Raw genomic sequence first — 56,990 nt, 5'->3', positions numbered from 1 at the left:
ACCCCGGCGGTGATCAACTCTCTTTCGGTGCAAGGCGTTTGCAAGATGTGCAAGCGGTCTCGACGCCCCTGCTTTTGCGCCCGTACCGTGGGTGGCCCCCGGTCGTGCAGCAGGGGAGGGACTGTGCCCGGTGACCCGCTCTGGAACAGCGCGAAGGTCAAGGAGTTAGTCGCCCGGCGCCATCCCGGAGCCCTCATCCGCCTGGGCCGCGAGCACCGAGGGTGGACGCTTGCCGACCTCGGTGGACACCTGGGGTGCTCGGCCGCGACGGTCTCACGGATGGAGCGACGCACCCAGGTCACCGACCTGACGCTGATTCACCGGGCCGCCTCGACTGTGGGCATCCCGCAACACGTCCTGGTGAGTTCCTTAGCGCCCCCGGCTCCAACGGCACCGGCCGCTACTAGAGTGTCGGCCAGTCCGCACGCCGAGGAGGACCCGATGCGCCGCCGTTCGCTGCTCGCCGCCACGGCGACCGTTCCGGCCGCCATGCTGCTCGGCATGGACCGTGCCCTGGCCGACCCCCCGCCTCCCACCGGCAGGGGTGCGCTCGACGCTCGCATGGCCGCCGCTCGTGAGCTGTACGACAAGGGTGCTCACACCCAGCTCCTCGCGCTGCTGCCGGGCCTCCTGGCCGACGGGCACGCCGCTGCGTCCTCTCGCCGTGAGCTTGACCAGGCGCGGCTCTCCTCCGTCTACAGCCTGAGTGCGGCCCTGCTGGTCAAGCTCGGCTCGTACGAGCAGGCCCGCCTCACCGCCGACCGCGCCCGTACCTGGGCCGAAGTGTCCGGCTCCCCGCTCGCCGCGGCTGCCGCTTCCCGGGAACTCGCGATCGTGCTCCGTCACCAGGACCGTGGCGAGGAGGCCCAGCGCCTCATGGAGTCGGCGGCGGCCCGAGTGGAGTCCACGGGGCTACGGACGGAGGCCGCCTCCTCGGCCTACGCGCAGATGCTGTGCACCCTGGCCTACACCGCCGCTTGCGGAGGCCGGCGCACCGAGGCCCTGGCCATGGCCGAGGAGGCCCGGCGCGCCGCCCGCCGACTGCCTCTCCTCGCGCCTGCGGGGCGCCTCTTCCCCATCAACCCGGCCGCCGTCGACCTCTACACCGTCGGCGTGCACTGGGCGCTCGGCGACGCGGGCGCCGCCCTGGAAGCGGGGAGGAACCTGCGGCCCGATCACTTCCCGACGGCTGAGCGCAAGGCGCGGCTGGGCACCGATATGGCCCGCGCCTGGTGGGCCTGGGGCCGCCCGGAACAGACCGCCCGCGCACTGCTCGACGCCCACCGCGCAAGCCCTGGCGAAGTACGGGACCGCCCAGCAATCCGACGGATCGTCGCCGAGCTGGCGCAGCAGCACCCTCGCGCTGCCGGGGTGCGCGAACTGCACGCTGCCGTGTCAGCCCCCGCCGCCTGAGCCCTCCGGCGCGCGGGACCGAGCTGGACAGCTCATGGCGATGCCCCGGCACCGGGGGGTTGGTGCCGGGGCATCGGTCTGCCCGCCGCCTGGGGGTTACGCGGCGGGCGCGGCGGCGTTCTCCGGCGGGGAGACCTGGAGAACGCGGAGCATGTCGGCTGTCACGACGCGGAACAGGCGCCCGGTGCGGATGACGCGGCACGGGAACTCGTTGCTGCGGGCGAGGGCGTAGGCGGTGGTGCGTCCGATCCCGAAGGCGCGGCCAGCGGTCTCCAGGTCGGTGGTCGGGGGGAGGTCCATGAGGTCGCGTGTCGTCATCACCTGGGGACCGGCGGCTGCGGGCTGCTGGGTCATATCGGCGCAACTCCTGGGCTAATCGGGGTGATGTTGGGTCCTGGAGGCGCACTCTACGACATGGGTTGATACGGCACAACAGCGACTGTACTTTGGGTCATCGTGGAGCAACTGGACTGGATGGCCCGAGTCAGCAAGACGGTCGCGCGAGAGCTGCGCCGGCACCGCCAAGCGCGCGGAATGAGCGCACAGCAGCTCGCCGACGCGTGCGAGGCCCTGGGAGCACCGATCCCCCGGACGGTCATCTCCAACATCGAGAACGGCCGGCGCGGCCAGATCACGTTCGCCGAGGTGTGCCTGCTGGCGGCGGCGCTCAAGATCCCGCCGACCGTGCTCGGGTTCCCCGTCGGGTACCTCGAGGAAGTCGAGTACCTGCCCGGCAAGATGGCCTCTCCGCTGGAGGCCGCCGACTGGTGGAACGGGGAGCCGGGCGCCGAGGAGTGGGCGCTGACCGCGCTGCGCAAGCACCACCGGCTGGAGTCCCAGATCCGCCGGCTCTACAAGCAGATCTGGGAGCAGGCCATCGCGGACTACCGGTGGCAGGGGGAGCCGGGCGGCCCGGAGGCGAGCGCGGCCCGGGAGGTCGCGGAGGAGCTGACCGCCGAACTCCACGAACTGCGCGACGAGATCGCCGGCCGCGGCCTGGTGCTCCCGCCGCTACCTGGGCTGGATCGACCGGCCTAGCGTCCAGGCGGGGACGGCCCGCCACGTACGGGCGCAGGGCGCGCCCTGGTCCTACGAAGGGATAGCCATGCCCGGAGCACGGCGTGCTGGTGGCATTTCGAAGCGGTGTGAGTGCCGCGGCGAGGACGGGAAGCGGCTGGGCACAAAGTGCCCGCAGCTGACGAAGAGGGCGCACGGCAACCACCAGTTGCGCCAGGAGCTACCGCCGGACGAGAAGGGGACTCGGCGCACGTTCCGGCGCACCGGGTACGCAACGGTCAAGGACGCCCAGGGTGACCTGGACAAGGTCCGCGCGCTCCTGGACCTCGCGGGGGACGACGAAGATGCGGCCCGTCGCGTGGGTGACCTCCTGGTCGGCGTGATGCGGGACCGGGAGCCGATCCCGGGCACCGACGACGTGAAACGGCGCCTCGCCGGCGGCGTGCCCATGGACGTCTCCATGACCGTCGGGGAGTGGCTGGAGACGTGGGTGGAGTCCAAGAAGACGAAGCGCACCACCACGTCCGGGTACCGGTCCCACATCCGCGTGCACCTGGTGCCGGGGGTCGGGCACTACCGGCTGGACCGCTTCAATGTGGCCCAGGCACAGGCGTTCTTCGACGGGATCACCGAGCAAAACGAGGTGATCGCGGCCGAGAACGCCGCGCGCCGGGAGCAGGAGGCCCGCTGCAGGTGGGGCAAGGCGTGCCGACCGCCGGCCGCGGAGTCCGCGCGCCTCGCGGCCGAGCGGGAGAAGCTGGCCGCGATGCCGCCGTACCGGCTCATCACCGGGCCGGCGACCAAGCAGCGCATCCGGGCCACGCTGCGGACCGCGCTCAACGCTGCGATCCGTCGGCAGTACATCACGTTCAACCCGGCCCAGTGGGTGGAGCTGGAATCCGGCAAGCGGCCGAAGGCTGTCCTGTGGACGGACCGGCATGTCGAGCACTGGCGGAAGACCGGCGAGAAGCCGAGCGCCGTCATGGTGTGGACGCCGAGCCAGATCGGGGAGTTCCTGGACGCCGCCGAGGAGTCCAGGCTCTACGCGTTCTTCCACCTGATCGCGTTCCGAGGCCTCCGCCGCGGCGAGGGTGTGGGCCAGGACGAGCGGAACGTGGACCTGGAGAACGGGTCCATCACCATCTCGAAGGAGATCGTGGTGGACAACTGGCAGGTGTTCGAGGACGACCCGAAGACCGACGGGTCGGCCGCGACGATCGCCTTGGACTCCCTGAACGTGGCCGTGCTCCGGGAGCACCGCATCCGGAAGGCGGCGGAGCGGGTGGCCTGGAACGAGCAGGCCGCGAAGGAACGGGAGGAGGGCAAGGCCACGAAGGACTGGGTCGACACCGGGAAGGAGTTCGTAGACGTCGACGGGTCATGGCTGCACCCGGAGAAGGTGAGCGAGGAGTTCCGGCGGATCTGCCGGAGGGCCGGCCTTCCGCCGATCAACCTCCGGGACCTTCGCCACTGCGCGGCCACCCTCATCCACGGCGGCGGCGGCGACCTCCACGCGGTGAAGGAGACGCTGCGGCACTCCTCGATCCAGCTCGCCGGCGACACCTATACGTCGCTGCTCCAGCAGGTCGACCAGGAGATCGCGGAGCGCGCGGCCGGGCTGGTGCCCAGGGCCAGGAAGCCGCTGGACCCACCCGTGGAGGAGGCGCCGACGCCACCCGAAGAGGGGGAAGAAGGCACCTCCGCACCCCCGGGCGAGTAGGCTCGTGGATGTCACCGACGGGGTGCGTTTCCCCAGGTGGTGGCGGGTTCCTGCTCGCCCGATGCTCGCCCGAACGTCCCGTAACGGGGTAGCACAGGACGACACGAGCCGACAGGAACGAGGGAGCGGCCCCGAGAGAATCCGGCCCGTGACCAGCACGTTCCGGCAGTGGCTAACATCAGGTGACACAAGCCGACACGAGGGGGAGTCCCTAGACAGGGGACTCATAATCCGTCGGCCGTGGGTTCGAGTCCCACCCGCCCCACCCAAGGAAGGTAAGGGGAAACGTCTCTCCGCCTGTTGGGGCGCGAGTGACGCCCCTTACGAACCACTCGATCGGCCCCGCGCGGCGGGCGGCCGGTCCGCCACCCGGGGGCCCGGGTCCAGCTCCGCGATCAAGGCGGCGAGCTCACCGAGCGACCAGGCGTCCGCGGCACCGGGACAGCGCGAGAGATAGCGCGCCACGGCCGGCGCGTCCCGGACTCCGTCCGTGAGCAGTCCGCGGGCCAGATGCAGCAGGTAAAGGCCGGAGGGCTTGGTCAAGGGCACTTCCGACAGGTGCCACGGCGCGGTGAACGTGAGTACCGGGACGGTGTCCAGGTGCCCGAGGAGCACCAGGGTCTCGTAGCGGCCGGGACCGAGCACGGCGCGGCCGTCGGCGAGGACTTCGGTGAGATCGAGGTCCGTTCCGGGGGGTTCGTACATCTCCTGGGTGGCGATGTCGGAGAACTGCCCCACGGTGATGAGGTGCGCGCGGCCCCAGACGCTGCCGTCGGCGGCCCGGTCGTAGAATGCCCGGCCGCCGCGCCAGACGGGCGACTCGGTGGCGAAGTACATCCGGCCCGGGAACTCGATCGCTGCCGAGCGCAGCGGCGGGCGCCGGTCGCGGCAGCCGGGGTAGCTCCGCGCGGCGCCGGGCGGTCTGCCGCCGTGGAGGTAGTACCGCAGCCGGGCGGCGTCCATGTTCGAGCCGTACGACGCGTACCAGATCCGGTCCGGGGGACGCAGCGGCCCGGACGGTGCGTGGGTGAGGCGGTGGACGGTGGCCACGGACGGCTCCGCTGCGTTCGGGTCGGGTACGTGAGGGGGTGAGGGCATGGGGGGTACTTCCATGCGTACCACCACCGCCGCCGGGGTGGTGGCACCGCCCGGGCCCGGTGCGGCAAAGAGCGGCACCGGGTACGGGTGACCGGTCAGCGGACGGCGTTTCCGGTGGGCGCGGGGTGCCGGACGGTCATCGGTTCGGGCCGGCTGCCGTTGTGCCACACCGCCCAGCTCTCGAGCGCGACCCGGCAGGCGTGGTCCAGGTGGCGCAGTTGGGAGAGATCCAGCTCGACGGCGCGGTCGCGGGGCAGTTTCTCCAACTGGTCCAGCACCGGCGGCAGGCGGAGGAAGGTCGCGTTGCCGGTGATGGAGACCACCAGACGCGCGTCGGTACGTTCGAGGATCTCGACGTGTATGTGGGAGACCTCCCACGCCGTCTTGACCACGGCGAGCAGCAGACCGAGGAGCACCCCCTCGAAGAGGTCGGTGAACACGACGGCCAGCGCGGTGACGACCAGGATCACGGCCTCACCGCGGTGCCGGTGCCACAGCGGCAGCAGGTCCTTGACCGGGATCAGTTTGCAGCCGGCGTGCACCAGCACTCCGGCGAGCGCGGCCAGCGGAATGACCGCGATCACGGCCGGCAGCGCAGCGGTGAAGAGGAGCAGCCACAGGCCGTGCAGGACCCGGGAGAGGGGGGTCTTCGCACCGGCCTGGACGTTGGTGGCGCTGCGGACGATGACGGCGGTCATCGGCAGCGCGCCCAGCGTGCCGCAGACCATGTTGCCCGCGCCCTGGGCCATGAGTTCCTTGTCGTAGTGGGTGCGCGCTCCGTCGTGCATCCGGTCGACGGCCGCCGCGCTGAAGAGGCTCTCGGCCGAGGCGATCAGCGTGAAGGCCAGCACCGTTCCGATCGCGGCCACGCCGGCGAGCTGCTGGAAGTCGCCTGCCCCCGGCGGGTCCACCGCTTCGAGGAGGCCCTGGACGCGGACCTCGGCGACCGGCAGGTCCAGCAGCACCGTGACACACGTGGCCATGGCCACCGCTGCGAGCGGACCGGGAACGACGCGCACCGCGGCGGGCAGTCGCGGCCACAGGAGCAGTACGGCGATGGTGCCCGCGCCCACGGCGAACGCGGTCAGTGCCGTGCCCCCGCCGGCGACCGCGCCGGCCAGTCCCGGCAGACCGGTGAGTTTCGCGATCCCGCCGGACGGCTGCTCGGCGTCGGCCAGGGCATAGAGCTGGCCGAGTACGAGCACCAGGCCGATGCCGGCGAGCATGCCCTGTACGACGGCGAGGGAGATGGCACGGAACCAGCGGCCCAGCCGGGCGAGGCCGAGACCGACCTGCAGCAGGCCGGAGACCAGGACGATCGCGCCGAGCGGGCCGAGGCCGAAGTGCTGCACCGCGTCGTACACGAGAACGGTCAACCCGGCGGCAGGTCCGCTCACCTGGAGCGAACTGCCCGGCAGGAGGCCGACGACGAGCCCGCCCACGATCCCCGTGACGAGTCCGAGTTCGGCGGGGACGCCGGACGCGACGGCGATGCCCACGCACAGGGGAAGAGCGACGAGAAAGACGACGAGCGATGCGAGGGCATCGCGTCTGAGGACCGTCCGGTCCTTGAGGGGGGAGAAGGAGTCGAGGGTTTTGGAAAGCACGATGGCCTGCCTCCTGCGCTCCGAGGTCGTGGGCGCGGTGTGGTCGGGTCAGTGGGGGAACGGAAATTCGAAACGGCCGCACGGTGAGCCGGTCCGGCTTTTGGCCGGGCGCGCCCGCGCATGCCGCCGTGTTCGGGTGGGCGGGTGCCTGCCGGGACGGAAGGCGTGGTCAGCGACATCGGCGACCGGCCTCCAGCCCGGTGTGCGGCTTCAGCGGACCACCACCGTACTTACCTTTATTTGACCTCGGCATTACATTTCATTTAAAGATCGAAAATTCGCCAATCGGTCGGGTTGAATGGCTGGATCAGAAATCACCCGGAGGCGTTCATATGAATTTCACCGGGCGGGTGTGACGGATGTGTGAAGCCGCCCGGCGGCCGGGAGCGCCCCGAGCGCTCCCGGCCGCCGGGCGGCGGGCGGCTCAGGTCCGGTTCTGGTTTTCGGTGATGTTGACCATCCAGGAGACGCCGAACCGGTCGACGCACATGCCGAACGTGTCGCCCCACATCTGCTTCTCCAGCGGGACGTTCACCGTGCCGTCGGCGGAGAGCTTCTCCCAGTAGCCGCGGAGTGTGCCGGCGTCGTCGCCGCTGATGCTGACGGAGAAGTTGTTGCCCGGCCTGTGCTCCATGCCGGGTGGGGTGTCGGCTCCCATCAGGGTGAAGCCGCGGTCGGTCTCGAGCATTCCGTGCATGATCTTGTCCGACTCGCCGGGCGCCTGCCCGCCGAAATCGCCGAACGTGTTCAGCCGCAGGCTGCCGCCGAGGACGCTTTTGTAGAACTCCATGGCTTCTCGGGCGTTGCCGTCGAAGCTGATGTAGGGATTGAGGCGAGATGGCATGGTCTGATCCTTTTGTTCGGGAGACCGGTTCTCGCAGGGTAAATGTCCGGGCACCGCTCACCGGCGCCGCACACGCGGCCGCGGGTGGACGGGTGCGGCGACTTCGTCAACCGGGGTCGCCCCAATGCTTCTGCATTGTTGTACTTACTCGAGTTCCAGAATGTGCTGCCCTCGCCCGGCAGATGTCTCGCCCGGCGGATGTCTTGGCCGGCGCGCGGGGGAATGGTCGGAGTTCCGGAACTCTTGTTACTGGCAGGCGAGTTGTGCAAGGGTGAGCTGCCTCGCAACCGAACAAGCGCCGCCCTGATCAACCGTTCGAATTTCACTGCGGTGGTCAACTCCAAAAGAGCGTCGAACCACCTGCGCAAAGGTATGTACCAATCCGGCGCACTCCTTTCGGTCGCACACGACAACCCCCCACCGCTTTGTCATGGATGGAAAGACGTCGATGCAACATCCCCGTACGCCAGGAAACTCCCCCTCGCCGCAGCCCGGCCGTGCCGCCGGCGTCTCCGACGAGGAGCTCGCCACCGCTGTGCAGGCCGGTGGCGGGGCCCAGGAAGTCCAGTCCGTGGCCACCCTGCTCGCCCGGCACTGGCAGCCCGTGTTCGAATATGCCTCGATATGTTCGGCGTCGAACAGAACTGCCTCCATGCTGACCACTGCGGCTTTCGCGCAACTGCTGGAGAATCTGGGACGCGGCGGCCCTGCCTGCGCCCTGCGGCCCCACCTTCTGGTGACCACCCGTCATATCGCCAAGGCGTGGACGGCCGACCAGCGGGTCGCGGCAGTGGTGACCGGTCTGGTCAATCCGGAAGGGCCGCAGGAGAATAGGCAGTTGGTCTCGCGCGCTTTCCACGCAATGGCGCCCGCCGACCAGGTTCTGCTCTGGCATGCCGAGGTCGAGGCCGAGGGCATATCCATACCGTCTGGTTTGCTGGGAATGGATCCCCGTGCCGCGTCCGGTCAACTCGGACAAGCGCGCGAACAGTTCCGGCAGACCTGTGTACGGGTCCACCGGGAGTACGCGCCGACCGCGGAGTGCCGGCACTACAACCGCCTCCTCGACATCTCGCTCCGCCGTGGCGGAGCGCTGATCCCCGACATCCAGGTGCATCTCTCCGAGTGCGCGTACTGCCGTTACGCCGCCGACCAGCTCCGGCAGACCGGCGGGCGGCTCGGTGTGCTGCTCGCGGAGGCGCTGCTCGGCGGCGCGGCTCAGCAGTACCTCGACTCCCGCCCCGGGCGGCGGCGCAAGGCCCGCGCCCAGGGCGGGGCCGCTCCCGGCCCCGGGCCCGGAGCCCCGCGCGGCGGTGGTCGGCACTCGCGCGGCACAGGCCCCCGGACACTGCGCGCCCTCGCCTTGCGGGGCAGGCGCATGGCGGCGGTCGGTGTCGCGCCCGGAGCGCTCGCCGTCGGGGCCGCGGCCGCGGTGACCGGACTCCTCGTCATCACGCTCGCGTCGGCCTTCTGGCCGGAGGACGACAACCACGCCGGGTCGGTGGTCCCCAGCGGCGCGGTCACGGACACCGCGCCTCCCGCCTCCGGCACCGCGACGCCCGCCGAGCCCGAACCGTCCGCCACCTCCGCCAACCTCCCGGCCGGGCCGCTGAACACCCGGCTCCGCAACGTCGAGGCCGGCCTGTGCCTCGACATCGCCGACCGTGAGCCGACGGCCGGCTCCGAGGCGACCATGTCGGCCTGCTCCTCGGCCCCCACCCAGCGGTGGGTGTACGAGACCGACGGCCGGCTCCGCAGCTCGGCCGCACCCGCGCTCTGCCTGAACTCCCACGGTCTCGACGGCGTCGTCGTCCTGGACGGCTGCACGAGCCGCACCGCCCCCGATGCCGTCGACGTCCGATACGACCTGACCATCCAGGGGCAGGTGATCCCCCGGTGGAACGACGGACTGGCCATGATGCCCGTGTCCACCGAGCCGGGTACCTCCGTCGTGGTCAAGGTCCGCGACGAATCGCCCGCCCAGGTCTGGCAGACGGACACCGCTTCCACGGGGCCGCGGCAGCAGTCGGGCGCTCCCGGGACCGCGCCGTACGCGGAGGAGGTCAACGCCCCGACCGCCGACGTGGACGACTGCGTTCCGGAGACCTGCCCCGGGACGCGGGACGTCCCCGGAGCCGGCGCGCCCGACGTCGGCGGTGGGCTTCCCGGCGGCGCCGTGCCGCGCGCCACCCCGGACGCGGGGCCGGAGGAGCCGGAGGATGTGGTCGACGACAGTCCGCGCCGGGCCGACGACACACCACCCGTCCCGGGGCCCGGCGCCCAGCACAGCCGTCCACCGGTGGTGACCGCCGTCGTGGGCCGGACCCTGGTCGGCGCGCCCTCGGTGCCCGCCGCCCACGAGGACCGTGAGAGCCACGCGACCCGGGGAATCCCGCAGGCCAAGGAGACGCGGTCGCCCGGCTCGCCCCGGTGACGCCGGCGGGCCCCGGCAGCCGGTCAGGTGAACTCGGGTTGTTCCCCGGCGGTCGTGGCGGGGTCGATGACGGAGAACGCGGTGCCCTGCGGGTCCACGACCGCCGCGTACCGGCCGTAGGGGCTGTCCAGCGGCCCCCGCTGCACCGTGCCGCCCAGCCGGGTGACCGTGGAGATCGCGGCGTCGCAGTCCTCCACACCGAAGTAGACGTTGACGTACGGATGCACGTCGGGCGGGAAGTCGTCCGTCATGCGCAGCCGTCCCGCGACAGGCTCGCCGCCGAGGTGCCAGAGGCTGAAGTCGACCGACTCGTGCCGCATCCGCTTCGCCTCGTAGCCGAAGACGGCGGGAAAGAAGTGGTCCGCCCTCTCCACATCCCTGGTGGTGACCTCCGCCCAGCAGTACGCACCGGGCTCGCCGGTCGTGCCGAAACCGGGGTGGCTGCCGGGCTGCCACACGCTGAAGAACACCCCGCTGGGGTCCTCCGCCGTGACCATGGTGCCGAAGGAGCCGACCGGCATCGGATCCATCAGGAGCGCGCCGCCGTTGTCCCGGATCCGTCCGGCGGTGGCCGCGATGTCGGGGGAGGCGAGGTAGAGGTTCCAGGCCGGCGGCCCGCCGGTCCCCGGCATCCGCGGCACCAGGGCCGCCACGGCCCGGTCGCCGGAGAACGCCTGCGTGTAGCCGCCGAACTCCGGCGAGCCCTCGTCGAACGTCCAGCCGAGCAGTTCGCCGTAGAAGCGCTTCGCCGCCTCCACGTCGGGGACCATCGCGTCGGCCCAGCAGGGCGTTCCCTCGGAGTGCGCTGCCATCGTCTCCCAGCCTTCCTGCCAGTCGGTTTCTCCTTCGCACGCTAGGCGCCCGGGCAGCCCGCCGCGCGTCGGGCGCGGCGACCGGGGCGCATGCGGCCGGCGGGAGGTCGCCATGGCACCCGACCGCCGGCCAACCGCGGGGAGCAGGCGGCTCGATGGCGCCGGCACGCGCCGCCGCGGTCCGGAGCCGACCCTTCCACCGGGCGCCCCGGGCACTCCCCGGTCCGGGCCTCGACGCGAACGGCACCACGGGCGGCCCGGTACGGCAGGAAACCACCCGTGTGGTGGGTGTGAAGCAGCCCGCCGGCAAAGGGGAGGCACGGGGGAGTTCCGGTACGCGCTCCGTACAGGGCTTCCCGCCGCTACCCGGCCCCTACTATGCCCCGCACGACCCCCAGTTCCACCAGGTCCTGCGGCCGCAGCCGCAACTGGTCGGCGGTGTGCGGCACCTGGTCGGGGGAGCGCTTGAGGATCGCGGCCGCGAGCTCGGGCGCGATGACGGAGAAGTAGCTGTCCGGCGTGGCCCAGGTGTTGCCGGGCGCGGCGAGCGCCAGCGCCCCTCCCGAGCCGCCTTCGCCGATGAGCAGGCTGGTCAGCGGCGTCCGCGCGGCGGCGACCGCCCCGAAGAGCTCCGCGATGGCGGCGCCCGCGCCAAAGCGTTCGGCGTCCGCGCCGTTGGCGGCGCCGGGCGTGTCGATGAGCGTCAGCACGGGCAGCCCCAGCCGGTCGGCGAGCCGGACCACGCGGGCCGCCGTACGGTATCCGGCGGGCGTCGTCGCCGTCCCGCACTGCGCGGCGTACGCCACCGGCTGCCCGTCCCTGAGGCCGACGCCGCACAGCATCCCGGGGTCGTCACCGCCGCACCGGTCGCCGCGCAGCGGCTCACGCCGGGCGAAGTAGTCGTCGAGATACGCCCGGGCCCGCGGCCGCCCCGCCGCGCGCGCCTGCCGCACGGCGTCCCACCCGTCCTGGGGCAGAGCCCCGAGCGCACCCAGCGCCCGCGGCGGCGGCACGGCCGCCGGCCGGCTCCCGCCGGGCCCGGGCGCAGGGCCGTTGCCGGGACCGCCGGTACGCGCACCGGGTGCCGTACCGTCCTGGCCCGCGGGGCCGGGACCCGCTTGGGGCGCCCTGTCCCGGCCCGTGCCGAGTGCGGTCACCCAGAACGCCAGGGTGTCGCGCAGGGACTGCGGCGGGACGACCGCGTCGATCTGGCCGGCGGCAAGCTGGCCCTCGGCCGTGTACGCCGCCGGGTCCGCGTCCGCCGGGCGTACGCGGGACCCGGCGAAGCCGACCTGGGCGCCGGGCAGGGCCAGGACGACGTCCGCCCCCGCGCCGAGGGTGGCCCAGCCGCCACCCGTGGTCGGGTCGCGCAGCACCGCGATGTGCGCGACCCGTTCCTCGCGCAGCAGCGCGCCTGCGCGCGCCACGCGTTGCAGCTGGGACAGCGCGACCATGCCCTCCTGCATCCGGCTGCCGCCCGTCGCGATCAGCGACACGAGCGGCAGCCGACGCTCGCGGGCCAGCGTGTACGCGGCCTCCAGCCGGTCCCCGGCGCGTTCGCTCAGGGAGCCGCCGAGGAAGCCGAACTCGAAGGAGATCAGCACGCACGCGGTGCCGCCGACCGTGGCGGTGCCGTACACGACGGACTCCGCCGAGCCCGTCCGGCGCGACGCGCGGGCCCGCTGGGCCCCGTAGCCCTCCCAGCCGATGGGTCCGTCGCCCGTGTCGGGCAGCTCGGCCGGTTCCTGTTCGGCGAAGGCGTCGCTGACCAGTGCGATCGCCTCGCGGGCGGACACGCGCTCAGCCATGGAGCGCCCGCTTCATGACCTTGCCCATGTCGTTGCGCGGCAGGACGTCCAGGAACCGGACCGTCCGCGGCCGTTTGTGCGGGGCGAGTTGGGCCGCGACATGGCCGGCCAGTTCCTCCTCGGACGGTGGTGCCTGCGGATCGGCGGCCACGACCCAGGCGACCACGCGCTCGCCGAGGTCCGCGTCGGGCTCGCCCGTCACCGCGGCCTCACGGACGGCCGGGTGGTCGAGGAGCACGTTCTCGATCTCACCGGCCCCGATCTTGTAGCCGCCGCTCTTGATCAGGTCGGTGGCCTTCCTCCCGACGATGCGGACGTACCCGTCCGCCTCGCGCACGGCCATGTCGCCGGTCCGGAACCAGTCCCCGTCGAAGGCCGCGGCCGTCGCGTCGGGGCGGTTCACATACTCGGTGAACAGATTGTCGCCGTGCACCTGGATCTCGCCGATCGTCTCGCCGTCGTGGACCGTGATCTCCGTTCCGTCCTCCTCGACGAGCCGCAGCGAGACCCCCGGCAGCGGCACGCCCACGGTGCCCGGACGGGCCTCGCCGTCGACGCGGACGCTGGTGTTCATCAGCGTCTCGGTCATCCCGTACCGCTCGACGACCCGGCGCCCGGTCGCGGCGGTGATGCGCTCGTGGTCGGGCAGCGGCAGGGCGGCCGAGCCGGACACCAGCAGTCGTGCTCCGGCCAGCGCCTTCGTCAACTCGGCGTCCCCGTCGAGCGCTTCGGCCAGCCGGTGGTACATCGTGGGCACCCCGAAGAGCATGGTGGCGCCGGAGCCCAGCTCCCGCGCCACCCCCTGCGGGGTGAAGCGGCCCAGGTGGCGTAGCTCGCCGCCACGGCGCAGCGGGCCGAGGACGCCGAGGACCAGCCCGTGCACGTGGAACAGCGGCAGGCCGTGCACCAGGACGTCGTCACCGCTCCACTGCCAGGCGTCCTGCAGCGCGTCGAGCGTGGTGGTGACCGCCCGGCGCGGCAGTACCGCGCCCTTGGGCGGACCGGTGGTGCCCGAGGTGTAGACGATCAGCGCGGGGGCTCCGGCGGCCGGCTCCGGCGGCAGTTCGCCGGCGGAGCCCGTGACGGGGACGTCGACGCGTTCCGGCTTGGCCAGTGCCGCAGGCAGCTCGTCGCCCGCACCGGCGAGCACCACGGCCGGCGCGCTGTCGGCGACGATGTGCGCCAGCTCCCGCTCGCCGGTCCTCGGGTTCAGCGGCACCACGGGTACGCCCGCCAGCAGGGCGGCCACCGCGCCGACCGCGGTCTCCAGCGTGGGAGTGGCCCACAGCGCCACCCGCCCCGCCCCGGCGATCCGCGGCGCCAGGGAACCGGCCGCGCCGTGCAGCTGCCCGTAGGTCAGGGACCGTTCCCCGAAGCGGAGGGCGACCCGGTCGGCGCGTGCCGCCGTGGGCGTCAGCGCTGGGAAGAGGGAACTCACTCGTCGACCTCCTGGTGGTCCGGCGTGCCGTGTTCGGCACGGTCTCCCGCGGCCGTCATTGTCTCCCCGGTGCGGTGGAGCCGCCGCAGCGGGCGGCCCCACCCGGGAAACGATGCGCCGGATCGGGCGGGCCCCGCAAGATCGGGCACATGGCGAGGACGGGGAGAGCGAGGGGAGACGGGCGAGTGGGGGAGAGCCGTGGTCCGGCCCGTCGTCCACGGGGGAGGACGGCCGTGCCCCGGCCCCGGGGAGGGCACAACGCCGGGGCCCGGCGGAGTGCTACGGCAGCGGGAGCGCGACCTTCAGCGCGTACACGGCGACGAGTCCGTACCCGACACGGAACGTCCAGGCGCGTGCGCACTTCACGTAGTCGGCCACTTCGTGCGGGTCATGAACTCCGGGCAGTCGGTGCACGGAGATCACGCGTCACCGGGTCCGCCGAGCGCGTGGTACCAGGACACCGTGGTGCCCTGCTCGCCGTCGTCGGCCACTGCGTCGTCGGTGACCGTGAGCCGTACGCCCTGCTGCCCGCCCGGCAGCCGTACCGTCGCGTCGACGTCCACGTCGATCGACGAGATGCCGCTGCGGCGGTGGGCGGCGGCCAGGGCGCCGCGCAGGGCGGCGATCAGCTCGCGGTCCACCGGTTCGCGCACCAGCGTGTCGACGGCTCCCTTGAAGTGCACGGACGGCGAGAACCCCAGCGGCACGGCAGCGCCCCGCGTCTCGTACAGCACCCGGCCGCGGAAGGTGGTCGGCGCGTCGGCGGGCGGCTGCTGGAGGGCGAAGATCGTCGTCCGCACCTCCTGGACGGTCGAGTCCAGCTCGTCGACGGCCCGGCCCAGCAGCTCGTCCGTCTCCCCGGCCCCGGCCTTCCTACGGGTCGACCCCAGCATCATCTCGGTCGCGAACAACCGCTGGACGACCAGGTCGTGCAGGTCCCGGGCGATCCGGTCCCGGTCCTCGTAGACGGCGAGACGCTCGCGGTTGTGCCGGGCGTCGGCGAGGACCAGCGCGGGTGCGGCCTGCGAGGCGAACTGAGTGGCCAGCAGTCGTTCCACTGCCGTGTACGGGCGGCTGCCGCGCCTACGCGGCAGCGCCAGGGTGCCGATCAGCCGACCGCCGCTCCGCAGCGGCAGCATCATGCTCGGGCCGAAGCGGCTGCGGACGTGTGTGGTCATCCGAGGGTCGGTCGCCGAGTCCTCGATGAACACCGGTTCACCGCCCAGCAGTTGGACGAGCACCGGAGAGCCGGGCAGGATCGTCGTGCCGACGAGATCCCCCGGGTCGTCCAGCGTGGAGGCCGCGACGATCTCCATGCCGCCCTCGGGGGTGGGCCGGAGCACCACACCGGCCGAGGCGTCGGCGAGGACACGGGCCTGCTCGGCGACGGTCATCAGCGCGTCGTCGGCGCTTTTGCCGGAGAGCAGCGCCGTGGTGACCGCCGCGGCGCCCTCGATCCAGCGTTCGCGCTGCCGGGCGGTCCCGTACAGCCGGGCGTTGCCGATCGCGATGCCGGCCTGCGCGGCGAGCACCCGCAGCAGCGCCAGGTCCTCCTCGGTGAAGTCCCTGCCCGGCGGGGCGGTCAGCCGCAGGTCGCCGAAGACCTCGGTGCCCACCCGGACCGGGAGGCGCAGCGGTTCGGCGGGACTCGCGGACGGGGCAGGTGCCGCCGGGCCGCCGGAGGCCGGCTGCCGCCCCGCCCCGGCTGTGACCTCTTCCGTGACGCGGCCGCGCTCGGGGTCGATCACGCCGAGCGCGGCGTACCGGGCGCCGCTCAGGTCGGCGGCGGCGTCCACGAGCCGCTGGAGGGTGGTTCGCAGATCGAGGTCGGTGCCGATACCGATCACGGCCTCGAGGAGCGCCGCGAGACGGGGCGAACCGGTCCCCGGTTCGGCGGGGCCGTCAGGCGCGTCCCCGCTGCTCGGTGCGATCACCGCGAGCGGGGTGTCTCCGCCGCCCGGCGCGTCCACGGCGTGCGGAGTGTTCACCGCGTGCGGGGTGTTCACTGGATCCGGGCCATCCGGGCCATCCGGTGCGTCCGCAGGGCCGGGTGCGTCCGCCTCCGGGCCGTCCGGCCCATGCTGTCCGGACGGGCCGGACGGGCCGGACGGGCCATCGGGGCCGAGATCTCCGTCCGGGTCGAGCTCTCCGTCCAGGCCGTGTTGTCCGGGCCGGTCATCCTGTCCGGATGGACCGGCCGTCCCGCTCGGCCCGGACGGGGCGCCGTTCGCCACAGTCAGTCGGCCTCTGCCAGCGGGTCGAGGACCAGGGGCTGGATCCGTCCCTCGAGCATCGCGCCGAGGCCCTGCACCGTGCAGATGTCGGGCCGTTCCGCGATGTTGACCGTCATGCCGGTCGCGTTGTGCAGCATCTGGTCGAGACCCGGCAGCAGCGCGCTGCCGCCGACCATCATGATGCCGCGGTCGACCAGGTCGGCGACCAGGTCCGGCGGGCAGTCGCGGAGCACCTTGCCGATCCCGTCGAGCACCGAGGTGAGCGGGGTGTGGATCGCCTCCCGCACGGCCGCGGTGTCGACGCGGACGGAGCGGGCGAGGCCGGTGGCGACGTCACGGCCGTGGATCTCGGTCGACGACGGGCCCTGCGCGGTCAGCCCGGCGCCGTGCAGGGCGACTTGGAGCGGGCGTACGGACTGGCTGGGCAGCATCAGTTCGTGCCGGTGGCGCAGATGCTGGATCACCGCGTGGTCGATGGCGTTGCCGCCGATGGGGATACGGGTCGCGGTGACGATCGCACCGAGGGACAGGACGGCGATCTGCGTGGTGGCGGCCCCGCACACCATGATCATGGTCGCGCTGGGCTGCTCCACCGGAAGGCCGCATCCGACGGCCGCCGCGATAAGGGTGTCCACCAGCTCGACCCGGCGGGCGCCCAGCCCGACCAGCGTCTCCACAGTGGCGCGCTGCGCGAGCGGGTCGCTGTCGTGCGGAGTGCTCGCCGCCGCTCGGAGACGGGGCTTGCGGCGCAGCCGGCGGCTGAGCTTCTCGCCCAGCAGGTGGCGGAGCATCCGCTGGGCCATCTCGATGTCGACCACGGTGCCGCCCGAGACGGGCCGGGCGACCCGGATGTAGCCGGGGGTGCGGCCGGTCATCTTCTCGGCGAGCGTACCGACCGCGATCAGTGCTCCCGTACGGGTGTTCACGGCGGCCACGCTCGGCTCGTCGACGACGATGCCGACGCCCTTCACGAAGACGCGGGTTCTGGCGGCGCCCAGATCGACGGCCACATGGCAACGTCGCAACTGTTCAAGGCTGACGGTCACGGCAGATCCTCCCGAGTGCGGTACGTGTTCGCATCGTGCGATCACCGCGGACCGGACGCGCGCTGGGCTGCGCCGGTCGGGGGTACGGAGCTGACGGGCCGACAGATCAGTCCGTGAGCCGTTGCAGCAGACCCCAGGTGAACTCGGCGACCCGCGTCTCGCCGTCGGGCAGGGTGAACGCGAGCCGCCATCTGGTCGGCGCGGAGCCCTCCATGGGACGGGCCGGCGGAAAGGCCCTCGCCACCTCGTCCACGGTGCAGGACCAGGGCTCCAGGTCGTCCGCCGTGCGCAGCTCGGGGCCGGCCGCACCCGGGGCGCGCACCAGCCACTCGTTCCACACGGCTCCGCCGTCGGCGGCGAGCACCTCGAAGCGCAGGTCCGGCCAGAGGGGTACGGGCCACAGCAGGGCGTCGCACTCCAGGTCGCCGATCCGGCGCCGGTGGACGAGCTCCGGCTCGCCGAGCACCGAGCGGTAGCGGGCGAGCGCCCCGCGCGACCGCGGCGCGCGCAGCTTCGCCTGCCAGCGCCGATTGGCCTCGCGCAGCTGCGCGGTCGAGACGCCGAGCCGATGCCGCGCGTCCTCGACGAGGCCGGGTTGGAAGTCGGCCATGCGGCGCAGCAGCACCAGTTGGAAGTCGAGTGGTCCGAACGGGGCGTCAGGGGTCATGGCCGACATCCTGCCCGGTCGGCGGCGTGGGCGGCGGCGAGTCGGCGCACTGCGGAAGTGAGCATTCCACACAGGATCTGCACAGGGAGACCCGCATCAGGACCCCGGGTGGCGAATAGCCTGCGGGCGCCATGGATTACTGCCACCCGTGCGGAAGGCATCTCAACGGCGCCCTGGCCTGTGCCGGGTGTGGCACACCCGTCGAGGAGCTTCGTCGCCTCAGCCCCCGAACCCCCGAGCCCGATCATGTCCAGGACCTGGTCGTGACACTCGAGTCTGCGGCCGGCCCCAAGCCGCGCCGTTCGCGCCGACAGGCCGCGCCCCGGCGCAGATCCGCGGGCCGACGTGCCCGCAAGCGGCGCGGGCGCACGGTGCTGCTCGGGACGATCGGCCTGGTGCTGGCGGCTGGTGCGCTGAGCCTGGCGGGGCTCGCCGTCGAGGGGGCCGACGACGGCGCGGCGACGGCGGTCCGGGAGAAGTCGGTCGCGGAGACGACGGTGCCGGAACCCAGCGCCTCCGACGAGTCGCCGGAAGGTCCGGACCGGGTGAGCGAACCGGCCACCACGAAGTCCGGCTCACCGCGTCCGGGGAAGTCCCGCGCGGCAGCCGGGGAAGGTGAAGGCGGCGAAGGTACGGGCGGCGAAGGCGGCGAAGGTACGGGCGGCGAGGGCGGGGACGGCGAGGGCGGGGACGGTGAGGGCGTCGGTCCGGAGCCGTCGGCTTCCCCGTCCGACGGGAACGCGTCCCCGTCGCCGTCCGCCTCGGGCGAGCCCGGGGGGCCGGGAGAGCCCGGAGGCTCGGACGAGCCCCCGGCGGAGCCGGGCGGCCCCGAGCCGTCCGACGGACAGGACTCGCCACCGCCTCCGGAGCCGGAACCGACGGAAACGTGTGAGCGCTGGCTCTTCTGGTGCATCTAGCGCTGCGCTTGTGCGCCCGGCGCCGTGCCGTGGCGTCCGGCGTGGCGCCCGAGGGCCGAGCGTCCGTGCCGGTGCGCCGGGCGGTGGTCCCCGTCAGGCATCGGGTGGTGGTCCGGCAGGGGCCTCGCCGAGCATCCGTCTGAGCAGGTCCCGCAGCACCGTGCGCTCGACCTCCGTCAGCTCCGCCAGCGGCTCACGGGCGAAGACGAGGGACTCGCGCAGCCGGCGAGCCGTGCTGCGGCCCTCCTGCGTGGCCGCGGCCAGCTTCACCCTGCGGTCGGCCGGGTCGGGGCGGCGGGGCGGTCGGCGAGGTGATCGCGTCGAACGCGGAGGGCTTCGCCGTCGGCGACCACGTACTGCACGGCCTCGGCTGGCGTGAGTACGCGGACGTGCCCGCCAAGCACGCGACCAGGGTCGACGCCTCGCTCGCCCCGCTCTCCGCCTATCTCGGAGTGGTCGGCATGACGGGCCTCACCGCCTACGCCGGCTTGTTCGAGGTCGCTTCCTTCAAGGAGGGCGACGCCGTGTTCGTCTCCGGCGCCGCGGGTGCCGTCGGCAGCCAGGTCGGCCAGATGGCCCGGATCAAGGGTGCCTCGCGAGTGATCGGCTCGGCCGGTTCCGACGAGAAGGTCAAGCTCCTCGTCGAGAAGTACGGCTTCGACGCGGCGTTCAACTACAAGAACGGCCCGGTCGCGGAGCAGCTGAAGGAGGCCGCGCCCGACGGCATCGACGTCTACTTCGACAACGTCGGCGGCGAGCACCTCGAGGCCGCCATCTCCTCGTTCAACGTCGGCGGCCGCGCGACCGTCTGCGGAATGATCGCCCAGTACAACTCCACCGAGCCGACCCCCGCCCCGCGCAATCTGGCACTCGTCATCGGCAAGCGCCTGCGGCTGCAGGGCATGCTGGTGAACGATCACTCCGCGCTTCAGCCGCAGTTCGTCCAGGACGTCGCCGGCTGGATCGCCTCGGGCGAGCTCGCGTACGACGAGACCGTCGTCGAGGGCATCGAGCGGGGGTACGACGCGTTCGCCGGACTGCTCCGGGGTGAGAACACCGGCAAGATGATCGTTTCTCTCGGCTGACGGTTCACCCGTTAGGCTCTTGCCCAGCCGTCGCGATCGTGGGCGCGAGTCGCGGCGAACCAGCAGGAGGAAGACTTCATGTCGATCCAGCAGTCCGAGGTGCTCTACACCGCCGTCGCCACCGCGGAGAACGGCCGTGACGGCCGCGTCGCCACGGACGACGGCACCCTCGACTTCGTGGTGACGCCGCCCAAGTCCATGGGCGGCAGTGGCGCCGGCACCAACCCGGAACAGCTTTTCGCCGCCGGTTACAGTGCCTGTTTCCAGCAGGCGCTGGTCGTCGTCTCCCGCCAGGAGAAGGCCGACATATCCGGCTCGAAGGTCACCGCGGAGGTCGGTCTCGGAAAGAACGACGACGGCTTCGGCCTCATCGTCAAGATCTCCGCGAGCATCCCGAACGTGGACGCCGCGACCGCCAGGGACCTGATCGAGAAGGCCCACCAGGTCTGCCCGTACTCCAAGGCGACCCGTGGCAACATCACGGTCGACCTCGCGGTCTGAGGTCCGGCACGTCCAACACGTCGGCACGTCCAACACGTCGGCACGTCCAACACGTCGGCACGTCCAACACGTCGGCGCGTCCAACACGTCGGCGCGTCCAACACGTCCGGCACGGCAGAGGGCGGCACCCCGCGCGGGGTGCCGCCCTCTGCTCGTCTGCGGGTCAGCAGCGCCCGGCCGAACTGCGCGAAGACACCCTTCGGGTGCGCACGGAACAGCGGCTCGGTGCCGAACCCGCCTCCGGTACGCCGGCCGGCGACGTGCCGGAGGCCACCGAGGCGCGGCCCGCCGCCGCCGTGACCGTCGAGCAGCGTCGCCGCCTTGCTGACCGCGGCGCCCTGCTCGCCCAGCCCGGCCACTCCGGTGCCGCTCCTTCAAACGCGGTGCGGGCGGTGCGGGCGGTGCGGGTCAGCTTCGCGTGGCCCAGCCCGGACGACACGTACAGCACGTCGGCCCGCGCCCAGTCGAAGCCGGCGTTCGGCACGGCCGTCGAGACCCGCACCACGTCGAATAGGGTGTGCGCCATGCGTGATCTTGCCGTCGGCTTCGGCTATGTGATGAAGGGCCAGCGCTGGGTCGCCGGCCACGGCCGGTGGTTCGGCTTCGGCCTGCTGCCCGGCCTGGTGACCCTGGTGCTCTACGCTGCGGCGGTCACCGGTCTGGTGTTCGGCGCCGACGACGCCACGGCCTGGGCGACACCGTTCGCGGACGACTGGTCCTCGCCGTGGCTCGGCATCTTCCGCGGCACGCTGACGGCGCTGCTGTTCGCCTTCGGACTGTTCCTCGCGGTCATCACCTTCACCGCCGTGACACTCCTGATCGGCCAGCCCTTCTACGAGAACCTCTCCGAGCAGGTCGACCGCTCGGAGGGCGGCGAGGTGCCGCAGTCGGGGCTGCCGCTCTGGCGTGAACTGTGGATCTCCGCCAGGGACTCGCTGCGGGTCGTGCTGCGTGTGGTCCTCTACGGCGTACTGCTCTTCGCCTGCGGCTTCATCCCGGTCGTCGGCCAGACCGTGGTCCCGGTGGTCGCCATCTGTGTCTCCGGTTTCTTCCTCGCGGAGGAGCTGACCGCCGTGGCCCTCCAGCGGCGCGGTGTCGAACTGAGGAAACGACTCGCCCTGCTGAAGGGCCGTCGACTGCGCACCCTGGGTTTCGGCGTGCCCCTGGCGCTGGCGTTCCTGGTGCCGTTCGTCGCGGTCTTCCTGATGCCGGGCGCGGTCGCCGGGGCGACGCTCATGGCCCGTGACCTGGTGCCGCAGGTTCCGGACGGGGACGGGGAGGCGGCCGCGGAGCCGGCGAGGCCGGCCCCGCCCAGCTTCCGCGAGAACGGCTAGCCGCCCGGGGCGGCGGCTACGACAGTGCGTCGGCGACCACGGACGCCGCCCGGGCGATCAGCCTGTTGTCGTGTTCGGCGTCTTCCTCGGACCGGTTCGACATGATCGCCATGACGATGGGGGCGCTGTCCGGCGGCCACACCACGGCGATGTCGTTGCGCGCGCCGTAGCCGCTGCCGGTTCCGGTCTTGTCGCCGACCACCCACCCCTTCGGCACCCCGGCCCTGATGAGCTCGTCGCCGGTGAGGTTGGTCCGCAGCCACGTGGTGAGCCGGGCCTGTTCCTTCTTGCCGAGAACGTCGCCGAGGACGAACGCGCGCAGATCCGCGGCCAGCGCCCGCGGCGTGGTCGTGTCCCGCGTGTCACCCGGGGTCCACCGGCTCAGTTCGGGCTCGCGGCGCTCCATGCGTGTGACGTCGTCGCCCAACTCCTCAAGCACGGCCTCCAGGCCCTTCGGTCCGCCGAGGGCGTCGAACAGCAGGTTGGCCGCGGTGTTGTCGCTGTGGCGGACGGCGGCTTCGCACAGCTCGCGCAGGGTCATCCCCGTCCCGACGTGCTTCTCGGTCACGGGCGAGTGGGCGACCAGATCGTCACTGGAGTACGTGATCACCTTGTCCGTCCCGCTCAGCGTGTACTCGCGCAGCACCGCACCGGCGGCCAGCGCCTTGAACGTGGAGGCGAAGGGGAACCGCTCGCCGTCGTTGTGGGCGACCTCGCGCCCGGTGCCGGTGTCGACGGCGTAGACCCCCAGTCGCGCGTCGAACTCGCGCTCCAGTTCCTTGAAGTCCCGGGCGACCGGCTTCGCCGCGGCGTCCGCCGGCGCGGTCGCACCCGCGCCCGGACTCGCCGTCGCGGCGGGAGGCCACGAGGATCCCGGGGAACCGCCCTGGCCGCAGGCGGCCAGCGGGACGAGGACGAGCGTGGCGAGCGCACCGAGAACGGTGCGCCGGAGACGGGAGTGCGGCATGGGCAAGACCTCCGGAGTGCGCCTCTCGGGGCGCCTCTGCTGACGAAGCGGCACGGCTTGCCGACGAGCGGCACGGCCTTCCCGGCGCTCGGTCATGAGCACCGGGGCGGCATCGATCATGCCCCGACCCCGGCCCCGCGACCGGTACGGCGCGCGTCGGGCGGGCAGTCGGTCGCGACCCGCGCCACCGCGAGCCCCGGCGCGGCCGTGCCCGCGGTGGCGAGCAGGGCGCCGTCCGGGCCCCAGACCGCGCTGCCGCCCCGGCAGTCGCCGACGGCGCACGGGCCGACCGCGTTGGCGAGCAGAACCGGCAGGCCGTTCGCCCGCGCCCGGACCGGATAGACCGCCTCGAACGAGTCGTTGCCCTCCTCGAGCACCGAACCGGCCACGTACACCTGGCAGCCGTCGCCCGCCGCCCGCTCGGCGACCTCGGGGAACCGGTTGTCGTAGCAGACCGCGACCGCGAACCTGACGCCGTCGAGAGTGAAGCGGCCGTCCTCGGCACCGGCGGCGAAGACCTCCTGCTCCCGGCCGTGCAGGTGCCTCTTGTCGTAACGGGCGAGCAGCCCGCCGTCCGGACCGATCACCAACGCGGAGATCGTCGGACGGGGGCCGGACGTCCGGGCGGCGCAGCCCACCAGCGCCGCCGTCGACGTCGTACGGCACGCCTCCCGCACCGGGTCCAGCCGCGGGTCGTCCTCGGTCAGCCACAGCCCCGGGTCCCCGGCGATCGCGCCGAGGTCGTAACCGGTGGCCGCCAGTTCGCAGAACGCGACCAGCCGGGCGCCCTGCCCGGCGGCCTCCCGTACGAGTCCCCGCATGCTGTGGACATTCGCTCCGATGTCACCCGGTGCGGACGTGAACTGCCCTGCCGCGATCTTCATACGGCCATCATCGCGTCCCGCCGCCACCGGCGGCCACCCGGATGATCTCCCGTGTCTGGTCGATGATGTCCAGCCGGTTGCGTACGAACTCGGGGTCGGTGACCTCGGTCGTGTTGCCCGCCGCGAACTGCAGTACCGGGGTGTGCACATGACCGCCGGGGACATCCAGACCCAGCCGGTCGCGCAGCAGCGTGGCGCGGTAGGCGATCTCGTTGGACAGGTAGTTTCCGCCGCCCCCGGCGCGTGCGGTGGAACCGGGCGTCGGGCCGCCGGGCCGGACCACGGGGACGGTTCCGCCGGCCGGGATCTCGGTCACGGACGTGTTGTCGTACACCGGGAAGCGGCCCGTGTCCGCGGCGGTGATCGCCTCGTACGGCAGTGAGGTCGACGTCCACTGCGGCTGGGAGGCGGGATCGGCCACCGGGACCGTCTCCGTGCGGGAGACGTCGTCGTTGTCGGGGAAGCCGCCCCGCCAGGCGCCGTTGAAGCGCTCGATGTCGACCCGGCCCACCCGGCCCTGGCTGACCGTGGTGAACAGGTCCGCCTTCGGCAGCTGCCGCCGGAGCGTCCGCTCGACGGTGCCCTCCGTGAAATCCTGCCAGCGCACGGGGAACACCGCCGTCTCGATCCTGGCGGGCCCGTCCGCGGTACGGATCCAGGTGCCGTCGAGGGCGAGCGCGGCGGCGCCGGACGGATTGCTGATCCGGATGTCCCGGTCCAGCGTGAACGGGTCGAAACCGGTCATCACGATCCGCTTCACGCCCTCGCCGGGCGGCAGGTCCATCGAGTCCTGACCGCGTGAGGAACGCTCCAGACGGTCCATCAGCCGCGCCCGCTGCGCCTGGGTGACGCCGAACGCGGGCTGCCACTGCCGAAGCCCCGCCGTCATGCCGAGCCGCGCCCAGTACAGCGGCCGGTCGTCGTCCCGGCTGAGATCTCCCCGCGCCGCGCCCCTGCCCTGCGCCCGGTCCACGGCCCGCTCCCACAGCGACGACCCGTGGCGTGCCACGGTGCGCTCGGCCTGCACGTACGACGTCGCGCGCTCCAGCGCCCGTACGAAGGCGGGAGCGACCGGGGCGAAGCCGCTGCGGCGCAGGATCTCCCGGGGCACCGCCCGTTCGAGCCGCTGCTCCTCCACGGTGAGCGGGGGTGCGGCGGCGGGCGCCGCCGACGCGAGCGGGGACGCGGAGACGGTGAGGGCGGCGGAGGTGAGCAGGGCGAGCGCGAGCACGTCCAGGCGGGCGCGTATCCGGGGCACGGGGTTCCTTTCGTCGGCCGGCCCGCAGTATCGCGGCGGTGCGGCGTCGGACGGAAGGGCGCCTCGGAGTCCGGCTCGGACCACCCGGATCGGGTCAAGGGGCCTGCGCGGCCGTGATGTTGCGGTACGCGATCTCCGCGAGCCGCTGCTGTCCCTCCCTGCCGGGATGGAACCAGTCCCAGCGGCTCAACTGGGCACCGGTGAAGCGGTAGTCGAAGACGGCGCCGCCGTCGTACCGGCAGCGGTCGTCCTTCGCGCAGACGTCCTCCAGCACGCCGTTGTACGCCACGACCCGCTGCTGGACGGTGTCCCGGCGCTGCTCGGCCAGGACGCTCACGTCCTGCGCGTCGCCGAGCATCGTCGCGCAGATGCCCAGTTCCCATATCCGGCTGCCCAGCGCGTCACCACGGCCCACCGACCACAGCCGCTTCAGGTCCGGCACGCTGGCGACGTAGACCTGTGCCTTCGGGGCGTCCTTCCGCAACCTGGCCATGGCGGCCTCGAACGACGCCCGGAACTCTTCGACGGGAGTCATCCGGTCCACGGTGTCCGCGCAGGCGTCGTTCGCGCCGATCATCACCGTGACCAGTTCCGGGCGGTGGGCCGCCGCCCGGGCCATCTGCTCCGGCAGGTCCGACGCGTCGGCGCCGGAACGGGCGAGATTCCAGCTGCGCTGCGCCGCGCCGGGCCCCAGCAGACGCAGGGCGAGGCTGTTCACCGAGGTGTCCGTGCCGGTCGCCCACGACACCTCCGGGCAGTCCGACAGGACCATGCAGGCGTCGAACCCGCGGGTGATGGAGTCGCCGACCGCCGCGAGGGACCGCGGAGTGCGGTCCCAGTGGCGGGTCGGGCTGGGGCTCGGGGAGGGGCGGGCGGACGTGGCGGACGGCCGATCGGGTGTTTCTGACGGCAAGTCACATGCCGCCAGCCCTCCGGCCGTCAGGGCCGCGAGAGCGAGCGCGGCGGCGACGCCGGTGCGTGCGCGGAGTGTCCCGCTTCGCTGGCGCAAGGTCACTTTCCCCTCCATAAACCCGGCATCCGACCTCCTGCCGAGTGAAAGCTTGGTGCGTACGGCCCCAGGAGCGACATTACGCCACCCCTCGGCGCGGTCCGCACGGTAACTTTTGCGTCGTCGACCCAGAGGCCCACCTCGTCCATCGGCGCCGGTAAATTACATCACGTCACATGCCGTCCCTTTTGTGGAGACTTGTTCCCGATGCTGTTTACTGAGGCCGCTGGGAAGGCGAACCTCGTCCCACACTGGAGGTCCCGGTGACGACACGTGGCGTTCTGTACGTTCACTCCGCACCGCGCGCGCTGTGCCCGCACGTCGAATGGGCGATCGCGGGTGTGCTCGGCGTCCGGGCCCAGCTGGACTGGATCCGACAGCCCGCATCGCCCGGCACGTGGAGAGCCGAGTTCTCCTGGCAGGGCGAGTCGGGAACGGCGTCCAAGCTGGCGTCCGCGCTGCGCGGTTGGCACCTCCTGCGCTTCGAGGTGACGGCGGAGCCGTCCGCGGCGGCCGAGGGCGAGCGCTACAGCGCCACGCCGGAGCTCGGCATCTTCCACGCGGTGACCGGCATCCACGGTGACATCCTCGTCCCCGAGGACCGGTTGCGGGCGGCGCTGGCGCGGTCCGCGCAGGGGGAGACGGACCTTGAGGCGGAGGTCGCGAAGCTGCTCGGGAAACCGTGGGACGACGAACTGGAGCCGTTCCGGTATGCGGGGGAGGGGGCGCCGGTGCGGTGGCTCCACCAGGTGGTGTGAGGCGGTCGTGGCGGGGGCGTGGCGCCTGCGGCGGGCCCGTTCCCACCCCACCCCACCCCTTCCCGAACCGTGGGCTCTGCCCCCGGACCCCGTTTCGGGGGCTCTGCCCCCGGACCTCCGCGCTTTGGCCGTCGGTGGGGCTGATCACGCGCCCGTACGTCTGCGCTTCGTGCGTTGGCGGGGCTGGGGTGGCCGGTTTCGCCGGGGCGCCGCCCCGGGCTCCGCGCCGCAAACGCCGGCGGGGCTGACGGCGTGCCGGGATCTCCGCGCCTCAAGCGCCGGGGTGGGGCTGAAGTGAGGCCCGGCCCTCTGCGCCTCAAGCGCCGGCGAGCCCGAAGTTGACCCCGGAGCCACGCGCCTCACTCGCCGGCCGGGGTGGATGTGCCCGGTGCGCTGGTGTGGCGCGTGCAGCGGCAGCCCCGGCCGGGCCGCTCCTGCGGGCCATCCAGGCCGGCAGGAGCAGCTTGAGGCCGCCGCGCGCAGCGGTGCCGGGGGCGCGGGTCGTAGGCCCGGAAACGGCGCGCGGAGCGCGGTGAGCGGGTCCGGGCGGAGTCCGGTTCGGGAAGGGGGCGGGGTGGGGAGGGAAAAGCGACGGCCCGCGCCCCCAGGGGGCACGGGCCGTCGCCGGGCCGGTGGATCAGACCGTGCGGAACGCCAGCACCACGTTGTGGCCGCCGAAGCCGAACGAGTTGTTGATCGCCGCGATCGTGCCTTCCGGCAGTGCCCGCGGCGCGTCGCGGACGATGTCCGCGTCGACCGTCTCGTCGAGGTCGTCGACGTTGATCGTCGGCGGGGCCGTGCGGTGGTGCAGCGCCAGCACCGTCGCCACCGTCTCGATGCCGCCCGCGCCACCCAGCAGGTGACCCGTCATGGACTTGGTCGCGGAGACCGCGACATGGTCCAGGTCGTCGCCGAGGACGGCGCGCAGCGCCTTGATCTCTGCGACGTCGCCCTGGGGCGTCGACGTCGCGTGCGCGTTGAGGTGCACGACCTCGGACGGCTTGAGGTCCGTGGTCTCCAGGAGGTGCCGCAGCGCCGCCGCGATACCGCGGCCCGTCGGCTCCGGCTGCGCGATGTGGTGGCTGTCCGCGGACAGGCCCTGGCCCAGCACCTCGCAGTAGACCTTCGCGCCGCGCGCGGCCGCGTGCTCGGCCGACTCCAGGATGACGACGCCCGCGCCCTCGCCGAGGACGAAGCCGTCGCGGCCGGTGTCGTAGGGGCGCGACGCCTTCTCGGGCTCGTCGTTGTTCTTGGACATCGCCATCATGTTGGCGAACGCCGCGATCGGCAGCGGGTGGATCGCCGCCTCCGTGCCGCCGGCGACGACCACGTCGGCACGGCCGGTGCGGATCATCTCGACGGCGTAGCCGATGGCCTCGGCACCGGACGCGCACGCGGAGACCGGAGTGTGCACGCCCGCCTGGGCGTTCACCTCGAGTCCGACGTTGGCGGACGGGCCGTTCGGCATCAGCATGGGCACGGTGTGCGGGGAGACGCGGCGTACGCCCTTCTCCTTGAGCACGTCGTACTGGTCGAGCAGAGTGGTCACGCCGCCGATGCCGGAGGCGATGACGGTGCCCAGCCGGGCGGGGGTGACGGCCTCGTCCTCACCGGCGGGCGCGGTGTAGCCGGCGTCGGCCCACGCCTCACGGGCCGCGATGACGGCGAACTGCGCGGAGCGGTCGAGCTTCCGGGCCAGTGGACGCGGCAGAACCTCGCCCGGGTCGACGGCGGCGGGCGCCGCGATCCTCACCGGCAGGTCGGCGAAGCGCTCGCCCTCGAGCAGCTTCACACCGGAACGCCCGGCGATGAGACCTTCCCAGGTCGATGCGCTGTCGCCACCCAACGGTGTGGTTGCGCCGATACCGGTGACGACCACGGTGCGATTGGTCGAGTTCACAGGAATTCTTTCTCCACGATTAGAGGGTGCTGAATTTTCACGGCGCCACCGGAGGGTGGCGACAAACGCGCCTGAAGACTCAGACCTGGTGCTTGAGGATGTAGTCCGCGGCGTCGCCGACGGTCTTCAGGTTCTTGACGTCCTCGTCCGGGATCTTGACGTCGAAGCGCTCTTCGGCGGCGACGACGACCTCGACCATGGACAGCGAGTCGACGTCCAGGTCGTCCGTGAAGGACTTGTCCAGCTGGACGTCCTCGGTCGGGATACCGGCGATCTCGTTGACGATCTCGGCGAGACCTTCGACGATCTCTTCCTGCGTGGCGGCCATGGTGGCGCTCCTTCGGTGGTTGTCAGAGGGTGTGGCAGTAGCCGTCCGGAAGATCCGTACGGTGCCTAGGGGAGGGTAACGACCGTCGCGGCGTAGACGAGACCCGCCCCGAAGCCGATGACGAGCGCGGTGTCGCCGCTCTTCGCCTGTCCGGTCGCCAGAAGCCGCTCCATCGCGAGCGGGATCGAGGCGGCCGAGGTGTTGCCGGTGGTTTCCACGTCGCGGGCGACCGTGACGTGCTCCGGCAGTTTCAGCGTCTTCACCATCGAGTCGATGATCCGCAGGTTGGCCTGGTGCGGGATGAAGACGTCCAGATCGGCCGCGGTGATTCCGGCGGCGTCGAGCGCCTGCTGGGCGACCTTCGCCATCTCGAAGACGGCCCAGCGGAACACCGCCTGGCCCTCCTGCGTGATGGCGGGGAACTTGATCTCGCCGCGCTCGTTGAGCGGCAGCTTCGTGACATCGCCGGCGTGGAAGTCGTTCCACGGCACGGTCTGCTTGATGGTCTCGGACTTGTCGCCCTCCGAACCCCAGACCGTGGGACCGATGTGCGGTTCCTCGGAGGGGCCGACGACGACCGCGCCGGCGCCGTCACCGAAGAGGAAGGCCGTCGCGCGGTCCTCCAGGTCGGTCAGGTCGCTCAGCCGCTCCACGCCGATGACGAGGACGTACTCCGCGGAGCCCTCGACGATCATGCCCTTGGCGAGGGTCAGCCCGTAGCCGAAGCCCGCGCAGCCCGCGGAGATGTCGAACGCGGCCGGCTTGCCGGCGCCGATCTTGTCGGCGATCTCGGTGGCCACGGCCGGGGTCTGCTTGAAGTGCGAGACGGTGGAGACGACGACGGCGCCGATCTGGTCCGCGCGGATCCCCGCCTCGGCGATCGCCTTGCCGGACGCCTCGACCGACATCGCGGTCACGGTCTCCTCGGGGGAGGCCCAGTGGCGGGTCGAGATACCGGAGCGGGAGCGGATCCACTCGTCGGAGGAGTCGATCTTCTCGAGGATCACCTCGTTGGGCACGACCCGGGTCGGACGGTAGCCGCCGACTCCCAGGATCCGCGCGTACGGGGCGCCCTTGCTGGGCTTGATCTTCGACATGCTCTACGGCTCCTTGTCAGGCTGCTGAAAGCTCGGCGACGAGGGTGCGGGCCGCGTCGAGGTCGTCGGGAGTCTTCAGCGCCAGCGTGCGCACGCCCGGCAGCGCCCGCTTGGCCAGGCCGGTGAGTGTGCCACCGGGGCAGACCTCGATGAGGGCGGTGACGCCTTGCTCGTTGAAGGTCTCCATGCACAGGTCCCAGCGGACCGGGTTGGCGACCTGACCGACCAGACGGGAGATGACGTCGGCGCCGTCGGCGACGATCCGCCCGTCCTTGTTCGAAACGTAGGGGACGGCCGGGTCCGAGGCTTCGAGGGCCTTCACGGCCTCCTCGAGCTTCGCGACGGCGGGCGCCATGTGGTGCGTGTGGAACGCGCCGGCCACCTTCAGCGGCAGCACACGGCGGACGCCTTCCGGCTTGTCCTCCGCGAGCGCGGCGAGTTGCTCCGCGGTGCCGGCGGCGACGATCTGGCCGGCACCGTTCACGTTCGCCGGGGTCAGGCCGAGCTTCTCGAGATGGGCGACGACCGTCTCGGCCTCGCCGCCGAGAAGGGCGGACATACCGGTCTCGGTGATCGCGGCGGCCTCTGCCATCGCCAGACCGCGCGCTCGTACGAGCTTCAGCGCGGCGGTGTCGTCGACGACACCGGCGAGGGCGGCGGCCGTGATCTCGCCGACGCTGTGACCGGCGACCGCGCCGGGGGTCACCTCACCGAGCGCGGAGGCGGACAGCAGTCCGGCGGCGACGAGGAGCGGCTGCGCGACGGCGGTGTCGCGGATCTCGTCCGCGTCCGCCTTGGTGCCGTAGTGGGCAAGGTCGAGCCCGATGGCGTCCGACCAGGCCGCGATGCGGTCGGCGGCGCCGGGGAGGTCGAGCCAGGGAGTCAGGAAGCCGGGCGTCTGAGCGCCTTGGCCGGGAGCGACGAGTACGAGCACCCTCACACTCTCTCTTGTGGACGGCCCCGCACGCCCGTGAGGACAGGGACGAAGAACCGTCAGGGGAATTGTTGATGTTCCACAAAAGTCTAGGGCTGAGTCTCTCCGTCGGCCAGACGCCCGAGGATGAGGGCGATTCGCAGCGTGAAGGCGGAGCGTACATCGGAAGGCGACCATCCGGTGACGTCTGTCACACGTCGCAGCCGGTAGCGCACGGTATTGGGGTGAACGAAGAGCATGCGCGCCGCGCCTTCCAGGCTGCTCGCCTGTTCCAGATAGACACTCAAAGTTTCCAGAAGAGCCGAGCCTGCCTCTTCCAGTGGTCTGTAGATCTCCTCCACCAACTGCTCGCGCGCCGCAGGGTCGGAGGCGATGGCGCGCTCCGGCAGCAGATCGTCCGCCAGGACCGGCCGCGGCGCGTCCTGCCAGGCGGAGCACGCCTTGAGCCCCGCCGCCGCGGCCTGCGCGGAGCGGGTCGCGGCCAGCAGGTCGGGCACGATCGGTCCGGCGACGACCGGCCCCGCCGCGTACGGGCCGATGAGGGCCTTGGCGACCCGGAGCGGATTGTCGCTGCCGCCGGCGATGACGACGAGGCGGTTGCCGAGCACCCCTGTCAGCACCTGCAGCTTGGCGTGCCGGGCGGCCCGGCGGATGGCCTCGACGGTCAGTTCGCTGTCGCCGTCCGGTGCTGTGCCGAGAATCACGCACACGTGCTCCGGCGAGTTCCAGCCGAGCGCCGCCGCGCGCGACACCGCGCCCTCGTCGGCCTCCCCTGACAGCACCGCGTTCACGACGAGCGACTCGAGGCGGGCGTCCCAGGCGCCGCGTGCCTCGGCGGCCTGCGCGTACACCTGGGCGGTGGCGAAGGCGATCTCTCGTGCGTAGACGAGCAGCGCCTCACGCAGCACGGACTCGTCGCCCGGCGCGGCGACCTCCTCGATCGCCGCCTCCATGACCTCGATGGTCGTGCGCACCATCTCGACGGTCTGGCGCAGGGTGATCGCCCGGGTCAGTTCGCGCGGGGCGGTGCCGAAGACGTCGGTGGAGATCGCCTGAGGGGTCTCCGGGTGCCGGAACCACTCGGTGAACGCCGCGATACCGGCCTGGGCGACCAGCCCGATCCACGACCGGTTCTCCGGTGGCATCGCCCGGTACCAGGGCAGTGACTCGTCCATGCGGGCGATCGCGTTCGCCGCGAGCCGACCGGAGGACTGCTCGAGGCGGCGCAGGGTCGCGGGGTGCGGGTGGGAGGAGTTCGCTGCAGGTTCTGACACGGGACAAGAGTGCCTTATCGGGACGGGCGGCCCGTGGCCCGGGGTTGTCGTTCACCGTGACGGGATGTGCCCGCTCCCGGCTACGGTGGAGGCGTGATATCCGTTCGGCGCGCCGGTGAGCGCTACAGCGGCGGCGATCTCGCGGCCGGTATCGAGTCCCTGCACGCGTTCTCCTTCGGGCGGCACTACGACCCGGACAACCTGCGCTTCGGCGCGGTCCTCGCCTGCAACGAGGAGCGGCTCGCCCCCGGCGCCGGCTTCGACGAGCATCCGCACAGCCACACCGAGATCGTCACCTGGGTCGTCGAGGGCGAACTCACCCACCGCGACTCGGCCGGCCACGCCACCGTCGTCCGCCCCGGCGATGTCCAGCGCCTCAGCTCCGCGGGCGGCGTGCGGCACGTGGAGCGCAACGACGGTGATGCCCCGCTGGTCTTCGTGCAGATGTGGCTCGCTCCGCTGGAGCCGGGCGGCGAGCCGTCGTACGAGATCGTGCGCGGCATCGCCGACTCCACGCCGTACGCCCTCCCTCAGGCGGGCGCGATGCTCCACGCGCGGCGGCTGTCGGCGGGCGAGCGGAGCGCCGTACCGGACGCGCCGTTCGTGTACGTACATGTGGTGCGCGGCCAGGTGTATCTCGGCGAGGCGGAGTTGGGGCCGGGGGACGCGGCGCGGATCACGGACGCTGAGGGGCTGGAACTCCGGGCGTCACAGGCCGCGGAGGTGCTGATGTGGGAGATGGGCCGGTAAGGAGTCCGGGCCGCAGCGAAGGGACGGGACCGGCCGGGACGGGAAGCGCGCGGACGCGGTCCGAAGGACACGGCCGGGCCCCTGGGCGTCCGGCTACGGATTGCGCTCGTCGGTGACCGCGGCCGGAAGCGGTGACGCACCGCCGTACGGAGTGCACACCTCGGTCTTCGCGGCCTTCAGCACCGCGCATGCGCGTACAGCAGCCGGGTAGGGAGCCTCGATCATGGGCGAGTAGGTGTCCTTGTCATAGGAGATCGAGCGCTCGGCCGACCGGTCATGACGGCCCTCGACCCGTGCGGTGTCACCGATCTGCGCCTCCGTGATCCGCGCCCACGCCGCGCGGCAACCGGGGCTGTAGCGCAGCTCCAGGTATGAACTTCCGACCTTCTCGGCTGCAGCCGTCCACACCCCGATGTGGCAGTCCATGCGCTGGGCGTCCTTGTTCCGGCACTCGAAGTCCACGCACTTCGCGACGCCCGACTTCGTGGCGGGCTTGCCCGAACTGGAGCCGGGGGTTATGAGCATGCCCGCGATCAGCCCGGCGGCCATCCCGACGGCCGTGCCGACCCATGCGACGGCTCCCCAGCGCCGGCGGCCGGCAGCCGGGACAGCCGGTTCCTCCACGGGGGTTGCCGTCTCTTCGGCGGAGGGCGCCGTGCCGGGAGGTTCTGCCTGCCGGCGTTCGGGCGACTCCGGCTCGGCGTTCTCCGGAGTCTTCCCTTCCTGCTCCCGCTCAGTGATGTCGAGCAGGACCAGCAGCCGGTCCGGTTTGACCGAGACCGCTCGGGCGAACTCCTGGACAGCCTGTCTCGGAGGCAGCGCCTTCCCGTTGAGATAGCGCTCCCAGGAGGACTTGCTGTAACTCGTACGGCCGGCGAGCGTGGCCAGGGTCATACCGCTCCGCCTGCGCAGCAGCCGCAGATGCTCCACCAGGGGACCGATTTGCTGCCGTGCGCCCTCGGCGTTCTGCATCCCGTCCTGTCCCGTCCCCACCTGGTCTTTCGCCCCCTGCCCCGTACGTCCGCCTGCTGCGGAGACCGCTGACACGTCCCGCGTCCCATCATGTCCCATCGGTTCTCCCGGCTCCACCGAAACCCTTGGCGCATCGTCAGCACGGCTGCGGCACAGGGCGGTTCGCCTCGCGACGCCCGGCATGTACCGCCTCCCGCTTTCCGCGCTGTGCGTGCCGCGATGCCGGGCCGTCTCCGCGGGACGGAGGGCCGCGGAACGCCTGTCGCGCCGCGACACACCGCGGCCCGTCGGCGAAGTGCCGCGGGCGGCGAACGGTCCGTCGCCGCGGCAGGCTCAGTCCTGCCAGTAGAAGAGCAACGTCCGGACGTCCAGGGGGACCCGGTCGCCGAAGTGGTAGACGCAGAGGCCGGTGACCGTGACGTCTTCGGCGGAGTCGTCGAACCAGCGGAAGCCGGCCGATTCCAGGGCTGCGCGGGGCGAGCCGCCGCGGCGGCCTGACGCGAACGGGCCCAGGGTGCTGATCAGGACCGCGCTGTCTGCCTCGCCGTACGCGATCCGGTAGTACGTGCCGCCGCCCTGACGGTAGTGGTCGCCGGCGGAGACCGGTGTCCTGGGAGCGAGTCCCGCCGCGCTCAGTGCGGCCGTCGCCCGGCGGAGCTGCTCGTCCACGTCGGGACGGGCGGGCGGTTCGGTGCAGAGCGCCTCGACGCGCCAGCGAGGGTCGCTCTGCCGCTGGCAGCGGGGCGCGTACTCGTGCACGATCGCGGCCCGTAGCCCTTCGTCCAGACCGGGGACCTCGACCCGGGGACGGCCGAGGCGGTGGTCGATCTCCCGGGTCTCGTCGGCGTCACCGGTGAGGCGGTGCAGGGCGTACGCCGCCCACAGACCGGCCTCCGCGGTGGGGGCCTCGTCGATGCGGGCGCGCAGCCGGGCCGGGTCGTCGGCGAGGGACTGGGCGAAATGGGCGACCGTACGGTCGGGGTCGGCGAGGGCGTACGTCACGTCCTCGCCCGCGCGGGCCGCCATGCGGACGCGGAACACTCGGTCCTCGGGGCGTCCGTCGCCGACTTCGTTCAGGACCGCCCCGATCCCGCGCCGGGCGACCAGCCCGTCCAACCCCGCTTCACCCGCCATCCGTTCGTGGTGCCAGGGGCTCGCCGCGAGCGTGGTGAGCCCGGTCACCGCCGTGAGGTCGCCGAGCCGGCCCCGGGTCGCGAGGATCGCGTCCGCCGTGCGGCCCCGCTCGTGCCGCCGGTCCTCGTGCGTGAGCCACGGCAGCAGCTCGTCCCGGTCGCCGAGGACGGCGAGCAGCGCCTGGCGCACCCCGCCGGTCTCCTCGTCGTCCCGGAGCCGCGCCAGCAGAGCGGCCACGTGTGCCTCGGGCACCCGCCCGTCCAGCGCGACGACGCACGCCCGGCGCCGGAACCACGGGTTCGCGGTGTCCGCGGCGTACCGCGCCAGGGCATCGGGTGCGAGTGCGCTCAGTTCGGGGTCGATCCGCGTGGCTCCCGGCGGGAGCAGCGCTTGTGGATATCGCATCGCGGGGATGCTACGTGTCAACTCATGGGAAAGGTATTACCTTTTGGCACCCAGAGCCGGTTCCCAGTCGTGCGTGACCGCTCGAATCCTCATGGTCACGGGATCGCGTCCGCAGGCAAGGGCGCGGGGCCGGCCCGGTAGGAACGAGCAGGTGGCTTCCACGTCCGTTCCTCCATGGCTCGGGTCCATGACGAGTGCGGGGCTTGACCCCGGATCGTGGACACCCGAGACACGTGGATCTTGAGTCCAGGAGAACGGATGTCCCGTGGTCATGAAGCACTGTCCGCCGGATTTCCAGGCGGACGCGGTCGCGTTGTACGAGTCGCGGCCGGAAGCGACGATCAGGTCGGTCGCCGCTGATCTGAGGGTGAACCCGGAGACGTCGCGGAACTGGGTCCGGGCGGCCGGAGCGAGCCGGCCAGAGGGACGCCGGGCGGAGACGCCCGCCGAGCCGCCCACGCCGCTGGAGGCGGAGAACGCCGCGCTGCGGGCCCGACCGGCCGCGGCGACCGAGGCGGACGAGCCGCAGGGCGCCACCGCCTGACATGACGCAGCAGGGTGCGGGCCCGCGCCGCCCCGTCATCGGCGCGGGCCCGTCACCACGCGGCCCGCACCGGCTCAGCGGAGCGCGCTCTTCGCCTGCCAGTCGGCCCACGGCACGTTCCACGCGCCGAAGCCGTTGCCCGGTGCGACGACGCCCTTGGTGTCCTTGCCCTTGATCTCGAAGGGGTCGCCCGGGCGGACCTGGACGTAGAACCAGGCGGCGTTCGCGTCGCTCATGCCGATGCAGCCGGAGCTCATGTTGGCCCTGCCGAAGTGCTTGGCGTTCCACGGCGCCGCGTGGGCGTACATCCCGGACCAGGTCAGCCGCATCGAGTGGTCGACCATCTTGTCGTAGGCGTCGCCGAGGCCGACGGTTTCCGAGTTCATGTTGATCGTGCCCTCCTTGGCCATGAGCACCGCCGTGCCGCGCCAGGAGCGTTTGTCCCCGCCGGGGGTGCCGCCGGAGACCGGGATGGTACGGACCGCCTGCCCGTCCCGTTCCAGGGTGAGCTGCTGGCGATCGAGGTCGACCTTGACGACCTGGCCCGCGCCGATGGTGAAGCCGGTCGAGTAGTCGCGGACGAACCAGCCGCCGTCGCCGGAGTGGGTGCCGTTCAGCTCGGCCCGGAGGGTGACCTTCGTGCCGGGCTTCCAGTACTCCTTGGGGCGCCAGTCGACCCGGTCGCGGCCGGAGTAGTCCTCCAGCCAGCCCCAGGAGCCCTCGGTGTCGTTCGAGGTGGTGAGCTTCAGCTGCCGCTCGACGGCGGCCTTGTCGGTGACCGGGTGGTCGAAGACGAGGGATACCGGCTGGGCGATGCCCACGGTCGTGTTCGCTCCCGGCCGCCAGTCGACCTTGTTGACCTTGCCGGCCGCCGCGGTGGTGAACGTGGACCTGGCCGTGCTCTTCGTACCGGCCTCGGTGGCCGTCTGGGCGGTGACCGTGTACGACGTGCCGGGGACGGCCTTGCGCTGCGAGGTCCACGTCCCCCCGTCCGCGGAGACCTTGCCCGCGAGGCGGCGGCCCTCGGTGTCCGTGACGGTGACCGAGGTGAGCCGGCCGCCGGTCGCGGTGACCTTCACCGGCTCACCCGCCCGCGCGCCCTTGCCCCGCGGCGAGACGGCCACCGTCGCGGGGCGGTCCTCGACCGCCGTCGATCCTCCGGCCTTGCCGTCCGCGGCGGGCGTGCCGGTTTGCGACGAACAGGCGGCGAGCGGTGCGAGCAGCACCGCGACCGCCGCGATACGCACACGTATGTGGCTCAACGGATTCCCCCGTCACGAATGGGTTGTCACAGTGCTCGTCACTGTGGTTGTCCAGGCGACTGTAGAACCGGGAAAGCGCAGGTGGGCGGGGTTGCGGCCATGTGACGGCGACTGATGGGGAACGGTCATCGTCCGGTCACATTCGCCGCGCGGGGCGGTCATGGGCGGCTGTGAGCATCGTCGGTGTCCCGAGGAGATCCGCGCGTCGCCAGGAGACCCGGGCGTTCCCCACAGAGAGGCTCACACCGTGTCTGCGCTGCTTGTGACGGCCGACCGCGGCCAGGAAACACCGCTCGCGCCCATCACCTCCGCCGTGTACCGCCAGTTCCTGGCGTCCCGTGAGGGTGCGGCGCTGGGCGCCGGTTTCCTGCAGTGCCCGTCCTGGACGCAGGTCAAGGAGGGCTGGCGTTCGCAGCTCGTCGGCTGGGGGCCGGACCCGGCAGCGGGTCGGCTGTCCGGTGTCGCCCTGGTGCTGCTGCGTCAACTGCCCGGCACCCGTAAGCACTTCGCCTACCTGCCGGAGGGGCCGGTCGCCGACTGGGCCGCCCCGAACGTCGACGGATGGCTCGATCCGCTGCTGCGGCACCTGCGCGCTGCCGGCGCGTTCGCCGTACGGATGGGGCCCTCGCCCGCGTACCGCCGCTGGAGCGCCGCCCGGCTCAAGTCGGCGACCGGGCCGGGGCGGCGGCTGGCGGACGTTCTCGCGAGCGAGGTGGACCCGCTGGGGACCGCGGTCACCGAACGGCTGAGGGCGCGCGGCTGGTCGCGTTGCGGCGGCGCGGAGGACGGGGACGCGCAGCCCCGGCACGTCTTCCAGGTCCCGCTCACCGGCCGCACCCCGGACGACCTGTGGTCGGGGCTCAGCCAGGAGTGGCGGCGCAATGTGCGGCGGGCGAAGAAGTCCGGTGTCGAGGTGGTGGTCGCCAGCGCGGCGGAACTGCCCGAGTTCTACCGGCTGCTGCGGATCACGGAGGAGCGCGACGGCTTCCGGCTCGGCCGGTCGCTGGAGTACTACGAGCGTCAGTACGCGGCGCTCAACGCGGAGGAACCGGGCCGGATGAAGCTCTACCTCGCCCGCCACGGCGGCGAGATCCTCGCCGCGCACACCATGATCACCGTGGGCCGCCGTGTCTGGTACCAGACGGGCGCCTCCGCCGATCACCGCCGCGAGGTCCGCCCCTCGAACCTGCTCCAGTGGCGCATGCTGCTCGACGCCCAGGCGCTCGGCGCCGACGTCTACGACATGCGGGGAGTACCCTCCACCCTCGACCCCGACGACCGTTCGTACGGGCTGCTGCGCTGGAAGCTCGGCACGGGAGGAGAGGTCGTCGAGACGCTGGGGGAATGGGAGAGACCGTTGGACGGCACGGCCAACCACGCGCTGTACCGCGCGTTCCAGACATATCTGGCCCGCCGGTGACGCCGGGCCGCCCAGAGCTTGACGGGCCGGGAACCACGCCGGCGGACCGCCCAGACCTTGACGGGCTGGGATCCACGACGCCGGGCCGCCCAGAGCTTGACGGGCCGGGAACCACGCCGGCGGGCGCCGGCGGGCCGGGCGTGGCCGACGGCCACGAGGGCGGGGGGCCGGACGGGGCGTCCGCCCGTCCGGCCGGCGGCGCCGACGCGGTCGCGGGCTTGCCGGACGACGGCGGTCTCGCGTCGCCGGGGGCCGTGACGGTCGGTGCCGCAGGCCCGCACCGCGTGCCCGGACCCGGCATCGCGCCGGACGGTGCGCCCCGCACCGGCGGGGTGGCCGCCCCGGCGGACGGCGGTGGCTCCGGAGAGGACGCCGCCCGCCCCGAGGAGGCGGCACCCGCGCCGCCCGCCCGGCGCGGCCCGTCCGTGCTGCGCAGCGGTGCCGTCATGGCCGCCGGGTCCGTCGTGTCGCGGGCCACGGGGTTCGTGCGGTCAGCCGTCGTCGCCGCCGCGATCGGGGTCGGGGCGGTCGCCGACGGGTACGCCGTCGGCAACTCCGTACCCACCATCGTCTACATGCTGCTGCTCGGTGGCGCGCTCAACGCCGTCTTCGTGCCCGAACTCGTCAAGGCCGCCAAGGGCCATGGTGACGGCGGCGCCGCGTACACCGACCGGCTGCTGACCGTCTGCGTTCTCGCCCTGCTGGCGCTCACCGCCGGCGCCGTCTGGGCGGCCCCCGCGATCATCGACGCGTACACCGACTACCCGCCCGGTCAGACCGCCATGACGGTCGCGTTCGCCCGTTACTGCCTGCCGCAGATCTTCTTCCTCGGGCTGTTCACCCTCCTCGGACAGGTACTCAACGCCCGTGGCCGGTTCGGCGCGATGATGTGGACGCCCGTCCTCAACAATGTCGTCGTCATCGCCGTCTTCGGCCTCTACCTCGCCACCGGCGACGGCGGTTCGCTCACCGCCGCCGAGACCGCGCTGCTCGGCTGGGGCACCACCGCGGGCATCGCCGTGCAGGCCCTCGCGCTGGCGCCCGCGCTGCGCGCGGCCCGCTTCCGCTACCGGCCCCGCTTCGACTGGCGCGGCAGCGGGCTCACCCGGCCGCTGCGGAACGCCGGGTGGCTGGTGCTGCTGGTGCTCACCAACCAGGCGGCGTACTGGGTGACGACCCGGCTGGCCACGGCGGCGGGCCTGCACGCGCAGGCGGACGGCGTCGACGGCGGCGCCGGCTTCAGCGCGTACAACAACGCCTATCTGCTGTGGGCCGTGCCGCACGGCATCATCACCGTGTCGCTCATGACGGCCCTCATGCCCCGGATGAGCGCGGCGGCCGCCGATGCCGACACCGCCGGGCTACGGCGCGACGTGTCGTACGCGCTGCGGGGCAGCGCGGCGGCCGTCGTACCGGCGGCGTGCGTGCTGCTGGCCCTCGCGCAGCCGGTGATGGCGCTCGTCTTCCAGTACGGCGCCACGGACGCGGACGACGTGGCCGTCATGGCGGGCACGCTGACGGCCTTCGCGCCGGGGCTCATCGCCTTCTCCGGTCAGTACGTCCTCTCCCGCACGTTCTACGCCCTGTCCGACACCCGCACCCCGTTTCTGCTCAACCTGGTGATCGCGGGCCTCAACGCGGGCCTGTCCGTGACGGCGTACACGCTGCTGCCCGCGCGCTGGGCGGTGACCGGCATCGCGGGCGCCTACTCGCTGGCGCTCTTCGCGGGCTGGGCCGTCACGGCGGTCGTGCTGAACCGGCGTCTGGCCACGCGGGACGTCCGGGCACCCGGGCTGTGGCGTTCCGCCACGGCCGCCGCGCAGGCCCGGCTGCTGCTCGCCGCCGTGCCGGCCACGCTGCTCGGGTACGCCGCCGCCCGCTGGGCGGCCCCCGCCGGGGCCCTCGCGGCGGCCGGGGCCGGGGTACCGGCGATCGCCGCCGTCTTCGTCCTGCTCGCCCGGCCGCTGCGGCTCGCCGAGGTGGAGGCCCTTCTCGGCGGCGCGACCGCGCGACTGCGCCGCCGCTTCTGAACCCGTCCCGCCCACCGGCCGGCCGACCACCCGACCGACCATCCGCCCTCGCCCCTCAGGGATACTGCGCACATGCCTCGCGTGCTCCTCATCGAAGACGACCCCTCCGTGCGTGAGGGCGTCGAGCTCGGCCTGCGCCGCCGCGGCCACGAGGTGCGGACCGCCGCCACCGGTGAGGCCGGGCTCGCCGCGCTGAGCGAGTTCCGGCCCGATCTGCTGCTGCTCGACCTGATGCTGCCCGGCATGAACGGCGTGCAGGTGTGCCACCGGGTACGCGAGAACAGCCAGCTGCCGATCATCATGCTCACCGCCCGCGGCGACGACTTCGACGTCGTCATCGGCCTCGAGGCGGGCGCCGACGACTACATCGTCAAACCCGCACGCACCGAGGTCATCGAGGCCCGCATCCGCGCCGTGCTGCGCAGGATGGAGGACCCCGGGGGCGCCCGGCCCGCCGTCGAGTTCCACGGCGAACTCGCCGTCGACCGCGCCGGGCTCACCGTCGCCAAGAACGGCGAACGCCTCGCCCTCGCGCCCTCCGAGATGAAGCTCCTCCTGCACCTGACCGCCGCACCGGAGCAGGTCTTCAGCCGGCAGCAGCTGCTGGAGCACGTGTGGGAGCACAGCTACCACGGCGACGCGCGGCTCGTCGACGCGTGCGTACGCCGCCTGCGCAACAAGATCGAGGACACTCCCGGCAGTCCGCGCTACATACAGACCCTGCGGGGCTTCGGCTACCGCTTCGGACCACTGTGACGTCCGCCCGCGCGGGACGGGTGCGCCGGATCGCCGCCTTCGGGTTGCGCACGCGGCTCGTTCTCGCGTTCCTGCTGGTCGCCGTCGTCAGCGCCGGAACCACCGCCGCGCTCACCTACCGCGAGGCACGCAACGCCGTGCTCGCCAGCTCGCAGGACACCGCGGTGGTCTCCTTCCGCGAGCAGGTCGAGACGCTCGGCACCGGACTGCCCGTCGATCCGGTGATGCTCCGCGAGATCCTGTTCGTGATGGCGGGCAAGGCGAAACCTCACCCGTGGGTCGTGTTCGCCGAATACGGCTCCTTGCGGGTCTCCTCGGGTGAGAACCCGACCTCCACCGTCATCACCCCCGAGCTGCGGCGTACCGCTCTCACCTCGTCGCACGGCAGCTTCCAGCGGGTCGTCAGCGGCGGGACCCCGTATCTGACCATCGGCATGCCCGTCAGCGTCCGCACCGGCGCGGACAGCTCCCTGTCCAGCGGGCTCGTCCTGTTCGCCGTCATGCGGATGACGGACGAACAGGAGAACGTCGGCGCGCTCCTCACCGCCGCCCGCGACGGTGCCCTGCCCGGGCTCGCCGTCGCCCTTGTGCCCGCCCTGCTCGCCGCCCGCAGCGTCCTGCGTCCCGTACGCGAACTGCGGGGCGCGGCCCGGTCCATGGGCAGCGGCAGGCTCGACGCCCGCATCGAGGTCCGGGGGCACGACGAACTCGCCGACCTGGCGCGGACGTTCAACGAATCGGCGGGCGAACTGGAACGGTCCGTCGACGAGCTTCAGCAGGCCGAGGCCCGCGCCCGTCGCTTCGCCTCCGACGTATCGCACGAACTGCGCACGCCGCTCGCCGGGATGCTGGCCGTCACCGAGGTCCTCGACGAGGACGCGGGCGGTCTCGACCCGGACACCGCCCGCGCGGTCCGGCTCATCAGCGCGGAGACCGGCAAGCTCGCCGTCCTCGTCGAGGACCTGATGGAGATCTCGCGCTTCGACGCGCGGGCCGCGGAACTGAACACCGACGAGGTCGACGTCACCGAGACCGTCCGCAAGACCCTGCACCACCGGCACTGGGGCGGTCGTGTCCGCACCGAACTGCCCGACGGCGTCCGCGTCCGCCTCGACCCGCGCCGGTTCGACATCGTCGTCGCCAACCTCGTCGGCAACGCCCTGCGCCACGGCGCGGAGCCCGTCACCGTGCGGCTTTCCGTCGTCGACGACATGCTCGTCACCGAGGTCGCCGACAGCGGGCCCGGGATCCGGCCCGAGGTGCTGCCGCACATCTTCGACCGCTTCTACAAGGCCGACGCGGCCCGCACACGGTCGGCGGGCAGCGGTCTCGGGCTCGCGATCACGCAGGAGAACGTACGGCTGCACGGCGGCACCGTCCGGGCCGGCAACGGGCCGCACGGCGGTGCCGTGTTCACCGTCGAGATCCCGCTCCACGGCCTCCCCGCCGTCGAGGAGGCGACAGCGTGAGACGGACCAGGCGCACGGCAGCGGTGCTCGCGGCGCTGCTGCCGCTCACCGCGTGCGGCATGGGCATCCAAGGGACGGACGTCATCGAGGCGGGCGGGCCGGCGACGATCGACGTGCTGCCCGCGCGCGAGGTGCGGATGCTGCTCTTCTTCCTGTCGCCGGACGGCCTGCTCGCACCCGTGCCCCGGATCGTCGACGGGTGGCCCGGCGACTTCGGCGGCGGGGGCACCGGGCCCGGGCAGGCCGCACCGGTACGGCCGTCGACCGACAAGGTCGTCGGCGCGCTGCTGGCAGGCCCGAACGAGGCCGAGCGCCGGGCCGGGCTGCGCAACGAGCCCGGGCTCCCCGCGCCGGGCGTTCCGAAGCAGATCACCGTGTCCGACGGCGTCGTGGAAGTCGTCGTACCGGCGCGCCTGGCCGGTCTGTCCGACCTTGCCAGGCGTCAGCTCGTCTGCACGATCGCGTACGCCGAGAGCGCGCAGGGCACCGCCCAGGTCAGGCTCAAGGGCTCGGACGGCGCCCTTCCGGCGGCGTACTGCGACGCGGCGTCCGGGCCTGTGCCGACGACAGGGGCGGACCCGGGCGGCCCCTCGCCGACCGTCAGCCCCGCAGCTCCGCCAGCACCGCGTCCGTGAAGCGCGGCCACGCCTCGATCGCCCACGGGCCGAAGTCGCGGTCGGTGAGCGCCACGCACGCGGCGCGCGCGTCCGGGTCGATCCACAGGAAGGTGCCGGACTGGCCGAAGTGGCCGAAGGTGCGGGGGGAGGACGAAGCGCCCGTCCAGTGCGGGGACTTGGCGTCGCGGATCTCGAAGCCCAGACCCCAGTCGTTGGGCTTCCGGTTGCCGTAGCCCGGCAGTACCCCGGACAGGCCCGGATGCACGACCGACATCGCCTCGAGGACCGTACGCGCGTCCAGCAGCCGCGGCGCCTGCACTTCCGCCGCGAAGCGGACCAGGTCGGCGACCGTCGAGACGCCGTCCTTGGCGGGGGAGCCGTCGAGGACGGTCGCCGTCATGCCGAGCGGCTCCAGCACGGCCTGGTGGAGGTATTCGGCGAACGGGATGTCGGTCGCCTTGGCGATGTGGTCGCCGAGCACCTCGAAGCCCGCGTTCGAGTACAGCCGCCGGGTGCCGGGAGCCGCCGTGGCGCGGTGCTCGTCGAAGGCAAGGCCGGAGGTGTGGGCGAGCAGATGCCGCACCGTGGAGCCCTCCGGGCCCGCCGGTTCGTCCAGCTCGATCGCCCCCTCCTCGTACGCGACCAGCGCGGCGTAGGCCGCCAGCGGCTTGGTGACGGAGGCGAGGGGGAAGCGGTGGTCCGTCGGGCCGTGCGAACCGGCGACGGTGCCGTCCGCTCGTACGACGGCGGCCGCCGCGGTCGGTACCGGCCAGTTCTCGATCATCGCCAGGCTCTGCATGGCTACGAGCCTAAACGGTGTCACAGGTTCAGCCGCATCGCCGGGTCGGGGGTGCGGACGAAGCCCAGGGAGGCGTACAGCGGCTCGCCCTCGGGGGAGGCCCGCAGGTCGATCCTGCGAACGCCGCGCTCACGGAACCAGCCGAGCAGCCCCTCCACGCAGGCGCGCGAGTGGCCGCGGCGGCGCATGTCCTCGTCCGTGGCGACGCTGAACACATGGCCGCAGGTGCCGTCCGGGTTACCGGGGCTGCCGAGCCGGTGCTCGATGGTGCCGACCGCGCACGCCGCGAGCCCGCCGCCCGGCCGTTCGACCACGTAGGCCGTCATGGTGCCGGCCGGGTCCGCGAGGCGGTCGCGCAGGGTCGCCACGGCGGCGGGCTGCCAACTGACATCGGGGTTCGGGCCGTGGACGGAGTCGCCCATGACCTTGCGGAGGCGGACCAGTTCGTCGGCGTCGGCGGGGGTGGCGCGGCGGGAGGGAATCATGATCCGGCAGGCTAGTTCCGGCCGCGCCGGAAATGCCAGTGGATTGAGCTTGCTTGGAGTGCACTCCAACGTCTTAGCGTGGAGCGCATGACGGTGATCGAGAGCACCCCGGCCAGGACCGATCTCTGCAAAGCCGCTCCCCGCGCCCACCCGCGCCCCGAAGGGCAGGACCGCTACACGATCAGCGAGGTCGCCGACTTCACCGGGCTCACCGCGCACACGCTGCGCTGGTACGAGCGGATCGGGCTGATGCCGCACGTCGACCGCTCGCACACGGGCCAGCGGAGGTTCACCAACCGCGACCTGGACTGGCTCGCCCTCGTCGGCAAACTGCGGCTGACCGGGATGCCCGTCGCGGACATGGTCAGGTACGCCGAGATGGTCCGCGCAGGGGAGCACACCTTCGAGGCGCGGGCCGAACTGCTGCAGCGCACCCGGCGGGACGTGCTCGACCGGATCGCCGAACTCCAGGACACCCTCGCGGTGCTGGACCACAAGATCGAGTTCTATGCGGACGCCCGCCGGGCGCCGGAGAGGTCATGAACCTGATGAGCAATTCCACGATCGCACAGGTACGCCTCGGCACGGACGGACCCCTCGTCGGGGTCCAGGGCCTCGGCTGCATGGGCATGAGCGAGTTCTACGGCGACACCGACGAGGCCGCGGCGCGCGAGACGCTGGAGGTGGCGCTCACGGAGGGCGTCACCCTCTTCGACACGGCCGACATGTACGGGATGGGTGCCAACGAGGAGTTCCTCGCACCCTTCGTCCGCGCCCACCGGGACGAGATCACACTCGCCACCAAGTTCGCCGTGGATCGGACCGCCGACCCGGACAGCCGGGGCGTGCGCAACGACCCCGCGTACATCCGCCGGGCCGTGGAGGACAGCCTGCGGCGGCTCGGCATCGACGTCATCGACCTCTACTACATGCACCGCCGCGACCCGGCCGTGCCGCTCGCCGAGTCCGTCGGCGCCATGGCGGAACTCGTCGACCGCGGCCTGGTCGGGCACATCGGCCTGAGTGAGGTGACGGGTGCGGAACTGCGCGAGGCGCACGCCGTGCACCCCGTCGCGGCGCTGCAGTCGGAGTGGTCCCTCTTCAGCCGCGACGTGGAGCGCAGCGCGGTCGGCGCGGCGGCGGAACTCGGCGTCGCGCTGGTGCCGTACTCGCCCCTCGGCCGTGGCTTCCTCACGGGGACGTTCACGGACGCGGCCAAGGACCTGTCCGCCAGCGACTTCCGCCGGTACCAGCCCCGCTTCACGGGCGAGAACGCCCGGGCGAACGCGGCGCTCCTGGAGCCCGTCCACAAGATCGCGGCAGCGCACGGCGCGACGGCGGCGCAGGTGGCGCTGGCGTGGGTGCAGCAGCGGGCCGACGTCCACGGGCTCGCGGTCGTCCCGATCCCGGGCACGCGGAAGGCCGCGCGGCTGCGGGAGAATCTGGCGGCGACGCGGGTCGTCCTGACGGACGCCGAACTGGCGACGCTGGAGCCGATCGCGGGGCGGGTCGCGGGGGACCGCTACCCGGACATGTCGACGACGGCGACGGTCCGCGAGTAGCCCGCGACGGGGCTGTTTCCTGAGCCGCTCCTTCCCGACCCGCTCCTTCCCGACCCGCTCCTTCCCGAGCCGCTCCTTCCCGAGCCGGGCTGCGCCCGGACTCGGTACCGCGCTTCGCGCGGTGTCCTCAAGCGCCGGACGGGCCGGCTCTGTCAGCCTCGCCGGCGTGTGAGGCGCGGGGGTCCGGGGGCAGAGCCTCCCGGTGTCGGGAGGGGGCGGGTGGGGGACAAGCCCCGCGCAGCGGCCCGCCCGCCCACGACCTGCCGGCCGCCCGGCCACCCTCACAGCTCCGCCAGCAGCTCCGCCTTCTTGCGCGTGAACTCCTCGTCCGTCACCAGCCCCGCCAGATGCAGGTCCCCCAAGTGCCGTATCCGGTCCGCGATGTCCGCGGGGTCGCGGCGGGTCGCGGGGGCCGTCAGGGCCGGGGCCGGGGTCTGGGTGCGGATGGACTCGAGGACCGCCGCCGCGAACGGCAGGGACTCGTGCACCGGCCCGTAACCGAGCCCGAAGACGACTGCCGCCGGGTCCTGATCCGCCTGCGCCGCGGCCACAGCCGCACCGGCGACCGCGCCCGCCGCCCGGTCCGAGGGATCGGCGTCGCCGCGCCGCAACAGCCGCAGGTAGCCGTCGAAGACCTCCGGCGAGCGCCATTCGACGCCGCTCAGCTCCGACACGGGGAAGGTCTGGTCGCCCGCCTTCCACTTGGCGGACGACGCACCGGTCCAGAACCACCGGAACGCCACGTTCGAGCCGTCGAAGGACGCCTTGCCGTCGTACGCCTTGAAGCCGAGCGGCGCCCGGGGCGCGGAGACGAGATAGCGGTCCGCGGGCCGGCCGGCGTCCGGGCCGAGCGTGGCACGCAGTTCGTCGGCGTAGTACTCGGCGAGTGTCTCCCGCTCCGCCGGCAGTACCAGCCGGTACGGATCGCACCCTTCCTTGAGCTGCCCGGCGGCCGCCTCCATCAGCGGGTCCGCGCCGGGTCTGGGAACAGCGTTCAGCACCACCGTGCCGCGCTTGCCCGGGGTGAGCGTCACCGATGCCAACGCCTCGTGCGGAACGCGCCGTTCGCGCAGCGCGGAGAGAAGCTTCGGCGTGCGGATCCCCCGTTCGAAGCGGATGAGCACGGAGTCGGTCTCGAACTCCCAGGTGGCTTGAATTCCGGCCAGCACATCACCCATGTGCCTCATCGTATGCGGCTCGGGGCCGCGCGTCGCCCCTCGGCGGCCACCCCTTTTGGCCGGGCTCTACGCGCGTCAGTCCGCTCATGCACCGGAAATACCACTGCGGCAGGTGCCGGTGCCGCTTGCGCAGCTCACGTCGGCATATGCCCCGACAGCTATCTCGGCGAAGTTGTGCACGCTTTCGGTTCCCGGCTCGAAATAGCCGGTGTGGCCCATGGCGCCCGCCGCGGAGAGCAGCCGCGCGCCGAACTCCGGTACCACCGGATCCTCGCCGTGGCCGAGCCCGCCGACCTCCAGGTGCGGCACGTCCTCGATCCAGTCGTCGGCGTCCCGCATGGCCCAGACGCGCGCCGTCGTGCGCAGGCCGGTGACGTTCTGGGCGCGCATGCCGGGGCTGCCGGCGACGGCCACGTCCCGCACCCGCGCGGGAAGCCGACTGGCGGCGACCCCGCAGACCACGGAGCCGTAGCTGTGGCAGAAGAGCGAGACGGGGGCGCGACCGGGCAGTGCGCCGGTCAGCGCGACCAGCCGTACCGCACCGTTCTCGGCCAGCCGTCCGATCGCGGACTCCATGCCGACGCCGACGGGCGAGGTGTAGTCGGCCCAGGCGATGACCGCCGTACGGAGCCGGGGCGCGGCCGCCCGCTGCGCCGCGTACAGGGACTGGGCCATCCCGACCGGGGCCGTGTACTCGCGGGTGGTGCGCTGGAACGTGAGCAGGTTGGTGTCGACGCCGGGCACGATCACCGAGACGCGCTGGGCCCGGTCCAGGTCGCCGAACACCTCCGCCACCCGGCCGGAGCCGGACGGGTCGAAGGCGAGGATCTGCCGGTCGCGGCTCATCAGGGCCTTGAACCGGTGCATCCGGCGCACCGCCTGATGATGCCCCGCGGCGGTCAGGCCGGATCCGGCCACCCGCTCGCGCTCGCGCTCCAGGGAGGCCCCCAGCGCCTTGCGGTTGGCCTGGTAACGCAGCGTGACGGGTGCGCCGTTGAGGTTGCCGACGATGTGGGGGTACTCCTCGGCCAGCCGGGCACCGCGGGCGCTGCCGAGCCAGGTGAAGAACGCGGCGAGCTGGTGCGGTGGAGTGTCCGGCCCCGGCAGCTTGCGGGCCCCGACGCGCGCCTCGCGCCAGCCGGCCAGTTCGGCCTCGAGAGCGTCGCGCGGACCGCTCTGATGTCGTACGGCGGTCCAGCCGGTCGTCGCCAGCATCACGAAGACCACCGCGAGCGCGAGCAGGGCGCGCCACACGGCCGGGGTGGGGGAGGTGTCGAAGGAAGTCACTGCGGAACACCCTAGGAGAAGCGCGCGGGCGCATGCGATCAGCGTGAGGCAGATCACGTGTCGGACAAGGGAATTCGGGGGAGGGGTGACGTTCCGTGTGCGTCCGGCGCACGCGCACCGTGCGCATCCTCCCTGCGCGCGCCCCTTGTTGAGCGCAGGTCGCGCCATCCTTGCCTCACGGCCCGGCCGGTGTACGCCAGTTCCTGGAGCAGGCCGCCGAGTTCGGCACCGTGCCCGCGGAGCCGGCCCAGGCACCCGGTATGACGCCCGAACTCGCCACCGGGATCGGTGACGTCATCCACGACACGTTCATGTCGGGCATGGGCCTGGCGTTCACCGTCGCCGGAGTCGTGGCGGTGGTCGCCGCGCCGGTCGCGGTGCTCACCGAGCGCGGCCGGAACGCGGAGGCCGGTGCCGGTGCGGCCCGCATCCGACGTCGTTGCGGCGTCGGCCCGTCGACGCACGGCCATCGGCGGCCCCGCCGGTCAGCCCCGGCGGGTCCGTCGCCCATCCGGATGATTCGTCCCGTCACGTCTTCCGCGGCCCGGGCGGCGCAGGTCAGGGTGCGGACGACCGATTCGTTCGCACGACCCACGGGGACCCGTCATGCGCACCACCACCACCATCACCACCGCGGCCTTGACCGCCGCCGCACTGCTGCCGCTGCTGCAGCCGATCCCGAGCGCGTCCGCCGCGGCGCCACCACGCCTCGGGGAGTGCGTGGCCGGGGAGCTGTGCCTGTGGACGGAGACCGACTTCCGCGGCGCCCGCCACGCCCACGAGCTCGCCGGGACCGACATCGAGAGTTGCGTGCCGCTGCCACCGGGAGCCTCGGCGCAGGCCCTCGCCAACCGCACGGGTCGGCCCGTCACGACGTACCAGTCACCGGAGTGCGCGGAGACCGGCGAGTTCGAGACCTACCCCGGCGGCGGCACCTGGGTGCCCCGCTCGCCCTACCGGGTCAGGGCGTTCAAGATCTGGGAGAACTAGCCGCGGGCACCTCGGGCACGGCAGGCACCTCGGGCACGGCGGCGGTGGCCTCCGTGCCCGACAGCCGGGCCACCTGCGAGCGCAGCTCGCGCACCTCGATCGTGAGCGCCTCCAGCAGCTCGGTCTGCCGCCGCTCCGCCGCGTCGTCCCGGTCGAAGCGGGAGATGAACCAGGCCGCGATGTTGGCGGTCACCACACCGAGCAGCGCGATACCGGAGATCATCAGCCCGACCGCGAGCAGTCGGCCCAGCCCCGTCGTGGGCGAGTGGTCGCCGTACCCGACGGTCGTCATCGTGGTGAACGACCACCACACCGCGTCACCGAGCGTCTTGATGTTCCCGTCAGGGGCGTTCCGCTCCACCTGGAGCACCGCCAGCGAGCCGAACATCAACAGCCCGACGACCGAGCCGCCGACATACGTGGTCAGCCTGATCTGCGGCGCCATCCGGGCCCGTCGGCCCACCAGCAGCAGAGTGGACACCAGCCGAAGCAGCCGCAGCGGCTGGAGCAGCGGCAGCAGCACCGCGAGCAGATCCAGCGGGTGACCGCGCACGAACCGCCACTTCGCGGGTGCCAGTGACAGCCGCACGAGGTAGTCGACGGCGAACGCGCCCCACACGAACCACTCGGCTGCCCGGCACGCCGTCTGCACCTGGTCCGGGGCCCCCGGGGCGACGATCTGCACCACGTAGGCGACCCCGAAGACGAGGGAGAGCGCCAGCAGGGGCGTCTGCAGGCGCTGCTCCCATCGGATCTGCGCGGTGTGCTGGTTCATGCCATGCATCGTAGGGAAACGTGAAGGGCGGCGGACCCGCCGGGTCCGCCGCCCTTCACCGGGCCGTAGCCGTCAGGCGTCGCCGCCGGCCGCTCCCGGGTCGGCCGCGGACACGTCCAGCAGCTGGTAGCGGTCCACCGCCTGCTTCAGAGCACTGCGGTCGACCTTGCCCTCGCGGGCCAGCTCGGTCAGCACCGCCAGCACGATCGACTGCGCGTCGATGTGGAAGAAGCGGCGGGCCGCACCGCGCGTGTCCGCGAAGCCGAAGCCGTCCGCGCCCAGCGACTGGTACGTACCGGGCACCCAGCGGGCGATCTGGTCGGGCACCGAGCGCATCCAGTCGGACACGGCGACGAACGGGCCCTCGGAGCCGGACAGCTTGCGCGTCACGTACGGGACATGCTGCTCCTCCTCCGGGTGCAGCAGATTGTGCCGCTCCACCTCGACCGCTTCGCGGCGCAGCTCGTTCCACGACGTGGCCGACCAGACGTCGGCGCGTACGTTCCACTCCTCCGCGAGGATCCGCTGCGCCTCGACGGCCCACGGCACGGCCACGCCGGACGCCATGATCTGCGCGGGGATCGCGCCCTGCTCGGCCGGCTTGAAGCGGTGGATGCCCCTGAGGATGCCCTCGACGTCCACGTCCGCCGGTTCGGACGGGTGCTGGATCGGCTCGTTGTAGACCGTGAGGTAGTAGAAGACGTCCTCGGCGTCGGGGCCGTACATCCGGCGCAGACCGTCCTGGACGATGTGCGCGATCTCGAAGCCGAACGCCGGGTCGTAGGCGACGCAGGCCGGGTTCGTGGAGGCGAGCAGCTGCGAGTGGCCGTCCGCGTGCTGGAGGCCCTCACCGGTCAGCGTCGTCCGGCCGGCGGTGGCGCCGAGCACGAAGCCGCGCGCCAGCTGGTCGGCCATCTGCCAGAACTGGTCGCCGGTGCGCTGGAAGCCGAACATCGAGTAGAAGACGTACACCGGGATCAGTGGCTCGCCGTGCGTGGCATAGGCGGAACCGGCGGCGATCAGGGAGGCGGTGCAGCCGGCCTCCGAGATGCCGTCGTGCAGCATCTGGCCGGTCGGCGACTCCTTGTACGCGAGCAGCAGCTCACGGTCCACGGCCTCGTACTGCTGACCCAGCGGGTTGTAGATCTTCGCACTCGGGAAGAAGGAGTCCATACCGAAGGTGCGGTACTCGTCGGGCGCGATCAGCACGAACCGGTTGCCGATCTCCTTGTCCCGCATGAGGTCCTTCAGCAGTCGGACGAACGCCATGGTGGTGGCGATCGACTGCTGACCGGAGCCCTTCTTCACGGCCGCGTACGTCTTGTCCTCGGGCAGCGCCAGCGGCTTCGCCCGGACGACACGGGTCGGCACGTACCCGCCGCAGCTCTTGCGGTGGTCGTGCATGTACTGGATCTCTTCGGAGTCGCGCCCCGGGTGGTAGTACGGCGGCGGGCCGCTCTCCAGCTGCTGGTCGCTGATCGGCAGGTGGAGCCGGTCCCGGAAGCGCTTCAGGTCGTCGACCGTCAGCTTCTTCATCTGGTGCGTGGCGTTGCGGCCCTCGAAGTTCGGCCCCAGCGTCCAGCCCTTGATGGTCTGGGCGAGGATCACTGTCGGCTGGCCCTTGTGCGCCTTCGCCGCCGTGTACGCCGCGAAGACCTTGCGGTGGTCGTGGCCGCCGCGGCCCAGGTGCAGAATCTGGTCGTCGGTCATGCTCTCGACCATCTTGCGCAGCCGCTGGTCGCCGCCGAAGAAGTGCTCGCGGATGTACGCGCCGGTCTCCGTGGCGTACGTCTGGAACTGGCCGTCGGGCGTGGTGTTCAGCTTGTTGACCAGCACGCCGTCGCGGTCCTGGGCGAGCAGCGGGTCCCAGGAGCGGTCCCAGACCAGCTTGATCACGTTCCAGCCGGCGCCTCGGAACTGCGATTCCAGCTCCTGGATGATCTTGCCGTTGCCGCGGACCGGGCCGTCGAGGCGCTGGAGGTTGCAGTTGACCACGAACGTCAGATTGTCCAGGCCCTCACGGGCGGCGATCGACAGCTGGCCCAGCGATTCGGGCTCGTCCATCTCGCCGTCGCCGAGGAACGCCCACACGTGTGAGTCGGAGGTGTCCGCGATTCCCCGCGCCTCCATGTAGCGGTTCATGCGCGCCTGGTAGATGGCGCCGAGCGGGCCGAGGCCCATCGAGACCGTCGGGAACTCCCAGAAGTCCGGCATGGACCGCGGGTGCGGGTAGCTGGAGAGCCCGTACGGCTCCTTCGACTTCTCCTGGCGGAAGCCGTCGAGCTGCTGCTCGCTGAGCCGGTCCAGCAGGAAGGCGCGGGCGTAGATGCCGGGGGAGGCGTGCCCCTGGAAGAAGATCTGGTCGCCCCCCTTGCCGTCGTCCTTGCCCCGGAAGAAGTGGTTGAAGCCCACGTCGTACAGGGAGGCGGAGGAGGCGAAGGTGGCGATGTGACCGCCGACGCCGATACCGGGGCGCTGAGCGCGCGAGACCATCACCGCGGCGTTCCACCGGGTCGCGTTGAGGATCTTGCGCTCGATCTCCTCGTTGCCGGGGAAGAACGGCTCGTCCTTGGTGGCGATGGTGTTGACGTAGTCGGTGCTGCGCATCTCGGGCACGGCGACGCGCTTCTCGCGCGCCCGCTCGATCAGGCGGAGCATCAGGTAGCGGGCCCGCTCCCGGCCTCGCTCGTCGACGGCGGCGTCGAGGGAGTCCAGCCACTCCTGGGTCTCTTCAGGATCGAAGTCCGGGACCTGGCTGGGAAGGCCGCCAATGATGATCGGGTTGCGATCTGATCCGGAAGCCACGCTGTTCCTTCGCTGTTCGGGGGTCCTGGGACGGCAGAGCTGTCGCACCGCCTCCCATCGTGTACCGCGGGGAAGCCCACGTCATCTCTACCCGGAGGTAACCCTTGATCTGAGCGACATCCGGCTCGTTCCCGGCGCGCGGGTCGGGCCGAATCGCAACCTTACGCCCGAGCCGTCCATCTGTTTCGTTCGGTCGTTCGGTTCCCATGGGGATGTGAAAGGGTAGGAATGCCGCGTAGGCGGCCGAAGGGTGTGGCCATGACCGTGGCGGGGACCTGCTGCTTGCCTGGAGTTGCGTCGAGACAGCCGTAAACGTCACCGTTTCGGCGGTCTGGGCGGCCGGGTACTTGCGCGATCCGCCCCGCCCGTGTGGACTACGGCCAATGCCGCGCGTACGCGCGCGGACGAAGCATTTTGTCGAAAACGATCAGGAGGCAAGCCGTGAGCGCGACCGCGGACCACGCGGAGGAGCGGACCAACCCGGCGGCAAGGCTGGGGTTCGAGCCCGGACAAGTGGTCCAGGAGATCGGCTACGACGACGACGTCGAGCAGGAGCTCCGTGAGGGCATCGAGGCCGTCACCGGCCAGGAACTCGTCGACGAGGACTACGACGACGTCGCAGACGCCGTCGTGCTGTGGTTCCGCGACGAGGACGGGGACCTCACCGACGCACTGGTGGACGCCATCGGTCTGATCGACGAGGGCGGGGTCGTCTGGCTGATGACTCCCAAGACCGGCCGTGACGGCTATGTCGAGCCCAGCGACATCAATGAGGCCGCCCAGACCGCGGGTCTCTCCCAGACCAAGAGCATCACCGCCGGCAAGGACTGGAGTGGCAGCCGGCTGGTCACCCCCAAGGGGGCCAAGTCGGGGAAGCGCTGAGACGCCGAGCCACGAAGAGCAGGCACCAGGCCCCCGCCGGCGCGAGCCGGCGGGGGCCTTTGCGTAGGCTGGCCTCGCGCCGCAACGGCTCACTCGCAGAGCTCACACATACGGCTCACGGAGCTCACACATACGGCTCACGGAGCTCACGGAAGGGAAAGGCCATTCATGGCGATCGAGGTCGGCGACAAAGCGCCGGAATTCGAACTCAGGGACAACCACGGCCGCACCGTGGCGCTCGCGGATTTCCGCGGCGAGAAGAACGTCGTACTCCTCTTCTATCCCTTCGCCTTCACCGGCGTGTGCACCGGCGAGCTGTGCGCCCTGCGTGACGAGCTGCCGAAGTTCGTCAACGACGACACCCAGCTGCTGGCCGTCTCCAACGACTCGATCCACACCCTGCGTGTCTACGGCGACCAGGAGGGCCTCGAGTACCCGCTGCTGTCCGACTTCTGGCCGCACGGGGAGACCTCGCGCGCCTACGGCGTCTTCGACGAGGAGAAGGGCTGCGCGGTGCGCGGCACCTTCATCATCGACAAGGAGGGCATCGTGCGCTGGACCGTCGTCAACGGTCTGCCCGAGGCCCGCGACCTGAACGACTACGTCAAGGCGCTGGACTCCCTCTGATCCCCTCGGGGGTCGGCCTGGTCCCCCTCGGGGTTTCAGACGGTGTCCCCCGGAAATGACACGGCGAGCGGGAACCGGTCACTAGGATCCGTTCGTTGATCCGAACAGTCACGCACTACGGGGGCAATGCCCCTGAAAACCAATGGAGGGACTCGTGGGAGTCAGCCTCAGCAAGGGCGGCAACGTCTCGCTGACCAAGGCCGCGCCGAACCTGACCGCGGTGACCGTGGGTCTGGGCTGGGACGTCCGGACCACCACAGGTACCGACTTCGACCTCGACGCCAGCGCCCTGCTGACGAACACCGAGGGCAAGGTCACCAACGACGGAAACTTCGTCTTCTTCAACAACCTCAAGAGCCCCGACGGCTCCGTCGAGCACACCGGTGACAACCTCACCGGTGAGGGCGAGGGAGACGACGAGCAGATCAAGGTCAATCTGGCCGCGGTCCCCGCCGACGTCGACAAGATCGTTTTTCCGGTCTCGATCTACGAGGCCGAGAACCGCCAGCAGTCGTTCGGCCAGGTGCGCAACGCCTTCATCCGCGTCGTCAACCAGGCCGACAACAGCGAACTCGCCCGTTACGACCTGAGCGAGGACGCCTCGACGGAGACCGCGATGGTCTTCGGCGAGCTGTACCGCAACGGCGCGGAGTGGAAGTTCCGTGCCGTCGGCCAGGGTTACGCCTCGGGCCTGCGCGGCATCGCGCAGGACTTCGGCGTGAACGTCTGATTCGGGCAGCAGTCTCCGCGCGTCCGGCGCCGCACTCCTGGTGCGGCGCCGGACGCGCCTGGGCCCGTACCGGGCCCTCGGCACAGCCACCAGGGGAGGACTCACCATCATGGGCGTCACGCTCGCCAAGGGAGGCAATGTCTCCCTCTCCAAGGCCGCACCCAATCTCACTCAGGTGCTCGTAGGGCTCGGCTGGGACGCGCGCTCCACCACCGGCGCACCCTTCGACCTCGATGCCAGCGCCCTGCTCTGCCAGAGCGGGCGGGTGCTCGGCGACGAATGGTTCATCTTCTACAACCAGCTCAAGAGCCCCGACGGCTCCGTCGAGCACACCGGGGACAACCTCACCGGCGAGGGGGACGGCGACGACGAGTCCCTGCTGGTGGACCTCGTCAAGGTGCCGGCCCATGTGGACAAGATCGTCTTCCCGGTCTCCATCCATGATGCGGACAACCGCGGCCAGACCTTCGGCCAGGTCAGCAACGCCTTCATCCGGGTGGTCAACCAGGCGGACGGCCAGGAGCTCGCCCGTTACGACCTCAGCGAGGACGCGTCCACGGAGACCGCGATGATCTTCGGCGAGCTCTACCGCTACGGGGCCGAGTGGAAGTTCCGCGCTGTGGGACAGGGGTACGCGTCGGGGCTGCGCGGCATCGCTCTAGACTTCGGCGTCAACGTTTCTTAGAACGCGCCACGTGCGGTGCGGGGGAGGCTCCCCCCAGGCATCACCCGGGGGCCAATCACATGATGGGGTAGCCAGTGGTTCTGAAAACCTTCGGCTGGTCGTTTGCCGTCACGGCGGCCGGCCTTGCCTTCGCCGCGTGGCAGTGGGGCTGGGAGGCGTTCGGGATCGTACTGATCCTGTCGATCCTCGAGATCTCCCTGTCGTTCGACAACGCGGTCGTCAACGCCGGAATCCTCAAGAAGATGAATGCCTTCTGGCAGAAGATCTTCCTGACGATCGGCATTCTCATCGCCGTCTTCGGCATGCGGCTGGTCTTCCCCGTCGTCATCGTCGCCATCAGTGCCAAGGTCGGGCCGATCGAGGCCGTGCAACTGGCCATGGACCAGCCGGAGCAGTACGAGGCCCTGGTCACCGACGCGCATCCCGCGATCGCCGCGTTCGG

Annotated in this window: 52 protein-coding genes and 3 pseudogenes; 25 read left to right on the top strand and 30 right to left on the bottom strand. The window is 72.0% G+C overall.

The genetic code is table 11. The annotated features are described in order from the left end of the window. Positions 1-123 precede the first annotated feature (123 nt). Positions 124-1,413 carry a helix-turn-helix transcriptional regulator gene (locus tag AB0903_RS17070; RefSeq protein ID WP_366703467.1) on the top strand — a complete coding sequence of 430 codons (1,290 nt, stop codon included), beginning with the start codon at positions 124-126 and terminating at the stop codon, positions 1,411-1,413. A 96-nt stretch (positions 1,414-1,509) separates the two neighbouring features. On the opposite strand, the gene AB0903_RS17065 is transcribed toward AB0903_RS17070, so the two are convergent. Then, positions 1,510-1,767, bottom strand: a complete 258-nt coding sequence (locus tag AB0903_RS17065) for a DNA-binding protein (protein WP_366703466.1) — start codon at positions 1,765-1,767, stop codon at positions 1,510-1,512. 102 nt (positions 1,768-1,869) lie between these two features. Between AB0903_RS17065 and AB0903_RS17060 the strand changes: the two genes are divergently transcribed. Together AB0903_RS17060 and AB0903_RS17055 are read left to right on the top strand one after the other, a co-directional pair. After that, complete coding sequence (locus tag AB0903_RS17060; RefSeq protein WP_366703464.1) at positions 1,870-2,451, top strand: helix-turn-helix transcriptional regulator; 582 nt, start codon at positions 1,870-1,872, stop codon at positions 2,449-2,451. Between the two features lie 67 nt (positions 2,452-2,518). Beyond that, positions 2,519-4,150, top strand: a complete 1,632-nt coding sequence (locus AB0903_RS17055; protein ID WP_366703462.1) for a site-specific integrase — start codon at positions 2,519-2,521, stop codon at positions 4,148-4,150. Positions 4,151-4,471: 321 nt separating this feature from the next. Here the strand turns inward: AB0903_RS17055 and AB0903_RS17050 are convergent, their stop codons facing one another. From AB0903_RS17050 to AB0903_RS17040, 3 genes are all read right to left on the bottom strand, one after another. Next, positions 4,472-5,248, bottom strand: a complete 777-nt coding sequence (locus tag AB0903_RS17050) for a histone deacetylase (protein WP_366703460.1) — start codon at positions 5,246-5,248, stop codon at positions 4,472-4,474. Between the two features lie 95 nt (positions 5,249-5,343). Further along, the gene (locus AB0903_RS17045) at positions 5,344-6,855 is read right to left on the bottom strand and encodes a SulP family inorganic anion transporter (protein WP_366703458.1); all 1,512 of its coding nucleotides are present in this window, start codon (positions 6,853-6,855) and stop codon (positions 5,344-5,346) included. A 424-nt stretch (positions 6,856-7,279) separates the two neighbouring features. After that, the gene (locus AB0903_RS17040; protein WP_366703456.1) at positions 7,280-7,699 is read right to left on the bottom strand and encodes a VOC family protein; all 420 of its coding nucleotides are present in this window, start codon (positions 7,697-7,699) and stop codon (positions 7,280-7,282) included. Positions 7,700-8,147: 448 nt separating this feature from the next. Here AB0903_RS17040 and AB0903_RS17035 point away from each other — a divergent pair, with 448 nt between their 5' ends. Further along, the gene (locus AB0903_RS17035) at positions 8,148-10,133 is read left to right on the top strand and encodes an RICIN domain-containing protein (RefSeq protein WP_366703454.1); all 1,986 of its coding nucleotides are present in this window, start codon (positions 8,148-8,150) and stop codon (positions 10,131-10,133) included. A 23-nt stretch (positions 10,134-10,156) separates the two neighbouring features. On the opposite strand, the gene AB0903_RS17030 is transcribed toward AB0903_RS17035, so the two are convergent. The 7 genes from AB0903_RS17030 to AB0903_RS17000 all read right to left on the bottom strand — a co-directional run bounded on the left by AB0903_RS17030 (position 10,157) and on the right by AB0903_RS17000 (position 18,138). Further along, on the bottom strand, positions 10,157-10,945 hold the full coding sequence (locus tag AB0903_RS17030; protein WP_366703452.1) for a VOC family protein: 789 nt from the start codon (positions 10,943-10,945) through the stop codon (positions 10,157-10,159). A gap of 362 nt (positions 10,946-11,307) precedes the next feature. After that, positions 11,308-12,753, bottom strand: coding sequence for a carboxyl transferase domain-containing protein (locus tag AB0903_RS17025; protein ID WP_366703451.1), 1,446 nt, complete (start codon positions 12,751-12,753; stop codon positions 11,308-11,310). Next, a complete protein-coding gene (locus AB0903_RS17020; protein WP_366703449.1) occupies positions 12,746-14,191 on the bottom strand; it encodes an acyl-CoA synthetase in 1,446 nt (481 codons plus the stop codon). Before AB0903_RS17020 ends, AB0903_RS17025 begins: the two co-directional genes overlap by 8 nt. A gap of 279 nt (positions 14,192-14,470) precedes the next feature. Then, positions 14,471-14,614 carry a hypothetical protein gene (locus AB0903_RS17015; RefSeq protein ID WP_366703447.1) on the bottom strand — a complete coding sequence of 48 codons (144 nt, stop codon included), beginning with the start codon at positions 14,612-14,614 and terminating at the stop codon, positions 14,471-14,473. Then, positions 14,611-16,122, bottom strand: coding sequence for a GAF domain-containing protein (locus tag AB0903_RS17010; RefSeq protein ID WP_366703571.1), 1,512 nt, complete (start codon positions 16,120-16,122; stop codon positions 14,611-14,613). The genes AB0903_RS17015 and AB0903_RS17010 overlap by 4 nt, the downstream gene beginning before the upstream one ends. Positions 16,123-16,427: 305 nt before the next feature. After that, complete coding sequence (locus AB0903_RS17005; protein WP_366703445.1) at positions 16,428-17,471, bottom strand: rod shape-determining protein; 1,044 nt, start codon at positions 17,469-17,471, stop codon at positions 16,428-16,430. A 106-nt stretch (positions 17,472-17,577) separates the two neighbouring features. Beyond that, positions 17,578-18,138, bottom strand: coding sequence for a hypothetical protein (locus tag AB0903_RS17000; RefSeq protein ID WP_366703443.1), 561 nt, complete (start codon positions 18,136-18,138; stop codon positions 17,578-17,580). A 263-nt stretch (positions 18,139-18,401) separates the two neighbouring features. Between AB0903_RS17000 and AB0903_RS16995 the strand changes: the two genes are divergently transcribed. Beyond that, positions 18,402-19,055: a hypothetical protein gene (locus AB0903_RS16995; protein WP_366703441.1), complete on the top strand. Its 654-nt coding sequence runs from the start codon at positions 18,402-18,404 to the stop codon at positions 19,053-19,055. 93 nt (positions 19,056-19,148) lie between these two features. Here the strand turns inward: AB0903_RS16995 and AB0903_RS16990 are convergent. After that, positions 19,149-19,352: pseudogene (locus AB0903_RS16990) on the bottom strand (MarR family transcriptional regulator); the annotation flags it as partial. Here AB0903_RS16990 and AB0903_RS16985 point away from each other — a divergent pair. From AB0903_RS16985 to AB0903_RS16975, 3 genes and pseudogenes are all read left to right on the top strand, one after another. Then, a pseudogene (locus tag AB0903_RS16985) lies at positions 19,349-20,140 on the top strand (NADP-dependent oxidoreductase); the annotation flags it as partial. The pseudogenes AB0903_RS16990 and AB0903_RS16985 sit on opposite strands and share 4 nt — an antisense overlap. A gap of 78 nt (positions 20,141-20,218) precedes the next feature. Further along, positions 20,219-20,641: an organic hydroperoxide resistance protein gene (locus tag AB0903_RS16980; protein ID WP_366703439.1), complete on the top strand. Its 423-nt coding sequence runs from the start codon at positions 20,219-20,221 to the stop codon at positions 20,639-20,641. Positions 20,642-21,165: 524 nt separating this feature from the next. Further along, positions 21,166-21,975, top strand: coding sequence for an EI24 domain-containing protein (locus tag AB0903_RS16975; RefSeq protein ID WP_366703570.1), 810 nt, complete (start codon positions 21,166-21,168; stop codon positions 21,973-21,975). Between the two features lie 16 nt (positions 21,976-21,991). Here AB0903_RS16975 and bla read toward each other — a convergent pair whose 3' ends face one another. From bla to AB0903_RS16955, 4 genes are all read right to left on the bottom strand, one after another. Next, the gene (gene bla, locus AB0903_RS16970) at positions 21,992-22,942 is read right to left on the bottom strand and encodes a class A beta-lactamase (protein WP_366703437.1); all 951 of its coding nucleotides are present in this window, start codon (positions 22,940-22,942) and stop codon (positions 21,992-21,994) included. A 116-nt stretch (positions 22,943-23,058) separates the two neighbouring features. Then, complete coding sequence (locus AB0903_RS16965; protein ID WP_366703435.1) at positions 23,059-23,826, bottom strand: carbon-nitrogen hydrolase family protein; 768 nt, start codon at positions 23,824-23,826, stop codon at positions 23,059-23,061. A 7-nt stretch (positions 23,827-23,833) separates the two neighbouring features. Continuing rightward, positions 23,834-25,084 carry a pyroglutamyl peptidase gene (locus AB0903_RS16960; protein ID WP_366703433.1) on the bottom strand — a complete coding sequence of 417 codons (1,251 nt, stop codon included), beginning with the start codon at positions 25,082-25,084 and terminating at the stop codon, positions 23,834-23,836. Between the two features lie 94 nt (positions 25,085-25,178). Next, positions 25,179-26,093, bottom strand: coding sequence for an SGNH/GDSL hydrolase family protein (locus tag AB0903_RS16955; protein ID WP_366703568.1), 915 nt, complete (start codon positions 26,091-26,093; stop codon positions 25,179-25,181). Positions 26,094-26,356: 263 nt separating this feature from the next. Here AB0903_RS16955 and AB0903_RS16950 point away from each other — a divergent pair, with 263 nt between their 5' ends. Then, positions 26,357-26,851, top strand: a complete 495-nt coding sequence (locus tag AB0903_RS16950) for a DUF3145 domain-containing protein (protein WP_366703431.1) — start codon at positions 26,357-26,359, stop codon at positions 26,849-26,851. 637 nt (positions 26,852-27,488) lie between these two features. Here AB0903_RS16950 and AB0903_RS16945 read toward each other — a convergent pair. The 5 genes from AB0903_RS16945 to AB0903_RS16925 form a co-directional block, all read right to left on the bottom strand. Continuing rightward, positions 27,489-28,751, bottom strand: coding sequence for a beta-ketoacyl-[acyl-carrier-protein] synthase family protein (locus AB0903_RS16945; protein WP_366703429.1), 1,263 nt, complete (start codon positions 28,749-28,751; stop codon positions 27,489-27,491). Between the two features lie 79 nt (positions 28,752-28,830). Further along, the gene (locus tag AB0903_RS16940) at positions 28,831-29,079 is read right to left on the bottom strand and encodes an acyl carrier protein (protein ID WP_366703427.1); all 249 of its coding nucleotides are present in this window, start codon (positions 29,077-29,079) and stop codon (positions 28,831-28,833) included. Between the two features lie 65 nt (positions 29,080-29,144). Next, positions 29,145-30,176 (bottom strand): ketoacyl-ACP synthase III, encoded by a 1,032-nt coding sequence (locus AB0903_RS16935; RefSeq protein ID WP_366703425.1) that lies wholly within the window; start codon positions 30,174-30,176, stop codon positions 29,145-29,147. A gap of 16 nt (positions 30,177-30,192) precedes the next feature. Beyond that, positions 30,193-31,110: an ACP S-malonyltransferase gene (locus AB0903_RS16930; protein ID WP_366703423.1), complete on the bottom strand. Its 918-nt coding sequence runs from the start codon at positions 31,108-31,110 to the stop codon at positions 30,193-30,195. Between the two features lie 89 nt (positions 31,111-31,199). Continuing rightward, entirely contained in the window at positions 31,200-32,384 is a 1,185-nt protein-coding gene (locus AB0903_RS16925) for a helix-turn-helix domain-containing protein (protein WP_366703421.1), read from the bottom strand. A 93-nt stretch (positions 32,385-32,477) separates the two neighbouring features. Here AB0903_RS16925 and AB0903_RS16920 point away from each other — a divergent pair, with 93 nt between their 5' ends. Next, positions 32,478-33,134, top strand: coding sequence for a pirin family protein (locus AB0903_RS16920; RefSeq protein ID WP_366703419.1), 657 nt, complete (start codon positions 32,478-32,480; stop codon positions 33,132-33,134). Positions 33,135-33,227: 93 nt separating this feature from the next. Here AB0903_RS16920 and AB0903_RS16915 read toward each other — a convergent pair whose 3' ends face one another. Continuing rightward, positions 33,228-34,106, bottom strand: coding sequence for a DUF2690 domain-containing protein (locus AB0903_RS16915; RefSeq protein WP_366703417.1), 879 nt, complete (start codon positions 34,104-34,106; stop codon positions 33,228-33,230). 333 nt (positions 34,107-34,439) lie between these two features. Then, positions 34,440-35,645 carry a hypothetical protein gene (locus tag AB0903_RS16910; RefSeq protein ID WP_366703415.1) on the bottom strand — a complete coding sequence of 402 codons (1,206 nt, stop codon included), beginning with the start codon at positions 35,643-35,645 and terminating at the stop codon, positions 34,440-34,442. A gap of 271 nt (positions 35,646-35,916) precedes the next feature. Here AB0903_RS16910 and AB0903_RS16905 point away from each other — a divergent pair, with 271 nt between their 5' ends. Then, a complete protein-coding gene (locus AB0903_RS16905) occupies positions 35,917-36,189 on the top strand; it encodes a transposase (protein WP_366703413.1) in 273 nt (90 codons plus the stop codon). A gap of 74 nt (positions 36,190-36,263) precedes the next feature. Here the strand turns inward: AB0903_RS16905 and AB0903_RS16900 are convergent, their stop codons facing one another. Continuing rightward, positions 36,264-37,451, bottom strand: coding sequence for an Ig-like domain-containing protein (locus AB0903_RS16900; RefSeq protein ID WP_366703411.1), 1,188 nt, complete (start codon positions 37,449-37,451; stop codon positions 36,264-36,266). 256 nt (positions 37,452-37,707) lie between these two features. Between AB0903_RS16900 and AB0903_RS16895 the strand changes: the two genes are divergently transcribed. The 5 genes from AB0903_RS16895 to AB0903_RS16875 all read left to right on the top strand — a co-directional run bounded on the left by AB0903_RS16895 (position 37,708) and on the right by AB0903_RS16875 (position 43,761). Beyond that, positions 37,708-38,871: a peptidoglycan bridge formation glycyltransferase FemA/FemB family protein gene (locus AB0903_RS16895; protein ID WP_366703566.1), complete on the top strand. Its 1,164-nt coding sequence runs from the start codon at positions 37,708-37,710 to the stop codon at positions 38,869-38,871. A 425-nt stretch (positions 38,872-39,296) separates the two neighbouring features. Further along, positions 39,297-40,901, top strand: coding sequence for a murein biosynthesis integral membrane protein MurJ (gene murJ / locus AB0903_RS16890; protein WP_366703564.1), 1,605 nt, complete (start codon positions 39,297-39,299; stop codon positions 40,899-40,901). Between the two features lie 72 nt (positions 40,902-40,973). Then, a complete protein-coding gene (locus AB0903_RS16885) occupies positions 40,974-41,657 on the top strand; it encodes a response regulator transcription factor (protein ID WP_366703409.1) in 684 nt (227 codons plus the stop codon). Continuing rightward, positions 41,654-43,126: a HAMP domain-containing sensor histidine kinase gene (locus AB0903_RS16880; protein ID WP_366703407.1), complete on the top strand. Its 1,473-nt coding sequence runs from the start codon at positions 41,654-41,656 to the stop codon at positions 43,124-43,126. Before AB0903_RS16885 ends, AB0903_RS16880 begins: the two co-directional genes overlap by 4 nt. Then, complete coding sequence (locus AB0903_RS16875; RefSeq protein ID WP_366703405.1) at positions 43,123-43,761, top strand: hypothetical protein; 639 nt, start codon at positions 43,123-43,125, stop codon at positions 43,759-43,761. Before AB0903_RS16880 ends, AB0903_RS16875 begins: the two co-directional genes overlap by 4 nt. Here AB0903_RS16875 and AB0903_RS16870 read toward each other — a convergent pair. Next, positions 43,727-44,542, bottom strand: a complete 816-nt coding sequence (locus AB0903_RS16870) for a serine hydrolase domain-containing protein (protein ID WP_366703403.1) — start codon at positions 44,540-44,542, stop codon at positions 43,727-43,729. The genes AB0903_RS16875 and AB0903_RS16870 overlap by 35 nt on opposite strands. A gap of 20 nt (positions 44,543-44,562) precedes the next feature. Beyond that, entirely contained in the window at positions 44,563-45,027 is a 465-nt protein-coding gene (locus tag AB0903_RS16865; protein WP_366703401.1) for a GNAT family N-acetyltransferase, read from the bottom strand. 87 nt (positions 45,028-45,114) lie between these two features. Here AB0903_RS16865 and AB0903_RS16860 point away from each other — a divergent pair, with 87 nt between their 5' ends. Next, entirely contained in the window at positions 45,115-45,570 is a 456-nt protein-coding gene (locus AB0903_RS16860; RefSeq protein ID WP_366703399.1) for a MerR family transcriptional regulator, read from the top strand. 5 nt (positions 45,571-45,575) lie between these two features. Then, positions 45,576-46,589: an aldo/keto reductase gene (locus AB0903_RS16855; protein WP_366703397.1), complete on the top strand. Its 1,014-nt coding sequence runs from the start codon at positions 45,576-45,578 to the stop codon at positions 46,587-46,589. 281 nt (positions 46,590-46,870) lie between these two features. Here AB0903_RS16855 and AB0903_RS16850 read toward each other — a convergent pair whose 3' ends face one another. Both AB0903_RS16850 and AB0903_RS16845 read right to left on the bottom strand, forming a co-directional pair. Then, positions 46,871-47,767, bottom strand: coding sequence for a DUF4429 domain-containing protein (locus tag AB0903_RS16850; protein ID WP_366703395.1), 897 nt, complete (start codon positions 47,765-47,767; stop codon positions 46,871-46,873). Between the two features lie 84 nt (positions 47,768-47,851). Continuing rightward, positions 47,852-49,054: an alpha/beta hydrolase gene (locus tag AB0903_RS16845; protein WP_366703393.1), complete on the bottom strand. Its 1,203-nt coding sequence runs from the start codon at positions 49,052-49,054 to the stop codon at positions 47,852-47,854. Positions 49,055-49,257: 203 nt separating this feature from the next. Between AB0903_RS16845 and AB0903_RS16840 the strand changes: the two are divergent. Continuing rightward, positions 49,258-49,485, top strand: a pseudogene (locus AB0903_RS16840) (MFS transporter); the annotation flags it as partial. A 175-nt stretch (positions 49,486-49,660) separates the two neighbouring features. After that, positions 49,661-50,044 carry a peptidase inhibitor family I36 protein gene (locus tag AB0903_RS16835; protein WP_366703391.1) on the top strand — a complete coding sequence of 128 codons (384 nt, stop codon included), beginning with the start codon at positions 49,661-49,663 and terminating at the stop codon, positions 50,042-50,044. Here AB0903_RS16835 and AB0903_RS16830 read toward each other — a convergent pair. After that, positions 50,025-50,828, bottom strand: a complete 804-nt coding sequence (locus tag AB0903_RS16830) for a potassium channel family protein (protein ID WP_366703389.1) — start codon at positions 50,826-50,828, stop codon at positions 50,025-50,027. The genes AB0903_RS16835 and AB0903_RS16830 overlap by 20 nt on opposite strands. A gap of 63 nt (positions 50,829-50,891) precedes the next feature. Next, positions 50,892-53,624 carry a pyruvate dehydrogenase (acetyl-transferring), homodimeric type gene (gene aceE, locus AB0903_RS16825; RefSeq protein WP_366703387.1) on the bottom strand — a complete coding sequence of 911 codons (2,733 nt, stop codon included), beginning with the start codon at positions 53,622-53,624 and terminating at the stop codon, positions 50,892-50,894. 441 nt (positions 53,625-54,065) lie between these two features. On the opposite strand from aceE, the gene AB0903_RS16820 reads away from it, so the two are divergent. From AB0903_RS16820 to AB0903_RS16800, 5 genes are all read left to right on the top strand, one after another. After that, positions 54,066-54,506: a DUF3052 domain-containing protein gene (locus AB0903_RS16820; protein ID WP_366703385.1), complete on the top strand. Its 441-nt coding sequence runs from the start codon at positions 54,066-54,068 to the stop codon at positions 54,504-54,506. Between the two features lie 168 nt (positions 54,507-54,674). After that, complete coding sequence (locus AB0903_RS16815) at positions 54,675-55,133, top strand: peroxiredoxin (RefSeq protein ID WP_366703384.1); 459 nt, start codon at positions 54,675-54,677, stop codon at positions 55,131-55,133. Between the two features lie 154 nt (positions 55,134-55,287). Further along, positions 55,288-55,863: a TerD family protein gene (locus tag AB0903_RS16810; protein ID WP_366703382.1), complete on the top strand. Its 576-nt coding sequence runs from the start codon at positions 55,288-55,290 to the stop codon at positions 55,861-55,863. Between the two features lie 109 nt (positions 55,864-55,972). Then, entirely contained in the window at positions 55,973-56,548 is a 576-nt protein-coding gene (locus AB0903_RS16805; protein ID WP_366703380.1) for a TerD family protein, read from the top strand. Positions 56,549-56,622: 74 nt separating this feature from the next. Then, the coding region (locus AB0903_RS16800) for a DUF475 domain-containing protein (RefSeq protein ID WP_366703379.1) at positions 56,623-56,990 on the top strand (368 nt) is incomplete at its 3' end.

Origin of the sequence: Streptomyces sp. NPDC048389, from assembly GCF_040706335.1 — a bacterium.
Taxonomy (GTDB): domain Bacteria; phylum Actinomycetota; class Actinomycetes; order Streptomycetales; family Streptomycetaceae; genus Streptomyces.
Note: the sequence above shows the minus strand (reverse complement) of the source record. Positions and strands in the feature narration are given on the sequence as shown.

Excerpts from the sequence above, each read along its gene's own strand:
- AB0903_RS17065 (WP_366703466.1), bottom strand. The coding sequence starts at position 1,767 with ATGACCCAGCAGCCCGCAGCCGCCGGTCCCCAGGTGATGACGACACGC.
- AB0903_RS17055 (WP_366703462.1), top strand. The coding sequence starts at position 2,519 with ATGCCCGGAGCACGGCGTGCTGGTGGCATTTCGAAGCGGTGTGAGTGC.
- AB0903_RS17050 (WP_366703460.1), bottom strand. The coding sequence starts at position 5,248 with ATGCCCTCACCCCCTCACGTACCCGACCCGAACGCAGCGGAGCCGTCC.
- AB0903_RS17040 (WP_366703456.1), bottom strand. The coding sequence starts at position 7,699 with ATGCCATCTCGCCTCAATCCCTACATCAGCTTCGACGGCAACGCCCGA.
- AB0903_RS17035 (WP_366703454.1), top strand. The coding sequence starts at position 8,148 with ATGCAACATCCCCGTACGCCAGGAAACTCCCCCTCGCCGCAGCCCGGC.
- AB0903_RS17030 (WP_366703452.1), bottom strand. The coding sequence starts at position 10,945 with ATGGCAGCGCACTCCGAGGGAACGCCCTGCTGGGCCGACGCGATGGTC.
- AB0903_RS17025 (WP_366703451.1), bottom strand. The coding sequence starts at position 12,753 with ATGGCTGAGCGCGTGTCCGCCCGCGAGGCGATCGCACTGGTCAGCGAC.
- AB0903_RS17000 (WP_366703443.1), bottom strand. The coding sequence starts at position 18,138 with ATGACCCCTGACGCCCCGTTCGGACCACTCGACTTCCAACTGGTGCTG.
- AB0903_RS16980 (WP_366703439.1), top strand. The coding sequence starts at position 20,219 with ATGTCGATCCAGCAGTCCGAGGTGCTCTACACCGCCGTCGCCACCGCG.
- AB0903_RS16975 (WP_366703570.1), top strand. The coding sequence starts at position 21,166 with ATGCGTGATCTTGCCGTCGGCTTCGGCTATGTGATGAAGGGCCAGCGC.
- bla (WP_366703437.1), bottom strand. The coding sequence starts at position 22,942 with ATGCCGCACTCCCGTCTCCGGCGCACCGTTCTCGGTGCGCTCGCCACG.
- AB0903_RS16965 (WP_366703435.1), bottom strand. The coding sequence starts at position 23,826 with ATGAAGATCGCGGCAGGGCAGTTCACGTCCGCACCGGGTGACATCGGA.
- AB0903_RS16940 (WP_366703427.1), bottom strand. The coding sequence starts at position 29,079 with ATGGCCGCCACGCAGGAAGAGATCGTCGAAGGTCTCGCCGAGATCGTC.
- AB0903_RS16935 (WP_366703425.1), bottom strand. The coding sequence starts at position 30,176 with ATGTCGAAGATCAAGCCCAGCAAGGGCGCCCCGTACGCGCGGATCCTG.
- AB0903_RS16915 (WP_366703417.1), bottom strand. The coding sequence starts at position 34,106 with ATGCAGAACGCCGAGGGCGCACGGCAGCAAATCGGTCCCCTGGTGGAG.
- AB0903_RS16910 (WP_366703415.1), bottom strand. The coding sequence starts at position 35,645 with ATGCGATATCCACAAGCGCTGCTCCCGCCGGGAGCCACGCGGATCGAC.
- AB0903_RS16905 (WP_366703413.1), top strand. The coding sequence starts at position 35,917 with ATGAAGCACTGTCCGCCGGATTTCCAGGCGGACGCGGTCGCGTTGTAC.
- AB0903_RS16885 (WP_366703409.1), top strand. The coding sequence starts at position 40,974 with ATGCCTCGCGTGCTCCTCATCGAAGACGACCCCTCCGTGCGTGAGGGC.
- AB0903_RS16870 (WP_366703403.1), bottom strand. The coding sequence starts at position 44,542 with ATGCAGAGCCTGGCGATGATCGAGAACTGGCCGGTACCGACCGCGGCG.
- AB0903_RS16865 (WP_366703401.1), bottom strand. The coding sequence starts at position 45,027 with ATGATTCCCTCCCGCCGCGCCACCCCCGCCGACGCCGACGAACTGGTC.
- AB0903_RS16860 (WP_366703399.1), top strand. The coding sequence starts at position 45,115 with ATGACGGTGATCGAGAGCACCCCGGCCAGGACCGATCTCTGCAAAGCC.
- AB0903_RS16855 (WP_366703397.1), top strand. The coding sequence starts at position 45,576 with ATGAGCAATTCCACGATCGCACAGGTACGCCTCGGCACGGACGGACCC.
- AB0903_RS16850 (WP_366703395.1), bottom strand. The coding sequence starts at position 47,767 with ATGGGTGATGTGCTGGCCGGAATTCAAGCCACCTGGGAGTTCGAGACC.
- AB0903_RS16835 (WP_366703391.1), top strand. The coding sequence starts at position 49,661 with ATGCGCACCACCACCACCATCACCACCGCGGCCTTGACCGCCGCCGCA.
- AB0903_RS16830 (WP_366703389.1), bottom strand. The coding sequence starts at position 50,828 with ATGCATGGCATGAACCAGCACACCGCGCAGATCCGATGGGAGCAGCGC.
- AB0903_RS16815 (WP_366703384.1), top strand. The coding sequence starts at position 54,675 with ATGGCGATCGAGGTCGGCGACAAAGCGCCGGAATTCGAACTCAGGGAC.
- AB0903_RS16805 (WP_366703380.1), top strand. The coding sequence starts at position 55,973 with ATGGGCGTCACGCTCGCCAAGGGAGGCAATGTCTCCCTCTCCAAGGCC.